The following is a 54,690-nucleotide window of genomic DNA, read 5'->3' on the forward strand; positions in this document are numbered from 1 at the left end:
GGGTCAGGGGTGGCGGAAGGTGCGGCGGTAGGTCGACGGGGGCACGCCGATGCGTTGGTGCAGTTGCTGGCGGAGCGCCGCGGCGGTGCCGAAGCCGGAGCGGCGGGCGACCTGGTCGACGGTGAGGTCCGTCGTCTCCAGCAGCAGCCGGGCGTGGTCGGTGCGCTGCTGGAGCAGCCACTGCGCCGGGCTCATCCCGGTCTCCGCGCGGAAGCGCCGGGTGAAGGTGCGCACGCTCATCCGGGCCTGCCCGGCCAGGTCGCGCAGGCTGACCGGCTCGTGCAGCCGCTGCTGGGCCCACTCCCGCGCACCGGCGGTGCCCGCGTCCGCCGTCTTCGGCACCGGGCGCTCGATGTACTGGGCCTGCCCGCCGTCGCGCCACGGCGGGACGACGCACCGCCGGGCCGCCCGGTTGGCCACCTCGCTGCCGTGGTCGGTGCGGATGACGTGCAGGCAGAGGTCGATCCCGGCGGCCACCCCGGCCGAGGTGAGCACCCGGTCGTCCGCGATGAAGAGCACGTCCGGGTCGAGGTCCACGGCCGGGTGCAGCCGCCGGAACCGGTCGGCGTACCCCCAGTGGGTGGTGGCCCGGCGGCCGTCGAGCAGGCCGGCGGCGGCCAGTACGAACGCCCCGGTGCAGATGGACATGATCCGCGCGCCCCGGTCGTACGCCCCGCGCAGCGCGTCCGCGACCGCCGGGTCGAGGGTTCCGTCGCGCATCGGCGGGCCGCCGTGGATGCCGGGGACGACCACCGTGTCGGCGGCCTCCAGCAGCTCCAGCCCGTGGTCGGGGAGCACCTGGTAGCCGGCGGTGCTGCGCACCGGACGGGCGCCGGCGGTGCAGGCGTCCACCTGGTACAGCGGCACGTGGTCGGCGTCGCGCGCGGTGCCGAAGACCTGGGCGGGGGTGCCGAGGTCGAGGCCGACGACCTCGTCGCTGGCGAGCACCGCGATCCGGTGCGGGCGGGTGGGCATGGCCCGATTATTGCGTATGATGGCTTTCCGGCCACTCGTCGCCGGCGCGGCCCGATCGCAGACTCGACCCGTGACCCGACCTCGTCGCCTGCACCCGGCCTGGACCGTCGCCGTCGTCGCCTTCGTCGCGCTGGTCGGCGCGGCCGGCTTCCGCGCCACCCCCTCGGTGCTGCTGCACCCGCTGCACGCCGAGTTCCGTTGGCCGCTGGCCACCATCTCCGCCGCGGTCTCGGTCAACCTGCTGCTCTACGGGCTCACCGCGCCGTTCGCCGCCGCGCTGATGGACCGGTTCGGCATCCGGCGGGTGGTCTCCGGCGCGCTGCTGCTGGTCGCCGCGGGCAGCGGGCTCACCGTCTTCATGACCGCGAGCTGGCAACTGGTGCTCTGCTGGGGCGTGCTGGTCGGGCTCGGCACCGGCTCGATGGCGCTGGCCTTCGTGGCCACCGTCACCGGGCGCTGGTTCGTCCACCGCCGGGGCCTGGTCACCGGCGTGCTCACCGCCGGGGGCGCGACCGGGCAGCTCGTCTTCCTCCCGCTGGTCGCCATGCTCGTCGCCGCGCACGGCTGGCGGGCGGCGGCGCTCGTGGTCGCCGCGGCGGCGCTGGCGGTCGTACCGCTGGTGGTGTGGCTGCTGCGCGAGCACCCGGCGGATCTCGGCCTGCCCGCCTACGGCGCGACCGAGGTCGTGCCCCCGACGCCGCCGGCCGGCGGGGCGGCGGCGCGGGCGCTGGGCGCGCTGACGCAGGCGGCCCGGACGCGGCCGTTCTGGCTGTTGGCCGGCGGCTTCGCGATCTGCGGCGCGACCACCAACGGGCTGGTGGGCACACACTTCGTGCCGGCCGCGCACGACCACGGGATGCCGCAGACCACGGCCGCCGGGCTGCTGGCGCTCGTCGGGCTCTTCGACATCGCGGGCACGGTCGCCTCCGGCTGGCTGACCGACCGGGTGGACGGCCGGTTGCTGCTGGGCGCCTACTACGCGCTGCGCGGCGGCTCGCTGCTGGTGCTGCCGGGGCTCTTCGCGGCCACGGCCGAGCCGAGCATGCTGGTCTTCATCGTCTTCTACGGGCTGGACTGGGTCGCCACCGTGCCGCCCACGGTGGCGCTGTGCCGGGAGTACTTCGGCGCCTCCGGCGCGGTGGTGTTCGGCTGGGTCTTCGCCGCGCACCAGGTCGGCGCGGCCCTCGCCGCCACCGGGGCCGGGCTGGTCCGGGACCGCCTCGGCGACTACGCGCCGGCCTGGTACGCGGCCGGGGCGCTGTCGATCGGGGCGGCCCTGCTGTCGCTGCTGCTGCGCCGCCGCGAGGCGCGACCGGCGCCGGTCCCGGTGGTCGCCGGGCCCCGGCGGGCGTGGAGCTACCGGGGCTGAGGCCGGCCGGGCGTCCCCCCGCCGCTCCGGGGCCGCCGGTGCGCGGCCGGGTGGCTCCGGGCCGGTTGGGCGGCTCCGGGCCGGTCGGGTGGCTCAGTCGACGACGCGGCTCCGGGCCGGCCGGGTGGCTCAGTCGACGACCCGGACGTCCTTCCAGAACGCGACCCGGTCGCGGACCATCTCCGCCTCCGGCTTCGGGTCCGGGTAGTACCAGACCGCGTCGGGGCTGGTCCGCCCGTCGTGGGCGAGCGTGTAGTAGGAGGCCGTGCCCTTCCACGGGCAGACGGTGTGCGTGTCGGACTCGCGGAGCAGGTCGTCGCGCAGGGCGGCACGCGGGAAGTAGTGGTTACCCTCCACCAGCACGGTGTCGTCGCTCTCGGCCACGACCACGTCGTTCCACACAGCTTTCGGCATGGCTCCCACGCTATGCCGCCGCGACCCGCGCGGCCACCGCCCGCCGTCGGTCCGCGACCGGCGTTCCGGGATGCGAAACGGCCACCGTGGACATCCCACGCCATCGACCTGGTGCGGCGTACAGTGATCTCATGTGCGCGGTGCGTGTGGATCATCACTCGGTCGACCACGACGGCGCGGTGGCGCGGCTGCGCCGGTCGTACGCGGCGGTGCCCGTGGGCGAACCGGTGCGGCTCGCCAAGCGCACCTCCAACCTGTTCCGCCCCAGGAACGCCCCCCGGGCGCCGGGGCTGGACGTCAGCGGCCTCACCGGTGTGCTCGATGTGGACCCGGTCGCCCGCACCGCCGACGTGCAGGGCATGTGCACCTACGAGGATCTGGTCGACGCGACCCTGCCGCACGGGCTGATGCCGCTGGTGGTGCCGCAGCTGCGCACCATCACCCTCGGCGGGGCGGTCACCGGGCTCGGCATCGAGTCGACCTCGTTCCGCAACGGGCTGCCGCACGAGTCGGTGGTGGAGCTGGACGTGCTCACCGGGGCCGGCGAGATCGTCACCGCCCGGCCGGAGGGCGAGCACGCCGACCTCTTCGCGGCCTTTCCCAACTCGCTCGGCAGCCTCGGCTACGCCACCCGGCTGCGCATCGAGCTCCAGCCGGTACGCCGCTTCGTGGCCCTGCGCAACGTCCGCTTCACCCGGCTGGAGGCCCTGACCGACGCGGTCGCCGAGGTCACCGCGACCCGTTCCTGGGCGGGCGAGGCCGTGGACGCGATGGACGGGGTGATGTTCAGCCCCGGCGAGGCGTACCTGACGCTCGGCACCTTCACCGACGACGCCCCGCGGGTCAGTGACTACACCGGTCAGGACATCTACTACCGGTCGTTGCGCCGGCGCACGCACGACGCCCTCACCACGTACGACTATCTCTGGCGCTGGGACACGGACTGGTTCTGGTGCTCGGCGGCGTTCGGCGTGCAGCACCCCGTGGTCCGGCGGATCTGGCCGGCGCGGTGGCGGCGCAGCGACGTCTACCACCGGCTGGTCCGGCTGGAGCACCGGCACGGCGTGGCCGCCCGGATCGACCGCCTGCGCGGCCAACCGGCGCGCGAGCGGGTGGTGCAGGACGTGGAGATCCCGCTGGACCGGACGGCGGAGTTCCTGCGCTGGTTCGCCCGGACCGTGGGGATGACCCCGGTCTGGCTCTGCCCCCTGCGGCTGCGCGAGCCGTCCGGCCCGGGATCGGCCCGGGCCTGGCCGCTGTATCCGCTCCGGCCGGGGCAGGACTATGTGAACATCGGCTTCTGGGGGAGCGTGCCGATCGCCGACGGGGCTGCCGACGGCGACGTCAACCGGATGATCGAGCGCACGGTGTCGGAGTCGGGCGGGCACAAGTCGCTCTACTCGGACGCGTACTACGACCGGGAATCCTTCGACCGGCTCTACGGCGGCGTGACGTGGCGCGCGGTGAAGGACCGCTACGACCCGGACCACCGGCTCACGGGACTGTACGAGAAGGCGGTAGCACGAGAATGAGCCTGACCGATCGCGACCAGGGGGCGGCGAGCGCTCCCGCCACCCCGCCGGCGGGGGGCCGGCGCCCGGGTCCGACCGTGGCGGACGTCGTCCGCGCGTTGACGACCGGGGACCTGCCGGTGCGGGTCACCGGGTACGACGGCAGCGCCGTGGGCCCGGCCGACGCCGGGATCACCCTGTCGATCCGTTCCGAGCGGGGCCTGACCTACCTGCTCACCGCCCCGGGCGACCTGGGCATGGCCCGGGCGTACGTCAGCGGCGACCTGGCGTTGCAGGGCGTGCACCCGGGCGACCCGTACGAGGCGCTGCGGGTGCTCAAGGACGAGCTGCGGCTGCGTACGCCGCCGCTGGCCGAGGCGCTGGCCCTGGTCCGCGCGCTGGGCTGGGAGCGGTTGATGCCACCGCCGCCCCCGCCGCAGGAGGCGCTGCCGCGCTGGAAGCGGCTGGTGAACGGGCTGCGGCACTCCCGGGCCCGGGACAGCACGGCGATCTCGCACCACTACGACGTCTCGAACGCCTTCTACGAGAAGGTGCTCGGCCCCTCGATGACGTACACCTGCGCGGTCTTCCGCTCGCCGGACGACACGCTGGAGCAGGCCCAGGCGGCGAAGTACGACCTGGTGGCGCAGAAGCTGGCGCTCAAGGCCGGGATGCGGCTGCTCGACGTGGGCTGCGGGTGGGGCGGCATGGTCCGGCACGCGGCCCGCGAGTACGGCGTGAAGGCGCTCGGGGTGACCCTGTCCCGGGCGCAGGCCGAGTGGGCCCGGGCGGCGATCGAGCGCGAGGGGCTGACCGGCCTGGCCGAGGTGCGCCACCTCGACTACCGGGACGCGCCGCGCGAGCAGTTCGACGCGATCTCGTCGATCGGGCTGACCGAGCACATCGGGGTGCGCAACTACCCGGCCTACTTCTCGGCGCTGCGGGACCGGCTGCGGCCGGACGGCCGGCTGCTCAACCACTGCATCACGCGGGCCGACAACCACGCGCCGCACCGCTCGGGCGCGTTCATCGACCGCTACGTCTTCCCGGACGGCGAGCTGGCCGGTCCGGGGCGGGTGATCAGCGAGATCCACGACGTCGGGCTGGAGGTGCAGCACGAGGAGAACCTGCGCCTGCACTACGCGCTGACGCTGGCCGGCTGGTGCCGCAACCTCGTGGAGCACTGGGACGCCTGCGTCGCCGAGGTGGGGCCGGGCACCGCGCGGGTGTGGGGCCTCTACATGGCCGGCTCCCGGCTGGCCTTCGAGCGCAACGGCATCCAGCTGCACCAGGTGCTCGCCACCCGCAACGGCCCGGAGGGGGCGTCCGGCTACCCGCTGCGCCCCGACTGGCTGCCCTGACCCGCGTCCGACAGCCGCGCCGCCCCCGGCGCGGCTGTCCTCGGGGCTATTGACAAACAAATTTTTTACGTCAAAACTGATTTTGCCATGAGAGACGTCCTGTACCTGGAGCAGATGGAGCAGGCCGAAGTCCTGCTCAAGCCGCAGCGCATCGAGGTGCTGCGGCAACTGGCCGAGCCGCGCACCTGCACCGAGGTCGCGACCCGGCTGGAGCAGACGCCGCAGCGCGTCTACTACCACGTCAAGCAGCTCGTCGCCGCCGGGCTGGTCGAGCAGGTCAGCGAGCGCAAGGTCCGGGGCATCAGCGAGGGCATCTACCAGGCCGCCGCCCGGTCCTACTGGCTCTCGCCCCGGCTGGTCGGCCGGATCGGCCTGCGCCGGGCCCGCGACGAGCTGAGCCTCGGCTACCTGCTGGACCTGATGGAGGAGGTCCAGGCCGACATCGCCGGGCTGGACCGCGCCGCCCCCGAGCTCCCCTCGATCGGGGTCGCCGGCGAGATCCGGGTGCCGGCGGAGCAACGCCAGCAGTTTTTGCACGACCTGCAGACGACTCTGCAGGACCTGTTCACGCGCTACGGGGGCGCCGAGGGCGACGCCTTCAAGCTCGCCGTGGCCTGCTACCCGAAGGGGAAAGACCGTGAGTGAACCGATGAAGCTGCCCGTCCGTCTCGCCGCGCCGGTCGCGACCGTCCGCCGCGCCCTGACCGACCCGGCCGAGCTGCGCGTCTGGCTGGCCGAGCACGCCGAGGTGGAGCTGCCGCACCGGTACGAGTTCTGGGGCCGGCACACCCCGGAGGGCGACGCGCCGCACCAGCGGCTGCTGCACGTCGACGAGCACACCCTGCGCTTCGCCTGGCTGCTCGACGGGGTCGAGACCACCACCGAGTTCGCCCTGCGCGCCGAGGGGCCCGACACCACGATCCTGACGCTGACCCAGAGCCACTTCGACTTCGCCGAGGCGATGAGTGGCAGCAGCATCCGCGGCGTGCTCCAGACCTACTGGAGCCTGTCGCTCGCCAACCTGGCCGCCCACCTCGAGGGCGACCCGCTGCTGCCGAAGGTCGACTTCACCTCCGCCGAAATGCGCGGCGAGCTGCTGATCGACGCGCCGGTGGCGAAGGTCTTCGAGTCGCTGACCGACTCCGAGCAGGCCAGCGCCTGGTTCGGCTACCCGATCGGCATCGAGCCCTGGGTCGGCGGCCGCTACGCCATGGGTGGCTTCGAGTCCGGCTTCGCCGCCAAGGTCGTCGACCTGGAGCCGGGCCGCAAGCTGTCGGTCGACTGGGGACCGACCGGCGTCAGCACCTGGGAGCTGGCGGAGTCGCAGGGCAAGACCCGGCTGACCTTCGTGCAGTCCGGCTTCGACGAGCAGAACCCCCCGTACGGGGCCTGGGCCGGGGCGGTGTCGGGGCTGTTCGAGCTGCGCCGCTTCCACGAGATGAAGGACTGGCAGCCGATCTGGCTCCCGGCGGAGGTGCCCGGCCTGGAGCCGCAGGCCGCGGAGGCGACGAGCTGACCGCACCGGCGTACGACCCGCCCGGCCGTTCCGACGGCCGGGCGGGTCCGTCTGCGATCGGGGTGGCCGCCCGGCCCGGGCAAGATCCTCTACAGTCGACGGATCTCGTCGACGTGGAGGCGTGGGTAGCGATGAGGATCGGCATCAACACGTGGGCGTGGGTCGCGCCGCTGACCGACGACGCGCTCGCCCGGCTCGCCCCACGGATCAGCGCGTGGGGCTTCGACGCGGTCGAGCTGCCCGTCCAGGCGCCGGGGGACTGGGACCCCGCGTCGGCCGCGGAACTGCTCGCCGGGCTGGGGCTGGCCCCCGCGATCTGCGCCGGCCTGCTGCCCGAGCACGACCTGCTCGCCGACGACGACGAGGTCGTGCGGCGTACGGTCGACTTCGTGCGGCACTGCCTGCGGGCCGCCGGCCGGGTGGGGGCCGCCGTGGTGGCGGGCCCGCTCTATGCCCCGGCCGGTCACACGTGGCTGCTCGACGCGGACGCGCGACGCGCCACCGTCGCCCGCCTCCGCGACCGGCTCCGCCCGCTGGCCGGCGAGGCCGCCGAGCGGGGCGTGACGATCGCCCTGGAACCGCTCAACCGGTTCGAGACCAGCCTGGTCAACACCGTCGAGCAGGCGCTGGAGGTCGTCGACGGGATCGCCGGGCTGGGCATCGCGCTGGACACCTTCCACATGAACATCGAGGAGCGCGACCTGCCGGCCGCCATCCGCGCCGCCGGTGACCGCCTGGCGCACGTGCAGGTCTGCGGCAACGACCGCGGCGCGCCCGGCGGGGACCACCTCGACTGGCCGGCGATGCTGGGCGCCCTGGCCGACATCGGCTACTCCGGCCAGCTGAGCATCGAGTCGTTCACCGCGCCGGCACTGGCCGTGCCGATGTCCGTGTGGCGGCCCCTCGCCACCGGCCCCGACGCGCTCGCCGTCGAGGGGCTGGCCTTCCTGAGGGAGTTGTCGGCCCCGCGCGCCGGGATTTCCCGCACCTGAGGCAGGTGGGGTGGTGATTGAGGGGCCCGCAGTGGGTACTGCCGGGCGATGTTCTTCATCTTCGGGCTCCGCACCAAGGTCACCCGGTCGGGCGTGGTGCAGCAGGTCTGCCGCAACTGCGGCAACCACGCGGCGCAGGTCATCACCCGACGGTCGACGAAGTTCAGCCTGTTCTTCGTCCCGATCATCCCCATCCGCACCAGCTACGTGCAGCAGTGCACCTTCTGCGGCGCCCAGTACGACATCTCCCGGTCCGAGGCCGAGCGCCTCGCGGTCGGCTGAGTCACCGGTGGCCCGTTTCCTCTGCTGGCTGATCGGCCGGCAGCCCGCCGTGCCCGCACCGGCGCCCGTGCACACCGTGTCCCGGCCGCCGTGCACCCCCGGCCGTCGGCGTCGCCGCCGTGCCCGCCGGCCGCTGGCCGGCACCGCCTTGCCCCGCTCGCCCTGGAACCGTTCCGCCGAGCGGTGACCGCCTCCGTCGTCGTCGGCGCCTCGATCGGGGTGCGGGCCCGTGTGAGGATGTGGCGGTGTCGTATCCCCCTCATCCGCCGTACCCGCCGATGCCCGGCGCCGTGACGCCGCTGGTCGCCTACCCCCACCCGATCGCGCCGCCGCCGGGCCACGCGGTGCTCGTCGTCACGGTGAACCGTGGGCCGTACATCGTGCCCGCCCCGGCCACCAGCAGGTTCAAGGTCGACGGTCGGGTGGTGCCGATCCCGGGCGAGGGCACCTGGCACGTGGCCGTCCCGGCGGGGCCGCACGACGTCCGCTACACCGACTTCATGGGCATCCCGCTGATCACCACCGCGCTGGTCGCCCATCCCGGCGCGGCGCACCACCTGTCGTTCCGCTTCGGCGGGTGGCGCAACCGGGTTCACGACGGGCACGGCACCGACGTGACGAAGTTCGGGCTCTGGTCGAACTACAGCATCATGTTGGTCACGTTCGCCGTCGTCGGGCTGATCTGCTGCGGTCTCCTCGTTCCCGTCCTCGGCGCGCTCTGACGTCGGCCCGGTCAGCCGGTGCCCGACCGGCGAGACGGTGGTGGACCAGGCGGCCGGGCCGGGCGTCGCGGAGCGCCTCGCCGGGGCGGCGCCCGGCACCCGTCGTGGGGACCGCCTATCGTGGCGGATCGTGACGAGCACCGAGGAGCGACTGGCCGCGATCCGTGGTGGCGTGCCGCCCAGGCGGCACAACGCCCGCACCATCGCCGCCCTGACCGGCAACCCGGGCTGCACCCGGCGGGCCGTGCTGGACGGCGCCGGGGTGGACAAGCCGAAGCTGGCCGAGCGGATCGGGTTCCCCGCCCGGTTCGGGCAGTCCCGGTTCGCCATCACCCGTGGCAACGCGTTCGAGGCGCAGGTCAAGGCCGACGGCGGGGCGGAGCTGCTGCGGCTGGTCGCCGAGCGGCTGGGCGTACCGGTGCCGGCGGCGGCGACCTGGACGGATCTCGGCGACGGCGTCGAGGACGACACGGCGGCCCGGCACCGGCGCTCCGCCGAGCTGCTGACCGGCGCCGCACCGGGCGGCGGTGCCGACGACGCCGCCGCGCTGTTCGACCACCCGCTGCTCGGCCTGGACGTCGCCGGCCGCCGGGTGCACCTGGAGCCGGACCTGGTCGCCGCCCGGCTCGCCGGCCGGTTCCACGTGGTGGAGGTCAAGTCGTTCCCGGTCATCGACGGCCAGGCCGACCCGGCCAAGGTGTCGGCCGCCGCGACCCAGTCCGCCGTCTACGTGCTGGCCCTGCGCGAGCTGCTCGCCGCCGCCGGCCACGACCCGGAACTCGTGTCGCACGACGTGGTGCTGGTCTGCCCGCGGGACTTCGCCAACCAGCCGCTGGCCAGCCTGGTCGACGTGCGCAAGCAGTTGCTGGTGCTGCGCCGTCAGCTCGACCGGATGGCCCGGGTCGACGCGCTGCTGGCCGCCGTGCCCGAGGACTTCACCGCCGACCTGGCCGCCGAGCCAGCGGCGCTGCTCGCCGCGCTGTCGGAGGTCGAGGCCCGCTACGCGCCCGAGTGCCTGGCGGCCTGCGAGCTGGCGTACTTCTGCCGGCACGAGTCGCGCGGCCACACCGGCGCGCTGGGCCGGCCGGTCCGGGAGGCGCTGGGCGGGATCGCGGACGTCGGCGAGGTGCTGGCGCTGGCCACCGGCGAGCGCACGCCGGAGCCGGGGCAGGAGGAGGCCGCCGCGCTGCTGCGGGCCGCCGCCCGGTTGCGCGCCGACGCCCTCACCGGGACCCCCGCATGAGTACGCTCCGCGCGCTCGCCCGGGCCCAGGCGCTCGCCGCCGGGGTGGCCCAGCCGGTGGCGACCGTCCGGCACCTGCACCTGGCCGAGCGCCCGCTGGTGCTCGTGCCGCTGGCGATGGCCGGCGAGGCGAACGCCCCGCTGGCGGCGCTGGTCGGCGACGCGCCGGACGCGCCGCGGCTGCTGATCGTGCCGCAGCCCCGCAACCGCGACCAGCGATTCGCCTTCGCGGCCGAGCTGGCCGCGACCGTGCTGCCCTACCTGGACGGGTTCCGGGGCGTCTCCGAGGCGGTGCCGGTCGACCGGGGCAAGGACGTGCGGTACCGCTACGTCGACGCCCCGCAGCTGCTGGTGCCGAACCCGGCCGGGGTGAGCTTCCTGCGGCTGCTGGGCCGCTCCACCCGCTTCCGCCGCCCCGACGGCGAGTACCCCGTGCACCCGTCGGTGCCGGTGCTCGGGCGCTGGCTGACCTTCTTCGCCGAGCGGGCCGAGTACCCCGGCTCGTCGGCGCTGGTGGCGATGACCGACGCGTTGACGCTGCACTGGGCCACCGGGCAGAGCGTGCTGGAGGACCAGCACCTGCCGGCGCTGCTGGGCTGGATCGACCCGCCGGGCGGGCTCACCGGCGCCGAGGCGGCGGCCCGGGCCGAGGATCCCGCCGTCTGCCCGCCCGCCGGTCCGGCCACCGACCCGGACTTCGACAACCACCTGCTCGCCCCCGCCATCGCCGCGTACGCCGCCGCCGAGGACGACCCGGTCGCGCGCGCCGGGGCGTACGCGGAGCTGGAACGGCTGCTGCGCGACCAGCTCGCGCCCACCTGGGAGCTGATGTGGCGCGGCGTCGGGTTGCTGCGCGCCCTGCCGCCGGGCGCCCGGGTGGCCGGCCGGTGGGACGGCGACAAGGACGCCTTCACCGGCTACGCCGAGCATGTCGACGCGGGCGGCGCGCCGCAGCCCCGCCGCGACGGGGCGGTGGCCGCCGCCCAGCGGCTGCACCGGCTGGAACGGGCGCTGACCTCGTACGCCGTCCAGCGCGCCTACGACGACCCGCTGGTGATGGCGGAGCACCGGCTGACCGGTGAGGCGTTCGTCGGCGAGGTGACCCTGGCGGATCCGACGCGGGTGGACGACACCGGCAAGCGGCCGGTGCTGCGCCCGCGCGTCCAGGTCGTCACCACCGAGCCGGTGCTGGTGCCGGTCGGCGCCACGCTGTACTCGCCGACGCGGCCGGCGCAGAAGGCCAAGGTGGTCTTCGTGACCCCGGCCGCGGACGGCAAGACCGAGGTGGTGCTGGAGCTTTCCGGCGGGATGGGCCGGGGGCTGACCGCCCCGCCGGGCAGCGTGCCCGAGGTGGGGGAGCGGCTCTGCTACACCACCCTGTCGGACGCGTTCATGCCGGCGGGGGCCTTCCCGGCGGTCGAGGAGACCCCGTGGACCCACGGGGGCCCACCGGTCCCGGCTTCGCCCGGCTCCGGCCCGGCGCCCGCGCCCGCCAGCCTCGGGGTGGGCGCGGGCGACCAGGTGGTCCCGGCCCCTGCGTCCGACGGGGATCCCGCCGAGGAGTGGGCCTGACCGGCTGGCGTCCACGCTCACCGCCGCCACTGCCCCGGCCGCGGCCGCCACTGCCCCGGCCGCGGCCGCCACTGCCCCGGCCGCGGTCGGCACTGCCCCGGCCGCGGTCGGCACTGCCCCGGCCGCGGTCGGCGCCGGGCCGGCGGACGATCCCCGCGCCGCACTGTCGAGCTGATGTCGTAGACGATTCACCGCAGGCCGGCTGGGTGGCGCGCGGCCCGGGCGCCGCCCGATGTCACAGACGACTCAGCTCGACAGCGCCGTCCGGCCCTTTCCCCCGCGTGCCGGGTCGGTGACCACCGCCGCCGCGGCCTCGAGCGCCTCGGCTGCGGGCACCTCGACGTCGGGAACGACGCCGGTGCCCTCCCAGTTGGTGCCGGTGACCGGGTTGACCGGGCTGGCGACCGGCACGGAGAGGTGCAGGTGCGCATGGACCGGGAACCCCGTCCGGGGGTGGGCGCCGCCCCCGGTCCGCTCCCCGACGACCGTGGCCCGGCCGTGCTGCTGGAGCGCGTAGGCCAGCGACTCGCCGCCGGAGAAGGTCGTCGCGCTGGTGAGGACTGCCAGCGGCCGCTCACCCCCGAATCGCGCACCGGTCGGCGGCGCGGGGCTCCAGAACTGGCGGTCCGCCTGGTGGCGTTGGCGCATCGTGTAGAGGTGCGTCGGCCGGTCGAAGAGGTGCCCGCAGACCAGCACCTCCATCTCCGGGTCGCCGCCGATCGTCTCGCGCAGGTCGATGATCAGGGCGTCGGCGTCGGCGACCAGGCGCAGTGCGGCGGTCATCGCCTCCCCGGCGAGCGTCGGCGAGAACAGCGCGGGCTCGATCCGGAGCAGGCCGACGTTGCCGGGCAGTCGCTCCACCCGGTGGATGCCGCCGAGGCTGGCCCGGGCCATCCGGGGCAGGTCGTCGGCGAGTGGATCCCCGCCGTCCTCCGGCAGCGGCCGGTCGTGGAACCGTACGCCCAGGTGGCGGTCGCCGTTGACGGACTGGAGCGTGCGGGTGAGCGTGTCGGCGAGCGCCGCCCAGGACGGCGCCCGCTGGTGCCGGTCGATCTCGGCCCGCAGCAGCCCGCCGAGGCGGGCCGCGACGTCGGGGAAGACGTAGTGCTCGTCGACCAGTTCGGCCGTGCGTGCGACGACCTCGGCGATCTCGACCTGCGATGCCTGCTGTTCTCGGGTGTCGAGGGTTGTCATGTCCGCAGTAGAGCAGCCCCGTTGACAAAGAGTCAAGATACGTAGACGCTTTCGACATGACGCCGACGCCCGCCGACCATCCGCCCGACGACCTGCTGGAGGTCACGACCCCGGCACAGTTCAAGGCGCTCGGGCATCCGCTGCGGCAGCGGCTGCTCTTCGCGCTGGGGCAGCGTCCCGCCACCATCAGCCAGCTCGCGGCGGCGCTCGGCGCGGCCAAGGGCAACGTGGCCCACCACCTCAAGGTGCTGCGCGACGCCGACCTGGTCCGCGTCGCCCACACCCGCCAGGTCCGCGGCGGCACCGAGCAGTACTACCAGCGCAGCGCCCGACGGATGCGCGCCGCGCCCGGGCACGCGGCCGCGACCGCCGCGATGCTCGGCGCGGTCGCCGAGGAGATCTCCGCGGCGCCCGGCGAGCCCCTGCTGCACCTGCGCCACCTGCGTCTCACCGCGGCCCAGGCCGAACGGCTCGCCGCCGCGCTCAGCGAGCTGGTCGACAGCGCCGAGGACGCCGGCGAGGGCGAGCCCCGCCACGGCGTGCTGGTCAGCCTCTACCGGCAGCAGCCGCCGGCCTGACGACGCGACCCGCCGACCTGTTGCCCGCCGGCGGATCCCGAACGGTGCGACCCGCCAACCGGCCGGCGTCGGCGGGTCCAGAATCGGCCTTGACCCTCACGTAACGGCAGGCGGAAGCCTGGTTGGCGGAAGGGAGGGAACCATGGCGTACACGGTGGGACAGGTGGCGAAGGCGGCCGGGGTGACCGTGCGGACGCTGCACCACTACGACGAGATCGGGTTGCTCTCGCCCAGTGGCCGCAGCAGCACGGGCTACCGGCGCTACGACGACGCCGACCTGGAGCGGCTGCAGCACATCCGCTACTACCGGGAGCTGGGGTTCCCGCTGGAGGAGATCGCCGCGATCCTCGACGACCCGGCGAGTGACCCGACGGCGCACCTGCGCCGCCAGCACGAGCTGCTGACCGTACGGATCAAGAGGCTCCAGGAGATGGTCACGGCGATCGAGTTCGCGATGGAGGCGAGCAAGTTGAACATCCCACTGACCCCGCAGGAGCGGTTCGAGGTCTTCGGCGACTTCGACCCGGAGGCGCACGCCGAGGAGGCCGAGCAGCGGTGGGGCGGCAGCGAGGCGTACCGGGAGTCGAACCGGCGCGTGTCCCGCTACACCAGGGACGACTGGCTGCGGAACAAGGCGGAGAACGAGGACTGGGGGCGGCGGCTCGTCGAGGTGATGTCCTCCGGCGCGCCGGCGGACAGCCCGGCGGCGATGGACCTCGCCGAGGAACACCGGCAGATCATCAGCCGCTGGTTCTACGAGTGCTCCTACGAGATCCACACCGGGCTGGCCGACATGTACGTGGCGGACGAGCGGTTCACCGCGTACTTCGAGAAGATCAGGCCGGGGATGGCCGCGTACCTGAGCGAGGCCATCCACGCCAACGCGATCAGCCGCGCCTGAGCGTGCGGCCCGTCCGTCCACCGGAGGTCACAGTGCTCCGCACGCTCCGGATCCGGTAACCGGTTCGGGGCTGAGGCATCCGTCGCCCTAGGCTGCGAGCATGGATCATGGGGTGCCGTCGGCGCGCGGATTCGAGATCGGCCGAATCGCGCGGTGGTACGGCGCCGTCTGGGTGCTTCTCGGGTTGTGCCCGCCGATCATCACCGTCCTGGACGACTCCGGAGCGGGGAGGTGGTGGTCGGCGGCACTGCCGGTCGCGCTCGGACTCGCGTACGCGTGCGTGACCATGTTCCCGGACCGGCGCCTCCTGTCCCCGCCCGCCTATCTGGCGGTGCTGACCGTCGTGCTCGGCGTGATGTCGTACCTACGCGGCGGCGCGGCCCTGTTCGTTGTGTCGATCCCGCAATTCTGGATCTTCACGCGGAGCCCGCGGTGGGCGATCGCACAGAGCGGGGTCGCCGCGGCGGCGACCGTGCTCGGCGGCATCGCCGCGCTGGGCTGGCAGCCCGACATCAACGACGGCAACTTCGTCGTCACCGTGGTCGGGTACGCGGCGTCGGTCGCGCTCGGCCTGTTCGTGCACCGGCTGCTGGAACGCGGCGAGGAACGCGCCCGGCTGCTGAGTGCCGAGTTGGAGGCGGCTCGGCGCAGCCTGGCCGAGGCACACCAGCGGCAGGGGGCGACGGAGGAACGCGAGCGGCTGGCCCGGGAGATCCACGACACGCTCGCCCAGGGATTCGCGTCCATCATCGTGCTCGCCGAGGCGGCTCGCGCCGGCCTCGACACCCATCCCGCCACGAGCGCCCAACAGCTGCTGTCGATCGAGCGCACCGCCCGCGAGAACTTCGCCGAGGCGCGTGTCCTCGTCGGTTCGGCGCCGCAGAGCGGCCTCTCCCAGGGCTCGATCGCACAGACCCTGCGCCGTACCGCGGAGCGCTTCGGCGAGAACACCGGTATTACGGTCAGCACGGAGCTCGACGAGGTGAACGGCGATCAGACCACCCGCATCGCGCTGCTGCGCTGTACGCAGGAATCGCTGGCCAACGTGGGCAAGCACGCGAACGCCTCCACCGTGGGGATCGTGCTCACCCGCTGCGAGGATGTCATCGAGCTCGAGATCACCGACGACGGCCGCGGCTTCGCGGTCGACACGGCGGAGGGCTTCGGGCTCGTCGGCATGCGCAGACGACTGGCCGAACTCGGCGGTGAGCTCACCGTCACCAGCTCTCCCGGTAGCGGGACCCGGGTTCTCGCTGTTCTGCCGGTGAACGGTCAGGGGTGACATGACAGACGACCAGATCCGTATCGTGGTGGCCGACGACCATGCGGTGATGCGCGCCGGCGTGGTGGCGCTGCTCGCCGCCGACCCGGCCATCGAGGTGGTCGGCGAGGCCGGCAACGGGCGCGAGGCCGTCGAGCTCATCGAGCGTCTGACGCCGGACGTGGCCCTGCTCGACCTGCGGATGCCGATCATGGACGGTGTCGAGGCCACCACCGCGATCCTCGGCGGTCCCTCCGGGACCCGCGTGTTGATCCTCACCACCTACGACACCGACAGCGAGATCGAACGCGCCGTCGAGGCCGGCGCTATCGGCTACCTGCTCAAGGACACCAGCCGAGAGCAGCTGGCCGACGCCATTCGCTCCGCCGCCCGAGGCCAGACCGTTCTCGCCCCACGGGTCGCCGAACGCATCGTCGCGCGGATGCGCCAGCCGGCCCCGGTCGTGCTGACCTCGCGGGAGGTGGACGTGCTCAACGGGGTGGCGGACGGGTTGTCGAATGCCGACATCGGTAGGCGTCTGGTGATCGCGGAGGCCACCGTCAAGACGCACCTGCTGCGGATCTTCGCGAAGCTGGACGTCAGCGACCGTACGCATGCGGTGGTCACCGCACTCGAACGTGGCCTGCTGGCGCGGCCCGGGCCGGGCGAGCGGCGTCCCTGGAACCGGCGTTCGTGACCGTCAGCTGACGGCGTTGTCCACCGGTCGGTGGACGACAGGTCCCATCGGTCGAGGCTGTCGCCGGCAACAGCGTCTCGACCAGCATAAACGCCATGAACGACAGGGCGCCTGACGCGCATCGCGGGCATGTTCTCCAGCTGGAATCGGTACGCAAGGCCTATGGCGGGACCAGGAACGCCACCGTCGCTCTCGACCAGGTGACGGTCGGCCTGAACCACGGCAGCTTCACCGCTGTGATGGGACCCTCCGGATCGGGCAAGAGCACGTTCCTGCACTGCGCGGCGGGGCTGGACCGGCCGACGTCGGGAACGGTCCGGCTCGACGGTGTGGACCTCGCCCCGCTCGGCGAGCGTGAGCGGACCCGGCTGCGCCGAGACCGGATCGGCTTCATCTTCCAGTCCTTCAACCTGCTCCCCGCGCTGACCGTGGCGGACAACGTCGCGCTGCCGCTGCGCCTCGCGGGCCGAAAGCCGCAGCGGCACGCGGTCGACGACATACTCGACCGGGTCGGCCTCGCGGGCCGCCGGGACCGTCGCCCCGGTGAGCTGTCCGGCGGTCAGCAACAGCGGGTCGCCATCGCCCGGGCGCTCATCGCCCAGCCGGCGGTGATCTTCGGTGACGAGCCGACGGGCGCCCTCGACACGTTCACCGCGCGGGAGGTGCTGACGTTGCTGCGGGACGCGGTCGAGCACGGTGGGCAGACGATCGTGATGGTGACCCACGACCCGGTCGCGGCCGCGTTCGCCGACCGCGTGCTGTTCCTCGCCGACGGCCGGCTGGTGGGCTCGCTGGAGGGGCCGACGGCGGACCTGGTCGCCGACCGGATGACCCAGCTCGGCGCGTGGGGCCACCGCGTGGCCGCTCAGGGGGTGCGGTGATGACCGGGCTGGCGTTGCGCATGCTGCGCTTCCACAAGGGCGGCTTCGTCGCCTGCTTCATCGCGACGTTCCTCGGCGCCACGATCGTGGTGGGCTGCGGCGCGCTGCTGGAGACAGGGGTCCGCAACGCGGCCCCGCCCGAGCGGCTGGCCGCCGCTCCGATCGTGGTCACCGCCGACCAGCGGTACCTCGGCACGAAACGGGATCTCGTGTTCCCCGAGCGGATCCACCTCGACGACGACCTCGCCGACGCGCTGGCCAAGGTTCCGGGCGTCGCCCGTACGGTGGAGGATCTGTCCTTCGAAGGCACCACGGCCTCTGCCTCGGTCACCGGGCACGGCTGGTCCTCCGCTCCGCTCACCCCCTACCGGCTCGCCGAGGGTGTCGCGCCGGACGGCCCGGGCCAGATCGTCCTGGGCAGCGGGCTCGCCCAGCGGGCCGGGCTGCGGCCCGGGCAACCGGTCGACCTGATGATCAAGGGTAGTGCCCAGCGATTCGACATCGCCGGACTGGCCACCGGCGCCGGCGACGAGAACACCGTCTTCCTCGCCGATGCCGAGGCGGAGCGGGTCGGATCGATCGCCTCCATCGGCGTGTTCACCACCGCCGGCAGCGACACGGATCAGGTCGCCCGGCGCCTGCGGGACGCGGTCCGGGGGAGTGGGCAGCCCGTCTTGGTGATGACCGGCGACGAGCGCGGCCGGGCGGAGAATCCCGCCGTCATCGCGGAGGGTGCTGATCTCATTCCGCTCGCCGCGGCCTTCGGTGGACTCTCGGTGATGGTCACGGTGTTCGTGGTCGCCGGCACTCTGGGCCTGTCGATGCGCCGCCGGCAGCGCGAGATGGCACTGCTGCGGGCCGTCGGCGCCGCGCCCGGGCAGGTGCGCCGGATGATCCTTGGCGAGACCGCGATGCTGGCTATCGTCGCCGCCGCGCCGGCCTGGTTCGTCGGGCCCTGGCTCGGCGCATGGTTGCTGCGCGCCTTCGCCAGCGCGGACGTCGTACCCGACATGATCGCCTTCCGGTCCGGTCCGGTCCCGGCGATCGTCGGCATCGGCACCGCGCTCGTCGCCGCGTTCGTCGCCGCCCTGATCGCCGTGCACCGGGCAGCTCACACCCGGCCGACCGAAGCGCTCGCCGAGGTGTCGCTCCAGCGCCGGTGGTTCAGCGGTGTCCGGACGATCGCCGGACTGCTCTGCCTGGCCGGCGGTGTCGCGCTGGCCGTGGGCACGGCGGCCGCGGACGGCCCGGACGCGGGCAGCGTGGCAACCCCGGCCGCGCTGGTCTGGACGGTGGGATTCGGTCTGCTGGGCCCGGTACTGGCCCGGGCCGTCACCCGGTCGCTGCGGCGGCCGCTGCGGTCTCTGACCGGCCTCGCGGGCCACCTCGCCACCAGCAACGCGCAGGTGGGCATCGCACGGCTGGCGGCCGCGGTGATGCCGGTGATGCTCGCGACCGGACTGGCCACCGGCCTGACCTACATGCAGGTCACCCAGTCCAGTGGCGCTCGCCAAGCCGCCGCCGACACCATGACGGCCGACTTCCTGGTGGTCTCGGACGCCGGAGGCCTCCCGCCCGGCCTGCTGGACACCATCCGCAGGGAGCCCGCAGCCGCGGCGGCAACCGCCCAGATCCCCACCCGGGCATATCTCGAACCCGCGACACCGCCGGTGGCTGCCGGGGCCGACGAGGAGGAGTCCGACTCGGCCCAACCGTCCGAGCTGTCGGTGCGGGGTGTCACACCCGAAGGGCTGACCCTGACCACCGCCTTCCGGGCCGCCACCGGAACCCTCGACGCCCTGCACGGCGACACGGTCGCGCTGCCCGCGAAATACGCCGTCGGCCACGAGCTGGGCGATCTGATTGCGATGCGGTTGGGCGACGGCACCCCGGTACGCCTCAAACTGGTCGCCACTCTGGAGGGACGACCCGGATACGAGACGACCCTGATGCCGGCGTCGCTGCTCCTCGGTCACACCACCGCCGAGTCGGTGCCGCAGATCATGGTCAGCGCCGTCACCGGCAACGACACCGCCGTCCTGGCCGGCAGGCTCGCCGACCTCGCCGGCCGTCATCCCGGCGTGCGCGTCGTCGATCGAGCCGCCTTCACCGCGGCGGTTCACGACCAGGACAACACCCAGGCGTCCATGGCCTACCTTGTGCTCTGCGTGGTCGTCGGCTACTCGGTGCTGGCGCTGGTCAACACCCAGGTCCTGGCGACCGGCGAGCGCCGACGGGAGTTCATGCTCCAACGACTCGTCGGGACCACGCACCGGCAGGTCCTGGCGATGATGACCGTCGAAGCACTGCTGATCGCCGCGGTCGGCCTGATCCTGGGCCTACTGGTCGCCGCCCTGACGTTGATGCCGCTGAGCCTGAGCGTCCTGGGCACCCTGCTACCGGCCGGCTCCATCTGGATCCTGGCCACGGTGTGCGGGACCGCGACCGCACTTACCCTGGCCACGACACTCCTCGCCACCCGCTTCGCGCTTCGTGGCCGCCCGCAACCGTGACCGCCGCTCGGCAGTAGCCACGTCCGACCGCCGTAACCGGTCCGGGTTGACCGGGCTGGCGACCGGCGAGGAGCAGGCGGTGGCGGCCCTCGGCGCCGAGGTGCACAGGTACCGCATCTCGGGCGTCGAGGCGCCCTGACCCGCCGGCCGGACACCTTCGCGCCCGGCCGGCGGGATCGGACCGGCGCCCGGCCGGCGGGACGGGTCAGCGCCAGGACGGCGGGTAGCCGTAGTGGGGCAGCAGTCGCCCGGCGAGCAGTGCCGTGCCGAGCACGACCAGCACGGCCGGCACTACCGTGTGCAGCGGGTGCAGGAGACCGGGGCCGGTCAGGCCGACGAAGGCGGCGCAGACGACGGCCGGCGCGTGCGGCGCCGCCAGCAGCAGCATGGTGACCAGCGAGCCCACCGCCGCGGCGGTCGCCGTCCATACCGACGGCCCGGCGACGGCGGTGACCGCCACCGCGACGAGGGTGCTGGCCGCGTAGCCGGGCAGCACCGCCGCCGGTCGGGCCAGCGGAGCCCGGGGCGCCATGGCGACCACGGCCGCCGAGGCGACGAAGGGCAGGGCGAACACGTCCCGCCCGGTCAGCGCCTCGATGGCGGCCAGCAGGCTCATCGCGCCGAGCAGCACCGTCCCGGCGGCGAGCGCGCCGGCCCGCGCGGCCCGCCGGTCGAGCGCCGGCGGGCCGAGGGTGGTCGAGGCCATGCCTACCGGACCCGGCGCAGGAAGTCGCGGATCAGCCCGGCGATCTCGTCGCCGTGGGTCTCCAGCGCGAAGTGGCCGGTGTCCAGCAGGTGGATCTCGGCGTCGGGGAGGTCCCGGGCGTACGCCTCGGCTCCGGCGGCGCCGAAGATCTCGTCGTGGCGGCCCCAGGTGACCAGGGTCGGCGGCCGGTGCTCGCGGAAGTAGCGCTGGAAGTCGGGGTAGACGTCGAGGTTGAACTGGTAGTCCCAGAAGAGCTGGAGCTGGATCTCCTTGTTGCCGGGCCGGTCGAGGCCCGCCTGGTCGAGGCGCCACGTCTCCGGGGCCACGCGGTCGAGCCGGTCCGCCGGCACGCCGTGGGTGTACTGCCAGCGGGTGGCCTCGACCTCCAGCAGCTTGCGGACCTCGGGCTCGTGGGTGGCCCGGTCCTTGGCGTGCGCGAAGAGCACCTCCCAGAACGGGGTGAACCCTTCGGTGTACGCGTTTCCGCTCTGGGTGACGAGCGCGGTGACCCGCTCCGGGTGCCGGCTGGCGATGCGCAGGCCGATGGGGGCGCCGTAGTCGTGCACGTAGAGGGCGAACCGGTCGATGCCGAGGGTGTCGAGCAGGCCGAGGGTGATCTCGGTGAGTCGCTCGAAGCTGTAGTCGAAGTCGCCGACCGGCGGGGCGGAGGAGTTGCCGAAGCCGACGTGGTCGGGGGCGACGAGGTGGTACTCGTCGGCCAGCGCGGGGATCAGGTTGCGGAACATGTGCGAGCTGGTGGGGAAGCCGTGCAGCAGCACGAGGGTGGGGCGGGACGGGTCGCCGGCCTCGCGGTAGAAGACCTGCTGGCCGGCGACGGTGACTGTGTGGTGACGGGTGGCGAAGGGGGCCACGGGTGCTCCTCGATTTCGGGAGAACGATCGTTCTCCGACTGGTTGGTACTGTAGGAGAACGAAGGTTCTCCGGGCAAGGGGCTTTGACATGGACCACACCACGGCCGAGGCGCGGCTGCTCGACGCGGCCGACACGCTCTTCTACGAGCGCGGCATCCAGGCGGTCGGGATGGACGCGATCCGGTCCGCCTCCGGCGTCTCGCTCAAGCGGACCTACCAGCTCTTCCCCTCGAAGGAGCACCTGGTCGAGGCGGTGCTGCGCCGGCGCGACCTCGCGATCCGGGACGCGCTGGCGGCGTACACCTCGGCGCGGCCGACCCCGACGGAGCGTGTCCTGGCGGTCTTCGACTACCTGCACGACTGGTTCGGCCAGCCCGACTACCGGGGGTGCGCCTTCATCAACTCGTTCGCCGAGCTGGGCGGCTCCTCGCCCGGCGTGGTCGACATCGTGCGTACCCACAAGCGGGCCTTCGCCGACCACCTCGCGGCGCTCGTCGCGGAAGCCGGCCGGCCGCCGTCCCTCGCCGCGCAGCTCGCCCTGCTGGCCAACGGCGCGATGGTCACCGCCGCCATCACCGGCAGCGTCGAGCCGGCCCGCGAGGCGCGCGCCGCCGCGCGCCGCCTGCTCGACGCGGACACCGCTCCGCGCTCCCCGGCCGCGCCGGCGGGCACCCCGGAGCCGCCGGCCTGAGCGTCACGTTCGCACGATGTGGAGGCGGGCGGGACTGCCGGTGCCGCGCCCGGCGGCGTCACCCGGCCGGGCGGCGGCTACGCCGGCGGCGGTTGCGGCGGCAGGCTCGGGGCGAGCCGGCGCAGCGAGGTGAACGTGGGGACCAGCGCGGCGTACAGCTCGGAGAAGAGCGGCAGCAGGGCGGCGTACGTGGCGGCGGCGGCCGGCGCGGGACGGGCGGTCTGCTCGATGTGTACCAGGTCGGCGGCGACGTCGATCGAGGCGACCAGCCCCAGCGCCTCCATGCCGAGCAGCGCCGCCCCGAAGCTGGAGCCCTCGCGGCCGGCGGGGAAGCCCACCGGCATGCCGAGCACGTCGGCGAGCATCTGCCGCCACAGCGGGCTGCGGGCGAACCCGCCGCTGGCCCGGATCTCCCGCACCTCGTTGCCGGCGGCCCGCACCGATGCCAGCACCAGCGCCAACTGCTGGCAGACCCCCTCCAGCCCGGCCCGCACCAGGTGCGCGCGGCGGTGCCCGTGGGTCAGCCCCACGTACGCGCCGCGCGGCAGCGCGCTCCAGTGCGGGGCCCGCTCGCTGAGCAGGTACGGCAGCATGATCAACCCGCCGGAGCCGACCGGGGCCTCGGCGGCCAGGGCCAGCAGCTCCTCCTCGGCGTGCTCGCCCAGTTCCGGGGCGAGCGCGTCGCCGAGCCAGTCCAGCACGATGCCGCCGTTGTTGATCGCGCCGCCCACCGCCCAGCGCTGCTCGGTCAGCGCGTAGCAGAACACCCCGCCGAGCGGGTCGACGCCGGGGCGTTCCACCATCACCCGCATGGCGCCGCTGGTGCCGATCGAGCAGGCCATCACGCCGGGGGCGACCGCGCCGAGCCCGAGATTGGCCAGCGGGCCGTCGCCCGCGCCGACGACCACCTTCGTGTCCGGCGGCAGCCCCGTCGCCGCGGCCGCCTCGGCGGTGAGGCCGTCCAGCACGGTGGTGGTGGGCACCAGCTCGGGCAGTTGCTCCTCGGTGATCCCGGCGATGCCGAGCGCCTCCTCGTCCCAGGAGAGCTGGTGGATGTCCATCAGGCCGGTCGCGGAGGCGACCGAGTGGTCGGTGACCAGCGCGTCGCACAGCCGCAGCATGATCCAGTCCTTGATGCCCACCCAGTACGCGACCCGCCCGAACAGCGTCGGGTCCTGCTCGGCGAACCAGAGCAGCTTGGACAGCGGCGCCATCGGGTGGACCGGGGTGCCGGTGCGGCGGTGCAGCGCCAGCCCGGAGGGGATCGCGCGCAGCCGCTCGGCCTGCCGGCTGGCCCGCGAGTCGGCCCAGGTGAGCGACCGGGTGAGCGGGTTGCCGTCGGCGTCCAGCCCGATCAGGCTGTGCATGGCGGTGCCGAACGCCAGCCCGGCGACCGGCCGACCCAGCTCCGCCACGACCGCGCGGAGCGACTCCAGCACCGCCGCGTGGATGAGGTGCGGATCCTGCTCCGCGTAACCGGGGTGGGGCTCGTCGAGCGGGTAGCCGACCGAGTGGTGCGCGAGCTGCCTGCCGTCGATGTCGTACGCGACGGCCTTGGTGCTGGTGGTGCCGATGTCGACGCCGATCACGACGGCACGGAGCGGGCCGCTCACCGGCTCCACCCCCTCGCTGGCCCTGGGTGCCGTCGACGTTACCCAGCAGGCGGGCGGCCCGTAGGGGGAACAACCCGTTTCCCGGTCGGGTCTTCCCCGCCGCCGCCGGCGGCACGAGAATGCCCATCAGCGTGAATGTCCCGCACGTTCACCACGACGGGGAGGAAGACAGGATGAGGCTGAAGCCGGCCGGTGCGGTGGCCACCGCACTCGTCACGGTCGTCACCACGGTGGTCACCGGCGTCCCGCCGGCCGCCGCCCAGCACCGCGACGGCGGCTACTCGGCGGAGATCCGCCGGGCGTCGTACGGCGTCCCGCACATCACCGCCCGCGACTTCGCCTCCCTCGGCTTCGGCGTCGGCTACGCCCAGGCCGAGGACAACATCTGCGTCATCGCGGAGAAGGTGGTCACGGTCAGCGCCGAGCGGTCCCGCTTCTTCGGGGCGAGCGGCCCGACCGACGCGAACGTGCGCAGCGACCTGTTCTACCGCAAGGCGATCGACGAGCGCACGGCCGAGCGACTGCTCCAGGGGCCCCGCGACGGCGTGCACTCCCCGTCGGACGAGGTCCGCGACCAGATCCGCGGCTTCGTCGCCGGCTACAACAACTACCTGCGCCGCACCGGCGCGGCGAACCTCACCGACCCCGCGTGCCGGGCGAAGCCGTGGGTGCGCCCGCTGACCGAGCTGGACATGTGGCGCGCGAGCTGGGCCAGCATGGTCCGGGCGGGCTCGCGGGCGGTGCTCGACGGGATCGTCGCCGCCGCGCCGCCCACGGCCACCGGCCCGGCCGCCGTCCTGGACGCGCCCGGCGCCGCGGCGGTGGTCGCCGCCCGCGACGGCGCGCCCGCCGGGGTGGGCAGCAACGCGTACGGGCTGGGCGCGCAGGCGACCACCCACGGCGGCGGGATGCTGCTGGCCAACCCGCACTTCCCGTGGGAGGGCGCGGAACGTTTCTACCGGATGCACCTGAAGGTTCCCGGCCGCTACGACGTGGAGGGCGCGGCGCTGATCGGCGACCCGATCATCGAGATCGGGCACAACCGCACCCTCGCCTGGAGCCACACCGTCTCCACCGCCCGCCGCTTCGTGTGGCACCGGCTCGCGCTGGTCCCCGGCGACCCCACCGCGTACTACGTGGACGGTCGACCCGTGCGGATGACCACCCGCACCGTCACCGTGCGGGTGCCCGGCCCGGGCGGCACGACGGTGCCGGTCAGCCGCACCTTCCACGACACCCACTTCGGCCCGGTCGTCGTCGTCCCCGGCACGTTCGACTGGAGCGCCACCGCCGCGTACGCGATTACCGACGTCAACGCCACCAACAACCGCGCGTTCGACGGCTGGCTCCAGATGGGCCGGGCCAGGACGGTCCGCGAGCTGAAGCAGGTCCTCGACCGGCACCAGTTCCTGCCCTGGGTGAACGTGATCGCCTCCGACGCCCGCGGTGAGGCCCTCTACGCCGACCACTCGGTGGTGCCCCGGGTCACCCACGAACTGGCCGCCGCCTGCATCCCCGCGCCGTTCCAGCCGCTCTACGCCGCCAGCGGCCAGGCCGTCCTCGACGGCTCCCGGTCGGCCTGCGCGCTCGGCCGGGACCCCGACGCGGCGGTGCCCGGCATCCTCGGCCCGGCGAACCTGCCGACCCGGTTCCGCGCCGACTACGTGACCAACTCCAACGACAGCCACTGGCTGGCCAACCCGGAGGCGCCGCTGGAGGGCTACCCGCGCATCATCGGCAACGAGCGCACCGAACGCAGCCTGCGCACGCGGCTCGGGCTGGACCAGGTGCGGGGGCGCCTCGCCGGCACCGACGGGCTGCCGGGGCGGGGGTTCACCACGGCCCGGCTCTGGCAGACCGTCTTCGGCAACCGCGCGTACGGCGGGGAACTCGTCCGCGACGACCTCGTGGCCGTCTGCACCGCGCACCCCACCGCGACCGCCTCGGACGGGACGACCGTCGACCTGCGCGCCGCCTGCGCGGCCCTGAAGGGCTGGGACCTGCACGTCGACCTGGACAGCCGGGGCGCGCACCTGTTCACCGAGTTCGCCCTGGCCGGGGGCATCCGCTTCGCCGACGCGTTCGACGCGGGCGACCCGGTGCGCACCCCGAGCCGGCTCAACACCGCCGACCCGCGCGTACGCACCGCGCTCGCCGACGCGGTCCGCAAGCTCGCCGGCATCCCGCTCGACGCGCGGCTGGGCGACATCCAGACCGAGCCGCGCGGCGACCGGCGCATCCCGATCCACGGCGGACGCGCCGAGGCCGGCGTCTTCAACATGATCATCAGCCCGCTGGCGCCCGGCGTCGGCTATCCGAAGGTGGTGCACGGCTCGTCGTTCGTGATGGCGGTCGAGCTGGGCCCGAACGGCCCGTCGGGGCGGCAGATCCTCACCTACTCGCAGTCGAGCAACCCGAACTCCCCCTGGTACGCCGACCAGACCCGGCTCTACTCCGGCAAGGGTTGGGACACGGTCAAGTACACGGAGGCGCAGCTCAAGGCCGACCCGAACCTGCGCACCTACCGGGTGGGGGAGGGCAGCCCCCGCCACTGACGCGCCACCGCGCCACGCGTCGCGCCCGTCGGATCCCCGGACCCGGCGGGCGCGACGCCTCGGGGTCGCCCCCGCGCCGCGACACGCCCGACGGGTGCCGGTCAAGCAGGCGAAACCCACCTCTCGTCCGATTTGCTCCGCCGATCGGCCATTTTGCCCCGTTGCGTCGTGTCCCTGCCGGCCGTTGTCACAGTTGACACTGGTGACACCCCGGTTGGTGGCCTGCGCGGCGAAGGAGTCGGCATGGCAAGGACTGATTCGACGGGTTCCACGTGGCGGTACCGGTGGGCGCACCGGCAGAACGAACGGCGGCGGCGGGTGTTCCGCGGCGCCGAGAAGGCCTGGCGAAGACGCGACGACGAACTGCGCCGCCTGCGTACCCTCGCCGAGGAGTTCCAGGGCTCGGCCGCCGCGGGCGCGGGGCTGCCGCTGGAGCTGGCGCCCGACGAGGTGGTCTTCTGGGTGCTGCCGGCCGCGCAGCTGGTGGAGGTCCGGCACACCACCGTGCTGCCCGCGCCGGACCTGGCGCTCGCCCCGGAGGCCGCCACGCTTCGGCCCCGCAGACCCGACGGCGTCCGCGTCACCGACGCCGGCATGGCGGTGATCACCAACCGCCGGCTGGTGCTGCTCGGCGGGCGCGGCCGGCGCGACTGGGCGTACGGGAAGATGACCGGCCTGGCCCACGACCCGCACGCGCCGGTCACCCTGATGCAGGTGCTGGACCGGCGGCGCACCTCGGGGCTGATGCTCCCCGTCGACATCGCCGCCGACTTCCGGTTCAAGCTCACGCTGGCTTTCGCCGACGCCATCGAGCAGCGCGGCGCGGTGCTCGACCAGCTCGACGAGGCGATCGCCGAGCACGCCCAGCTCAAGCCGTTCCGGCCGGTGATCGCCACCCCGGGCCAGGCCCGCGCCTTCGCCCTCGTGCCCGGCGGCCGGCGCACCGTGGCCGTCGCCGCCGGCATCGCCCTGCTGGTGCCCGCCGCGCTGCTCGACACCGACCCCGCCGACCCGACCGGCGCCGAGGTCGCCGTCGCGGCCACCGCGGCGCCGAGCGCCACCGCCGCCTCGCCGGCCCCACCGCCCGCCGGACCCAAGGTGCCGGCCGCGTCCGCGCCGCGCCGCGCCACCGCCTCGCCCGCGCCGACGCCCGCGCGGGAGCGGCGGTGCGGCGCCCCCGCCAACCCGATGGGGTACGACTTCTGCGGCGGCAACCGCGTCCGCAAGCCGGCCGCCGAGATCTGCGACTGGTTCGACTGCGTGCCCGACTTCTGGGCCGGCCGGGGCTACCTCGTGCAGTGCCGCGACGGCGCGGTCAGCCTCACCGGCGGACGGCGCGACGCCTGCGCCGAGCACGACGGGGTACGCCGCACGGTCTGGAGCTGATCCCTCGGCGGGGTGCGTCGCGGGCGGCCTGCTCGGCGGGGTGCGTCGCGGGCGGCCTGCTCAGCGGAGGCGTTGCAGGGGGAGCAGGCCGACGAGGATCACCGCGGCGGCCAGCGGCAGCAGGTCCAGGTCCACCGCGATCCCCAGGAAGCCGAGCAGCACCGGCACGGGCACCCACGCCGGCAGCAGCCGGGGCCGGGTGGTCCCCGCCAGCACCAGCAGGGTGAGGATGCCGGCCTGGAACAGCAGCGGCCCCAGCGCCATGGCCGGATCGGGCAGCGGCGCGACGTCGGCGAGACTCGGGAAGAGGTCGCCGAGGATCACCCAGACGAAGCCGGCCACCCCGACCAGCCCCAGCACCGTCGCGGCCTCGGTGAGCGCCCGCCTCCGGGGCGACACGGCGAGCAGCAGCCGACGCAGCCCGACGACCAGCGCGCCGAACAGCACGATCCCGACGAGGAAGAAGGTGTGGCCGACGTCCCAGGCCCAGCCGTCGCCCCGGTCGCCGTCGAGGCCGTCGACCAGGCGGAGCAGGCCGTAGAGCAGCAGGAGCGCCGGGCCGCCGACGGCGGCCGCCGGCACGAGTCTCGACGTGGTCCGCGCATCGGTGTCAGTCATTCACCCAGCGTCGCCGTCCGGCCGGCCGCGTTCCATCCGGGACTTCCCGCACCGGCCCCCGACCGACCACCCCGAGTGCCGGCTGAGGGTGGGTGGCGCGGCCGTCGCATCATGTTCCCGTGATCAAGCTGAAGCACGACGGGCACCGCAAGAAGAAGAAGCGCGACTACTGCGACGGGTGCGACTGCGACACGCCCAACTGCGACGTGCCCTGCTGCGACCTGGGGCTCTTCTCCTTCCTGCTCACCCTCGGCGCGCTGCTCGCCCGGCTCGTGGCGCCCTCCCAGGCGACCGCTCCCGCCGGGCGGGCGCCGCTGGTGGACCGCGCCGGGCGGGCCGCCATCCTCGGCTACCGGCGCTGGCTGTCGCACCGCTGGCCGGGACAGTGCCGCTACACCCCGACGTGCAGCGCGTACGGCCTCGAAGCGGTGGAACGCTACGGGCTGGCCGTCGGCGGGAAGCTGGCCGCCGACCGGCTGCGCCGCTGCCGCGCCGACGTGCCGCGGGGCACCCACGACCCGGTGCGCTGATCAGGGTTGCCCCTGACCTGCGGAGTATCCCACCCGCCCACGCTGCCGGTTCGGCCATGATGAGGTCATGGAGATCCGCTCCGACGACGGCGCCCGGGTGAGGATCCGGCCGGTGGGCTACCAGCCCGGGGTCGAGCCGCCCGACGATCCGGAGGAGGCGGCGGACTGGGACGACTGGCTGCTCATCGAGACCGACGCCCGCACCGCCGACGGCCAGGCGTGGTCGCACTTCACGCCCTGCCTGACCGTGTCCGAGGCGTACGCGCTGGCGGGCTGGCTACGGCAGCAGGCCGAGACGACCGGCGATCCGGCGCAGGCCCTGGCGGTGGCGCGCTTCACCGAGCCGAACCTGGCCTTCCGCGCCCGCGTGCTGCGGCGCCGCCGGCTGGCGTTGACCGTCGAGTTCTCGTACGAGTCGCTGCCCCCGTGGATGCGGCGGCAGCCGCTCAGCGCGGTCTACCCGCTGACGCTCACCGTCTCCGCCGACGCCCTCGCGGTGGCGGCGGAGCAGTGGGCGCGGGAGACCGAGGCGTACCCCCGGCGGGCGACCGCCTCCTGAGCGCCGCCGACCCGCCGGGACCGTGCGCCGAGCTGCCGGCGGTGGTGGATGCCGCGCGTCCGCAGCTCCCGGCGGTACGTGTCGAAGTCGTAGCCGCGACGGCGTAGATCCGGCGATCCGCACGTCTGCAAGGACACGCCCAACGCCATCCAGTCCGGAGCTTCAGGGCTGGAAGTACTCCGACATCAGGTGGCTGACCCATTGCGGCTGCTGGACGTTCACCGGCAGGAACTCGGTCATCGTCGGCTTGAGGTCGATGACGGGGGTGCCCGACACCGCGTCGAGGCCGACCACCGTCAGGTCACGGCCGCGCACGGATTCGATCGCGCAGCACGTCACCCCGATGCGGTTCGGGCGGCGGGGGCCGCGGCCGGCGAAGACGCCGACGGGCGGGAGGTCGGCGCGGCCGCGGTTCGGGCGGGGCTCGCGGTAGTCGTCGTGCGCCGGGAACTGGTCGAAGACGAACAGCACGTCGATGTGGGAGAAGCCCTCCAGCCCCTGCAGGCACGCGTCGCCGAAGCGCTCGTCGATGGTGATCGTGCTGCGGACGGCGCCCCAGTGGTCGCTGTGCTGGACATCCGTCCTGTCGTTTCGGACCGTACCGATCGGGTTGATCTCGAAGCTGAGCATGGGGAGAGGCTGTTCCCTTCGGTGGATGCGATCTTCGGCCGAAGCGGCGTGACGGTCACGCGACGAACAGGAGCACGCTGATCGCCACCATCACCGCGGCGGTGGCCGCGTGGACGCCGTAGGCGACCGCCTTGGGCCCGTTGCTGCGCAGCACGATCAGTGCGTCGCCGGCGGGCATGCCGGCGGCGGCCAGCATGGACCAGCCCAGCAGGTGCGGTGTGGCCCCAGCCAGCAGGATGAAGATGAAGATTCCCGAGGCGATGTCGCGCACGGCCTTGACGGCCAGCCAGGCCTGGAAGGTGCGGTCTTCGGTCGGCGTGTCGGGGATGCCGAAGCCGACTGCGGCCTGTGGCGCCCGGAAGGCGTTCACGCCGATGAGGATGATGCCCGCGCCGATCAGTCCGGCGAGCACGTTGGCGATGGTGGTGAGCATGGGCGGCTTCTTTCTTGATGACGCGGGCGTGGCGCGAGCGGCGTACGCGGCGCGGGGCGCGTCAGGCGATCGTGACGGCGGAGGTTCGGCTGGGGGTCAGGGGACGATCACCACGCCGCCGCGGACGCCGCCCCGGGCCAGCCGGTCGTGCGCGGCCGCGGCGTCGGCGAAGGGGTACACGCCGGCGACCCGAAGCGGGATGTCGCCGCTGGTGACGAGTTCGACCAGTTCAGCCAGCCGCGATCCGTCCGGTTGCACCTCCAGCGCGACGGTCCGGATGTTCCGCACCGGTTCCGGGCGAAGCGGGGGCGACGCGGCCACGTAGCCGCCGCCGTCGCGGACGAGGCCCAGCAGCGAGGGGCCGATCACCGCCAGGTCGATGACCGCATCGAACGTCCCCGTCGGGTCGTCGGCGCGCGACAGGAACGCCGCGCCCAACGACTCCACGAACGCACGGTCGTCGGTTCCGGCGAGTCCCGTGGCGCGCAGGCCGGTCGCGCGGGCCAGCGCCAGGACGAACCCGCCGACCTGCCCGGCGGCGCCGGTGACGAGCACGGTCGAACCCGCCGGGAGCGCGAGCAGGTCGAGGGCCTGGGCGGCGGCGAGGCCGTTGGTCGGCAGGGTCGCCGCCTCGGTGGCGGGGACGCCGGCGGGTGCGCGGGTCAGCCAGGCCGCGTCGAGCACCACGTACTCCGCGTGGGCGCCGACCGTGGTCCGCAGCCATGGCGAGAAGCCGATGACCTCGTCGCCGATCGTGAAGTCCCTGACTGCCGGGTCGACCGCGTCGACGGTGCCGGCCACATCCCAGCCGGGCGTGTACGGCAGACCGGTCGGCAGCGGGGCCGGGAACCGACCGGAGCGGATCATCAGGTCGACCGGGTGGACGACGGACGCGGCGACCCGCACCCGTACCTGCCCCGGCCCCGGCACGGGCACCGGCACGTCGGCCACGTGCAGGACCTCCGGCCCGCCGAACTGTGCATAGCTGACTGCGCGCATCGCTGCCTCCCTGGTGGGTTCTTCTCGTGATCACCAAGACCGTAGGAATCAGCGGGCACCGTCAGGAAGTAGGTACCGTGAAGTGCCTAGGGCACCGGTGGAGGGCAGGATGGCGACGACGACCGCGGCACAACGCCGCGACCAGGCCAAACGCGACTACGACGCATTCCTGGAACAGTGTCCGACCCGTGAGCTGCTGAGCAGGCTCACGGACAAGTGGGTCGCACTGGTGATCCCGGCCCTCGCCGACGGCCCGCGGCGGCACAGCGAACTCGCCGACCGCATCGCCGGCGTCAGCCAGAAGATGCTCACGCAGACCCTGCGCACGCTGGAGCGCGACGGCCTGGTCGCCCGCACGGTCACGGCCTCGGTGCCGGTCCGCGTCGACTACGAACTCACTCCGCTCGGCCATGAACTGTTTCCGGTCCTGGTCGCGATCAAGAGCTGGGCGGAGACGCACATGGACCGGGTCTTCGACGCCCGCGCCCAGTTCGACGCACGCCCCTGAACCTCCGCACAGGCGGCGCAGCCTGTCCGCACACCGGCAGGCTCGCGCACTGTCGTGCGGCAGCAGCACCAGCAGTCCGTCCCGCACGTACCGGAACTCGGCAGCCGTCGCGGCTACTCTCCCCCTTCCGCGGCACTGTCCGCGCTGAGGTCCGGGACGGTGAGCGAGCCGTCGTCGGCGAGGGGATGCCAGGGTTCCAGGCGATCTCCCAGACGTGCCCGTCGGGGCCGGCGAAGCAGCCGGCGTAGCCGCCGTCCCGCCGGTCCGGCCGGCGGCGAGGTGGTGTGGCTACCGGCCCAGATCCGGTGCCGCCGGGCCGGTCAGCCGTAGCTGGCGGGCGTTGGCGCGGGCGTGACCGGCGAGGATCTCCCGTGCCTCACCGTGGTCGCGGCGCGCCGCCGCGACCACTCTGGCGACGCGCCCGGCGGCCTCCTCGACCCAGTCGAGGGGCTGCGGGTCACGGCGGTTCTGCTCGGCGGCGCGCTCGGCGTACCCGGCGGCCACCTCGGCGGCCGGCAGGTCGCCCAGCAGCAGGTTGGCGTACGCCAGCTCCTCGTCGAGCAGGACGTCGATCCATTCCTGTCCCGGGTCGAGCTCGGCCAGCCGTTCCCGCAGGTGCGACAGGTAGCCGTCGAGCGTGGCGTACCGGTCGAAGAACGGCGCGGCGCGGGAGACGACCGCGTCGACCACCTGCGCGGCGATCGACGAGTATCCGGCCAGCGTGGCGGGCGCCTCCCAGCGGCCCAGCCGGAAGCCGCAGGTGTAGCTCTCCGGTTCCGGCTCGGCCAGCAGCTGCACCTGCGCGTGCAGGAAGAACGCCGGCCCGTACGCCGACGGCTGCGGCACCACGCGCGCGGCCGTCCAGCCGACCGGTGCGCGTACGAGCGAGTCGCCGGCCAGCTCCCACCCGTCGCCCAGCGCCGGGATCACGTGGCGTCGCAGTGCCTCAATCCACACCCGAGTGTCCATCGGTCAGCACCGTACCTCGAACACCGGTAGCTGACGGTTACGGTACTGCGCCGGCAGGTTGCGGTGGAGCTTGTCGTACCAGTCCTGCTTGAGTCCCTCGTCGCCCGTCTTGAGGTCGAGGAAGAACTCGGGCCGCAGCGGGTCGGCACCCACCACGACGTCGGCGCGCGCACTGCCGGCGGGCCAGACCTTGCGCCCGAAGTAGGGGTTGTAGCGCATTGGCGCGATGCGGCCCCGCAGGTAGGAGACCTCGCTGTGCAGGTTGCCGCCCTCCGCCTCGATCAGCTCGGCGAACCGCTTGTGCACGGCCGTGCCCCAGGTGGCGGCCGTGTGGTGTGGCTGCCGGGCGACCTCCCGGCAGGCCTGCCTCGCGAGCTGCTCCACCCGGGCCTTCGCCTGCTGCTGGGCCGGCGTCAGGCTCGGCGACGTCGCGGTGGGGAAGACCATCGCGCTCCGGGTGGCCTGCGGCTGGGCGGTGGCTGTCGGGGCGTTCGGCGCGGTGCCGGCCGGGGTGGGCGTCGGCGTGGCGCGATGCCGCCGGTTGCGGGCGAGTTCCCTGGCCAGGTCGTCGGCGAGCGCCTTGATGTCGGCCTGGACGAGCGCCCGGGCGACCGTCGACGCCTGGGCGCGGACCGTGTGGACCCTGGGATTGCGTGACGGCGGGATGCGGTAGCGGGCGAAGCAGGACGTGGTGGCGCTGCCGTTGGGCCGCATGCTCTTCGTCGTGGCGCAGGTGGCGATCGGGCGGCCGTCCAGCGTCATCGAGGTCGTGATGGACGCGTTGACCGGCCGGTTGACCGACAGGTACGGCGAACTCGACACCACCCGGTTCGACACCGTCACGTTGGCGCGGCATCCGTTGACGGTGCAGGGGGAGAGCGTGATCGCCCCGCTGAGGGTGAACCTCACCTGGGAGTCGACCGAGTTGCGCAGCTCCTGGACGCGGGCGGCCAGGGTGCGGAAGAACTCCTCGGTCTCCTCCGGGGTGAGCCGTGCGATGTCGAACTCGAACTCGTCGTCGGCCCGCGCGCCCCGGGCGATCAGCCGTACGCCTGCCGACCCGTGGTCGTTGCGGGTGCCGGTGACCGTCGGGCCGGTGCCCGCCCGGGCCGCCACCCGGACGACCTGCCGCGGCTCGGTCGTGGTCACATGGACCATCAGCCCGCCCGCGTCGATGACCTGCACCGGCACGCCGTCGATCGTCGTGGTGGCGCCGGGGACCGGCAGGTCGGTGACGCCCTCGCCCGCCAGCACCTCGGCCAGGGTCGAGGGGGCCAGCGAGTCGCCGAGGTCGAGGCCGAAGTGCTCGTCGGCGACCTGCACCCACTGCCGGCCGTACTCCGCGACGACGTCGGCCCGTACGCCCGTGCTCCGCCAGTAGGCGGCGGGGGCCTTGACGAAGGTGCGTTCCCCGGTGTCCAGCGCCTGGAGGCGGTGGCCGTTCACGCCGAGCTGCGCCAGCGTCGAGCCCTCGGTGGTGACGCGCGCGTCGACGGTGACCCGGTCGCCGTCGCCGTCGGTGAACCAGCCGGTGTAGCGGGCGCCGGGCACGCTCGCCACCGTCACCGCCGCGGCGGCCAGGTCGCCGGCCGCCGCGACCTGCCGTGCGACGTGCGGGTCGAGGGGCGGGGCGTCGGGGTCGTCGCCGACCGTGCGGACCAGGAAGACGCCGAGCAGGGCGCAGACCAGCAGCAGCGCGAAGGCGCCGCCGCCGAGGCCGACGAAGAGCGCCGTGTGGTTGCGGCGCGGGGGCGGATAGCCCGGGTAGGGCGGGGGCGCGGTGGCGCGCAGCGGCGCGCCCGCCCACGGCTGTCCCGGCGCGGGCGCCGGCTGGTACGGCGGCGGCCCGGGCGGCGCGGCGTGGTACGGCGGCGGCCCGGACGCCGCGGCGTGGTGCGGCGGCAGTGGCGGACCCGGCGGCGGGCCGGTGTGCGCAGGTGGCGGGCCCGCCGGTGGGCCGGTCTGGGCAGGTGGCGGGAGCGCCGGTGGGCCGGCCTGGGCAGGTGGCGGGAGCGCCGGTGGGCCGGTCTGCGCGGGTGGCGGGAGCGCCGGTGTGTGCGGACAGTGCGCCGGCTGCTGCTCTGGCTGCGCGTCGTCGGCCGCTGCGCCCTGGACCATGATGTCTCCCCGTGAGGTGACCGGCACCGTCGGTGAGGAGTCTATGGCTTCAATGCAAGGTGGTGTATGTCCCGACGGTCGGTGCGTGCTGCTGGTCTGACCGGGCAGTTCGACGTCGGCGTGCCATCGGCGCAGCGGTGACCCGCGCCGGCCGATCGGGGCCGAGGATCCGACGCCGCAGGGGTGGGCCTCCGGTCAGCCGCCCCGAAGGCCCACCCTCGACGGGGTCGGCGCGCTCAGCGCAGGGTGGCCGCGCCGGCGTCGGCGTACTGCTCGTCGAGGTCGCCGGAGGGCGCGCCGCCGACGCCGATGGCACCAATCACCTGCCCGCCGACGCTCACCGGCACGCCGCCGCCGAGGAACAGCGTTCCCGGGATGTCGCGCAGGGTGGCGCCCGCCCCGGTCACCCGGCCGGCCAGCGCGGAGGTGGGCTGGCCGAAGGAGACGGCGGTGAACGCCTTGCGGTGTGCGGACTCCGCCGTCTGGGGGCCGGCGCCGTCGCCCTTGAGCTGCACCTGCACGGTGCCTGACCGGTCGAGGACGACCACGGTGACCCGGTGGCCGCCCTTCTCGGCGGCCTTCACGGTCGCCTCGGCGGCGCGCAGCGCCGCGTCGAGGTCGAGCGACGGGTTCGCCACGACGTGGCTCTGGGCGGCTGGCGCGGTCTTCGGCTTCGCCAGCGGCTCGGCGGCGGAGGCGGTGACGGCGACGCCGGTGACGGCGGCCACGGCCACGGCGCCGGCGCCCAGGCCGAGCGCCATCCGGCGGCGGAAGTTGTGGATCATCGCGGGCTCCCTGAGGTCTTCGGATCGGGGTGACAGCCATCAGCCTGGCCGCGGCGCGCCGCGCGGTCATGGCACGCCGGATGCAACCGCGATACATCAGATGGTTGATTCGGCGGCGGCGAACCTGCCGTACGCTGGACAATTGTCAAGATCAATTGATCGGAGGTGGGTGGGTGGAGCGGCAGGACCGGCTGCGCCCGGCGATGCGGTGGGGGTTTCTGCTCCTGCTCGCCGCCGCCGCCTCCCGCTACGTCGTACGCCACGGCTGGGGCGCCGACACCGGCGTCGTGCTGGCGCTGGCCGTGCTGCTGCTGGCCGCGTACGCGGCCAACGAGCTGGGGCGGGCCGCGCCCGGCGCGCGCTTCGCGGCGGTGCTCGTCGCGTTCCTCGCGCTGGTGCTCGCCGCGCCGAGCTTCGCCCTGGTGGCGATCCCGCTGTTCTTCGTCGGCCTGCGCCAGCTCCCGCGACGCGCGGTGTGGCCGCTGGCCGGGCTGCTGACCGGCGCGGTCGTCGTCGCGCAGGTGCGGCTGGCCGACCGGCTCGACCCCAGCCTGGTGCTCGGGCCGGCCGGCGTCGCCGCCATCACCACCGTGGTCTTCCTCGAACTGGACCGGCAGAACCGGGCCCGGCAGCGCGCGCTCGACGAACTGCTGGCCGCCCGCGACGAGTTGGACCGCAGCCAGCGTGAGGCCGGGGCGCTGGCGGAACGGGCCCGGCTGTCCCGGGAGATCCACGACACCCTCGCCCAGGGCCTGTCCAGCATGAACCTGCTGCTCCAGGCGGCCGACCAGGAGTGGGACAGCGAACCCGCGCAGGCCCGCGGGCACGTGCGGCAGGCCGCGGCGACCGCCCGGGAGAACCTGGCCGAGGCGCGCCGCTTCGTGCGCGGCCTGGCCTCCCCGGCGCTCGACGGCGCCTCGCTGACCGACGCCCTGGAGCGGCTGTGCGCGGCGACCGAGCGCGACACCGGGATTCCGGTCCGGTTCGCCGTGGTGGGCCCGATCGCGCCGCTCGGCGTCGACAACGAGGTGGCCCTGCTGCGGGTCGCCCAGGGCGCCCTGGCCAACGTGCGCCAGCACGCCCACGCGCGGCGGACGGCCGTGACACTGACCTACGGTGACCAGGAGGTGACGCTCGACGTGTACGACGACGGGACCGGCTTCGACCCCGCCGCCGTCACCGGATACGGCCTGACCGGCATCCGGGAGCGGATCGCCCACCTCGGCGGCACCGTCGTCGTCGAGAGCGCACCCGGCGAGGGCACCGCGCTCGCGGTCAGCCTGCCGCTGCGGGAGGCCCGATGAGCACGCCGCTGCGGCTGATCCTGGTCGACGACCACCCCGTGGTCCGCGCCGGGTTGCGGGCGCTGCTCGGCGGCCGGCCGGACATGACCGTGGTCGCCGAGGCGGCAACGGCCGGCGAGGCGCTCCGGCAGGCCGCCGCGCTGCGCCCCAACGTGGTGCTGATGGACCTGCAACTCGGCGACGGCGTCGACGGCGCGGCGGCCACCGCCAACCTGCTCACCCTGCCGGAGCCGCCGCGCGTGCTGATACTGACCACGTACGACAGCGACGAGGACATCATGCGCGCCGTCGAGGCCGGCGCGACCGGGTACCTGCTCAAGGACTGCCCACCCGACGAACTGTTCCGCGCCGTGCACGCCGCCGCGGCGGGGGAGACCGTGCTGTCCCCGCCGGTCGCCGCCCGGTTGATGGGCCGGATGCGCGGCCCGCAGGCCACGCTCAGCGCCCGCGAGGTGGAGATCCTCACGCTGCTCGCCCGGGGCCTCGCCAACAAGGAGATCAGCCGCCAACTGTTCATCAGCGAGGCCACGGTCAAGACCCACCTGGTCCGCATCTACGCCAAGCTCGGCGTCGACTCGCGGACCGCGGCGGTGCACGCCGCCGTCGAGCGGAAGCTGATCCGGCGGTGAAGCGCCGCGCCCTGCTCGCCCTCACCCTCGCCACGGCCGCCGGCTGCGCCCGGCCCGCCCTCACACCGCCCCGGGAGGAACGCATGCCCCGCCCCGCCGACCAGGACCTGCTCGCCGCCGCGAACAGCGGGGACCCCGATGCGGTACGCGCCGCGCTGGCCGCCGGCGCCGACATCGAGACCCGCGACGCCCGACGGCGTACGCCGCTGCTGCTGGCCGCCGCGAACGACCACGTCGAGGCCGCCCGGATCCTGATCGAGGCGGGAGCCGACCCGGACGCGCTCGACGACCAGCACGACACCCCGTGGCTGGTGACCGGGGTGACCGGCAGCGTGGCGATGCTCGAGGTGCTGCTCCCCGCCGACCCCGACCTGACGATCGTGAACCGCTTCGGCGGGATCTCCGTCATCCCGGCCAGTGAACGCGGTCACGTCGAGTACGTCCGGCGCGTCGTACGCACTGGCATCGACGTGAACCACGTCAACGACCTCGGCTGGACCGCGCTATTGGAATGCGTGATCCTCGGCGACGGCAGCCGGCCGTACCAGCAGATCGCGGAGATCCTGGTGGCCGCCGGGGCGCGGGTTGACGTGCCCGACCGGGACGGCGTCGACGCGCGGGAACACGCCCGCCGGCGCGGGTACGCCGAGATCGTCGCCATCCTGTCGCGCTGAGCGGCGACGGGGCGGGAGCCAGGTGGTGGGCGTGGCCGCCGGGGGTTGGCATCGTCAGCCCGGCGTGCGCAGGGCGCCGGCCCGACCGCTCGCGGAGGCTCGGCGGCCGGGGTGCTTCCGGCCGCCGGGTTAAGCGGTCGCGAGGGTTCGGCGGCCGGCGGTAGCGTGCCGGCGTGTCCCGCACCGTGACCCTCGCCCTGCTCGACGCCGCCGGCGCACCGCTGGGCGCCCTGCCGCCGTTCGACGTGCCGTCGCCCTGGTGGCAGGACGTCGCCCCCGTCGTGGCCGAGGCCCGCCGGCGGTACGGCGTCGACGTCGCCGTCCTGCGCCTGCTCGGCGGCGACGACACCGGCACCATCGGCGGCGCGGTCACGTACCTCGGACAGGTCAGCGACCCGCCCGCCACGCCGCTCGTCCCGGCGGAGCTGGACCTGACGGCGGACCCGCTGCGCGCCCCCTACGCCGAACCCGGCGGGCCGGCGTGCAGCCTCGCCTGGGCCATGGCGGAGCTGCGGCGGCTCGGTCGGCCGGCGGAGACCGCCACCCAGCAGCGCACCTGGAACCTGTCGGCGGTCTGGCGGCTCGACGGACCGGGCGGGACGGCGTGGCTGAAGCAGGTGCCGGCGTTCTTCCGGCACGAGGCCGCCGTGCTGCGCTGGCTCCGGCGTGCGGCGCCGGGGAAAACTTCGACGCTGCTCGCCGACGACGGCGACGGCCGGATGCTGCTCGACCACGTGCCGGGCGAGGACCGCTACGGGGCGCCCATCGAGGAGCGGCTGGCGATGGCCGCCGACTACCACCCGGTGCAGGTGCGGTCCGCTGCGGACGTGGCGGAGCTGGTGGCGGCGGGCGTGCCGGACCTGCGTGCCCCTCATCTCGCCGGCTGGATCCGCGACCGGCTCACCGGTCACGACACGTCTTCGGTGGAGTTCTTGCTGGCCGGGCTGGAGGGGCGGCTCGCCGAGGTGGGCCGGTGTGGGCTGCCGGAGACGCTGGTGCACGGGGACCTGCATCCCGGCAACGTTCGCGCCTGCGCCGGGAAGCATGTCGTCATCGACTGGGGCGACGCGTTCGTCGGGCATCCGGCGTTCGACGTGCTGCGGCTGGCGGAAGGGCTCGACGCGGCCTCTGCGCAGTCGGTGGTTGAGGAGTGGTGCGCGCGGTGGCGGGCCGACGTGCCGGGGTGTGAGCCGGAGCGGGCCGTGGAACTGCTGCGGCCGGTGGCGGCGTTGCGGATGGCGGCGGTGTACGCGATGTTCCTGGACGGGATCGAGGCGAGCGAGCGGGTGTACCACGCGACGGATGTCGACGCCTGCCTGAAGCAGGCGCTCGGTCCGGCGCCTGCGCTGTGATGACTGCGGCTCGCGGTGGTCAGGCCCGGTTGTAGCCGGCGTACATGGCGGACCGGCCGGAACCCTTCGAAGACATGCGGGTCGCAAAGCGGGGAGGGATTACCGCAGTGCCATAGCATCGATGCTATGACCTGGGGTAGCGTGGAGCTGGAACCAGAGGTTCGAGACTGGCTGGAGGGGCTACCGAGCGCCGACTTCGCGCGAGCGGCGTTCTATATCGACCTGCTTGCGAGTAGGGGAGTGCTGCTCGGTGAGCCGCACTCTCGACAGCTCGACGGCAAGCTGCGGGAGCTGCGCTTCTACCTGGAGCGCGATGCAGTCCGGGTGACGTACTGGATAGCCTCCGACCGGCGGATCGTACTGCTGACCGTCTTTCGCAAGACGCGTATGCGGGAGGACCGGGAGGTGGAACGAGCCCGCCGGGCGCTTGAGCGGTGCGTGGCGGAGCGGCACACGGTGAACGAGGGGGCGGAGCGATGAGCGATCGCGTCGACTGGAACGACCTGCGCGACCGTCGGATGGCGGAGCCAGGAGCTGCCGAGGCGTACGAGGCGACGCGCATCGCCTTCGAGCTCGGGCAGGAGGTGCGGCACCTGCGGGAACACAAGGGGTGGAGCCAGAGCCAGTTGGCGAGGTCTGCCGGTATGACCCAGTCTGCCGTGGCCCGGTTCGAGGCGGGCGGCACCGTGCCGACCCTGCCGGTCCTGGAGCGTCTCGCACGTGCTCTCAACATGAGACTGGATGTCAGGTTCGCTCCGAACGCCGACGCCGCCTGAGCATTCGCCCCCGAACCCGACGGGCGGTTCGAGGCCCGTTCCTACGCAGCGAGGTGAGCCGGTCCAACACCTCCTGGCCAGTGCTCACGCGGCGATGGCCCGGGCGGCGGCGTACGTGTCGGCGGGCAGCGCGTGGTGCAGCCGCCAGATGATCCGCATGGGCCGGTCGCCGGTGTGCTCCTGGTAGGTCATCGGGCCGGCGTAGAGGTAGGCCGGCGCGCCCAGGTCGCGGTCGGCGACCCGGGTCTCCCGTACGAACAGGTGCACCGTCGACCCGCGCGAGGCGTGGTGGATGTAGCGCTGGCCGGTTGCCGATGCCGACGACGTGGTGCTCTGCGACTCCCACTGGAAGAAGCTGTCGGTGATGGCCCGGTCGGCGTACATGGTGGTGGGAGAGTAGTGCGCCTCTGACTTGACCAGCGTGACGAAGAACAGGTCGGCCTTGGCGTCAGGCAGCCACTTCACCCCCTCGCGCAGCGAGCCCGGGTTCGGCATGCCGAAGGCCGCGCACGCCTCGTTGCGGCTGTAGCGGGCATGCACCCGCAGCGGCACCTCCGCCGACAGCGGCTCCGGCGTGACCCGATGGATTCGGTCCCGCAGCACCTCGGCGACCTGGCGCAGTTCGGCGCAGCGGGGCGGCTCCGCCCAGAGCCGTGCCAGCCGCTCCTCCCGCGAGGTCAGTGGGGCGTTCGGCCCCCACAGGTCGAAGTGCAGCATGTCCCACAGCCGCCCGGCGTCGGGCCGCTCACCCGCCGCCATCCGACCCAACAGCGCCAGCCGGTCCGGGTCGTCGAGGTGCAGCATCCGCCCGATGGCCCGGCCCAGCTCACGGTCGTCCGGCCCGGGTGGCGAGGTTTCCAACCCCGCGAGCCGGCGCAGCCCGGTCCACCCGCCGACGCTCGCCGACCGGTACACGTCCTCGATCTCCACGCCGGTCTCGCGTAGGAACTCGCTCAGGCTGACGTCTCCGAGCAGCCGCAGCTCCGCCACCAGGCCGCGCTTCGACGTCGGCAACGCCGAGCGCAGGTTGCCGAGCACGATGTCCTTGGCCACCCGGTCCAGCTCGATGTGGCAGCCGCTCGGCAGGCTCGGGAAGTCCTGCTCGACCGCGTCGTAGACGGACTTCCGGCTCACCCCGGTCAGCGCCCGCCAGCGCAGGTCGAATCGGAAGTTGGCGTGCTGCGCGCCGATGAAGTCGAGCACGGTCAGGCAGGGCTTGTCGTCGTCCAGGCGCAGCCCGCGGCCGAGCTGCTGAAGGAAGATCGTCGCGCTCTCGGTGGGGCGCAGCATCAGGATCGTGTCGACCATCGGCAGGTCGACGCCCTCGTTGAACAGGTCCACGGTGAAGAGCACCCGCAGCGTGCCCTTGCGGAACTCCGCGAGCAGCGAGTGCCGGTTCGGGGTGTCGACCTGCGAGGTCACCGCCGCCGACGGCACGCCGTGCTCGGTGAACCAGTCCGCCATGAACCGGGCGTGCCCGATGCTGACGCAGAACCCGAGCGCCCGCATCCGGCCGACGTCGACCTTGTCGCGTACCGCCCGCAGCACCGCCCGCGCCCGCGCGTGGTTGCCGGTGTAGAGGCCGCCCAGCTCCGCCGGGTCGTACCCCTGCCCGCGCTTCCAGCGCAGCTGCGACAGGTCCACGTCGTCGTGTAGCCCGAAATACTGGAACGGCGCCAGCAACTGCCGCTCCAGGGCGTCCCACAGGTGCAGCTCCACGGCCGCGCGGCCGTCGAACCACCGCCGCACGTCGCCGCCGTCGGCCCGGTCGGGGGTCGCCGTCAGCCCCAGCAGTACGCGTGGCCGTAGCCGCTCCAACAGGCGGGCGTACGTCGGTGCCTCCGCGTGGTGGAACTCGTCGACGATCACCATGTCGTACGCCTCGGGGTCGATCTCCCGCCGGCTCAGCGACTGGATGGAGGCGAAGACGTGCCGCCAGTGGGTCGGCTCCTTGCCCCCGACGAGCATTTCGCCGAAGCTGCCGTCGCCCATCACCTGCCGGAACGTCGCCAGGCTCTGCCGCAGGATCTGCTCCTGGTGGGCGACGAAGATCAGCGAATCCGCCTTGCCGGCCCTGTGTAGCCGGCGATAGTCCAGGGCGGCGACCACCGTCTTGCCGGTGCCGGTCGCCATCACGACGAGGTTGCGCCAGCGCCCGTGCACGTGTCGCTCGGCGTCCAGGTCGGCCAGGATCTCCGCCTGATACGGGTACGGCCGCACGTCCAGGTTGGCGATCTGGATTGACGCCTCGCCGGGGCGCTCCCCGCTGAGCGCCTGCCTGAGCCGCTCCGCATCCCTGCTGGCGTCGTAGTCCTCGAAGGCGGGGTCGTTCCAGTAGTCCTCGAACGTGGCCGTGAACGTGTCGATGACGTGCGGCTGCTCGACGTTGGAGATCCGCACGTTCCACTCCACGCCGTCGACCAGCGCGGCCTTCGACAGATTGGACGAGCCGACGTACGCGGTGGTCATGCCGTTGCCCCGGCGGAACAGCCACGCCTTGGCGTGCAGCCGGGTGGTCCTGGTCTCGTAGGACACCTTGATCTCGGCACCCAGCTCGGCGAGCCGGTCGAGGGCACGCTGATCGGTCGCCCCGAGGTACGTCGTGGTGATGACCCGCAGCTTGCCGCCCCGGGCGATCAGCTCGCGGATGGCCGGCTCGACGATGCGCAGGCCGTACCACTTGATGAACGCGCAGAGCAGGTCGACCTGCTCCGCCGACGCCATCTCGTGGTTGACCTCGTGGCCGATGCGCGGCTGGTGTCGGCCGTTGACCAGCAGTGCGCCGGTGGAGAGCGGGGTGGTGGGGCGCTGCGGGAAGGAGGGCTGCGCGGGTGGAGTGGGTGGGGCGGCGATGGCGTGCAGGAGGTGTTTGGCGTCGGTGACCTGGTCCTGTGCCGTGGCCGCTTGAGGGCTTACGGCGGCGATGGCGTCGGCGATGCGGTTGGCCAGGTCTACCTGGCGTTGGAGCTTGTCGTCGCCGCCGGGGAGGGCGTGCAGGGCCCGGTGGGCCAGGGTGGCGATGTGGCGGGCGAGGGCGTCGGGGGCGTCGGCGGGGTCGAGCCTGTGGTGCTGGATGAGGGTGGGATCGACGTGCTGGAGGCCAGCGGCCAGCTCGCGAGTAATCAGGTGCTCGTAGACGCCTCGCTCAAGATCCGTCACCCGGGCACGGTAACCGGCCTTGCACTGGATGGCCCTGCCCCGTAGCGCTCAACTGTTGTCGGTTAGGTGACAGTCTGGCCCTGTCTCAGAGAGGATCAACTCGTACGGTTTGGCTGACCTGCTTCACCATGACGTCATACGTAGGTGCGTGGTCCCAGCCAGGACGGAGCATGGTGATCTTCTGCCAGCCCCAGCTTCGATACGCAGCCTGGGCTGCGGTGTTGTCCGGCTCGGCCAGGAGCGTGGCGCGATCCTCGGTGCGCCCAGCGAGTAGCTCGTCGTGCAGCGACTTGGCGATCCCTCGGCGACGCCAGCCAGGGGCCACCATCAACTCGCTGATGGCGAACGTCCGTTTACCGTCCTCGTCGGTGAATCCGGCCGGGATGGGCTCCTGGATGCCACCCCACCAGCGGGTCTCGGCCGGCAGCGGGAAGCCGTAGATGTATCCGACCAGCTCCCCGCCGACCGTGGCCGTGACCAGGTCCCAGCCGTCACGCTGCATGTGGCCGGCAAGCTGCCGGCGGTACCGGTCCTCGCTGTGGAACTCGCCGCCGTTCGCGTACACGGTCAGGTAGAGCTCAACGAGCCGGTCGATGAGTCCGGCCGCCTCTTCGGCGGTGTGGTGCCGGAGCTCCAAGCCTTCGTTCATCCGCGCACCGCCTGTTCGTATGCCTCGACGAACTTCCGAGTCGCAGCGGTCGACCGCTGTGGCTGTCCCAGGTCGGACCGGATCTGCGCGAGGTGGTGAGTCACCCGCCCCGAGCTCACCTGGCTGAGTTCGGGCAGCAGGTTCATCGCCGTGTACGCAGCCTCGTCGAGGTTGCCCTGCCTGTAGGCGGCGCTGGCGAGCTGGACCGAGTAGTAGATCTGATTGCGCCGAAGAACGGCCGAGGGGTTCTCCGTAACGGCCCGGAAGGCGTCGGCGGCGTGACCGGGCCTGCCCAGTGCAAGGTAGGCGAGGCCCTCGATGCCCTTGATCTCCTGCGCGGTGACGAAGTGAAGGAACGGCATGTCGTCCTCACGGGTACCACGTTCGAACTCGCGTTGAGCCCTGCTCATCGCTCGGTGGAAACCGCCCATGTCGTGCAGGGTGGCATACGTGCTCGCGGCACGTAGGTGCAGCAGCGTGGCCAGTCGTGGGGTGCCCCATCCGGCGGAGGACCGGAGTGCCGCTTCGACGGCGTGCAGCGCCTCACCTGGCCGGGTCTGGCAGGTCAGCAGCGCGAGGTAAGCGAATGCGCGTACCTCCATCCGTGGGTCGTCGCAGAAGCGGGCTCTGGTGATCGCGTCATTGAGGTACGCCCTGGCTTCCGCGCGGCGGTTCGCGTCGACGGTGAGCCAGGCGGTTTCTATGGCCAGATCGGCAAGGGTGGCCTGGAGGGCTTCGCCGACGCCCCGGTTGTAGGTGGCCTTCGCCGCCCATTCCGACAGCTGGGCGTGTACCCGGATGGCGATGTCGCAGAGCTGGTTGGCACCCACTGCCGCGTCGGCGCGACGAAACTCGTCCACCAGGGAGCTGACCGCGCGTACATGTTCCATGCCGATGCTCCGGGCCGCGTCGCCAGGTGCGGCGAGCAGGCTGAGGGAACCGGTCGCGGCGATGCCCGCGAGTGCGGCGAGGGCATGGAACTGTCGGCGGTCCGTAGTGCCACCTCCATGGTTCGATGCCGTAGCGTCAGCATCGGCCAGTGCCGGCATGGTGGTGAGTCCGGCGCGTTCCACCGATACGGCATCGTGCCCCGCAACCTTGATCGATCGGGTGGGAAGGCTGAACCACAGGAAGCACGACGGGATCCGAAGCGATTGTGCCCAATGCGTGAGCCGATCCATGTGCACGATCGGTGGTCCGTTCTCCACCCGGCTCAGCTGTGCCTGCGTGATCCCCAGCCACCCCGCCACCACCGTCTGCGGCAGCGGCTGCCGCCCGTGGTACGGATGGCACCGGTACGCCCGGATGACCCGCCCGAGGTGCCGCTCGGCCAGGGCCCGTCGCACCGGCTCGTGCTCCCAGAAGCTCGCCGGCACCACCGGCGGCGTGCTGAGCCTGTCCCGTTCGGCGGCCTGACAGGGTGCGCAGCGCCCGCTGTCGTTGTCGCGGGCCAGTCGCGCGCCACATCGGGGGCAGTTCGCGTGTGTCACCGGCAACCTCGCCATGCGCAGGTGGCTCCGTCCATCTCGCCTTGTCGAGCCTATCCATTGAAGCCCTTCCGTGGCGGTCCGATATACGCGGCGCGTATATCGGCGATGCTCGCGCCGTCATCCGTCGCCGATCGGCCGGGCCGCAGTCTGGGCGCAGACCCGCTCAACGGAAGGAGCACCAATGCTGCTCACCGTCGACAAGACCCGCACCGGCCGAACCCTCGTACCGGATGAGCTGTTCGACCGGCTGACCGCCCGCATCGCCTACGAGCACCCCGAGCTGGCCCCGGAACTGCCGGCCAGGATCATGGATCAGGCGCTGGCCTTCCTCGGCGCGTGTGCCGTCACCGTCGAACCGCTCGGGCCGACCGATCTGGTGGACATCGGTTGGCACACGTTCATCCTCCACACCCACGACTACGCCGAGTTCTGTGACCGCCTCGCCGGCCGTTTCATCCACCACGAGCCCGAGCCCGTGCCGGACGACAGGCGACCGTCCGCCCCGGAGCCGGTCGGCGCCCCGATTTCCCGGACGGTGGCCGCGATCACCGCCGCCGGCTTCGCACTCGACGCGCCGCTCTGGGCAACGCACGTCGCCGACTGCAATTCGAAGTGCCACCAGTGCCACGCCGGCTGCCACGACAGCCCTCGCGGATAGGCCGGCTGACCAGCGGTCCCGGGCATAGACTGCCCGGGACCGCTCGTCGCCGGAAGGCCACCACATGTCGCGTCGCCGCTGGGAGAAACTTCCCGAGGGGGTACGGCGTGACGTCGAGCGACACACCGGCCCGATCCGCTCGGTCGACCCGATCCCGACCGGTGCTGCCAGCGACATCGCCGTCACCGTCGTCACCGACTCCGGCCTCGTCTTCTGCAAGGGTGGCGAGGTCGCCGGCCCGTTCGGCTGGCTCTACCGCAACGAGGCCCGGGTCAACCCGTGGCTGCCTGCGGCGGCTCCCCGTCTGCTCTGGACCGTCGAGCGCGACGGGTGGCTGCTCCTCGGCTTCGGGCACGCCGCCGGCCGTCATCCGGACCTGGCCCCGGGCTCACCCGACCTCGCCCCGCTGGCGGCCCTCCTCGGTGACTTGGGGCGGCGGCTCACGCCGTGCCCACCCGTCGCCGTGCCGTCCTTCGGCGATCGCTGGCGCACACTCATCGCCCCCGAACTGGTCGACGGCGACACCCTCCTGCACACCGACATGACGCCCCGCAACTTCCTGATCGAGCCCGGATCAGGCGGCGACGCGGGGAAGCACCCGACCGTCCGGCTCGTCGACTGGTCCGGTCCCGCCCGTGGTGCCGCCTGGATCGACACCGCACTGCTGCTGCTGCGCCTGATCCGCGCCGGCCACGATCCGGCCGCCGCCGAGGAGTGGGGCCGGCAGGTGCCGGCGTACGCCAACGCACCCGAGGCCGCATTGACCGCCTTCGCCGACGCCCTGGTCGTGCTGTGGCAACGCAAGCAGGAGAGCAACGCCGCGTCCCACCACGGTCCGCTCATCGACGCCGCCCGCCGCTGGGCGGCTCACCGGGCGTGCCCGTACAGACGGGGCAGCTCGACAGCGTCGGCGGCGTGAGAGGCGAGCGCCGCCCATCGCTTGCTCAGGCGCATGTCCGGCTGGGTGATCAGCCGTATACGCAGCGCGTATCTCCGCCACGATCATCGCCGCATACCGGCACCTCTAACCGGAGGTGAAGGTCGACGCATGGCCCGGGGCGGGTGCTGGCTCCGGAGCTGCGTCGACCCGAACGACACAGCTCCGCTCCCGCCCGCCCCGGCGCCGATCCACCGGCCGCGACCCGAGGGGCAGCAGAACGTGTCCACCCTGATCGACGACTTCCCGGTCCTGACTCCGGTCACCGACGAGGACCTCGCCATCGCCGTACGGGCGGTGCGCACGCATGTGCCGGAGAGCTGGCCGGAGGGCGAGCTGTGCCGAAGCGAACGCGTCCCCTACCCCTGCCGTCTCGCCCGCTGGGGCCGGGCCACCCTGGCAGCCGCCGGCCTGCCCGAACCCGAGGCCGACGCCGCACCCGTGGATCGCCTCACCTATGAGGCGGGCGCGTGAACCTGACGGCCGCCTGGGAGGCGGCCGTCGACAAGGGCGTCGACGAGAGCGCCGACGACTTCTGGTGCACGCTGGAGGACGGCCGCCCCGGGCTGCTCCCCGAACGGGACGCCCCGCTGCTCTTCGCCGCGCTCGGCCGCCTGACCAGCGGCGGCGACGAACCCGCCGGGCGGGCGGCGCTGCTGACGGTGCTCGGCCGCGCGTACCGCCGGCACGGTTTGCTGCCCCACCACGCCGCCGTCGGCGAGGCGCTGCGGGCCGCCGTCGCCCGGCAGGCCCGCGCACTGTGGACGCCGCCGCTCGCGGATGCCTGGGAGCGCGCCGGCCGCCGCGTCGCCGAGGCCGTGCGCCACGCCGCCGACCAGGCCGACGACGGCCCGGCCTGGTCGCCCGCCGAGGTGATCGGCCACGACCGGCCGTGCGACACCGTCGCGATCCTGACCGTACGCCCCTGGCGTCGCCTGCCCCACCGGCCCGGCCAGGCGGTCCCGGTCTGCACGCCGCGCCGGCCCGGCCGCTGGCGCTGGCTCTCCCCGGCCAACGCACCGCGCCCGGATGGCACCGTCGAACTGCACGTCCGCGCCCTCGCCGCCGGCACCGTCTCCCACACCCTCGTCCACGACGTACGCCCCGGCGAACTGCTCTGGCTCGGCCCGCCGCGCGATGCCGGCCTGAGCCTCGACCAGCGTCCGCGCCGGGACCTGCTGCTCGTCGCCGGCGGCACCGGACTGGCGCCACTGCGCGCCCTGGTCGAGCAGGTCGCCGCCGCGCCCGACGGCCGGCGGGTGACCCTGGTCGTCGGGGTACGCAGCTTCGCGGAGCTCTACGACCCGATCGCCCTCGACCGGCTCCAACGTGCCCACGACTGGCTGGCGGTCCTGCCCGCCTTCAGTCACGACCCCTGCGCCGAGCCGGCCGAGCAGGGCGACGCCCTCACCATCGCCCTCAACCACCACCGCCCGGACCACGACCTGTACGTCTGCGGCCCACCGCCGATGCTGGCCGGCGCGCGGCTGCGCCTGCTCGCCGTCGGGGTGCCCGCCGACCGCATCCACCTGCCGTACGCGATGGTGCCCTGATGGCCGTGTACCGCAGCCGGCACGCCCTGCCCGACCCGCTCACCCCGGACCGGGTCCTCGGCGTCACGCTGCCGCGCACGTCGCTCTGCCGGCGCGGCTACCGGGTCGACGAGGTTGACGCCCTGCTGCACCGCCTCGCCCACGAGCTGCGCGACCGTACCCGCCAACTAGACCTCACCCGCGCGGAGAACCACCGCATCAAGGAGGCCCTCCGCGCCTGGCAAACTCAACGAGCCGGTGAGCGGCGCGAGGCCCGGCATGCCGGCCGGTGAGCGGTGAGAGCTCGCGCGTCGATCCCCGACGGTTCGTGCGGGGGGAGACGCCCGGCCGGTACCTTCTGGGGATGCCTGACGCCATCCACGACGACCTGCTGGCCGACTTCACGCCCGCCCAGCCGTACACCACGGAGGTTGCGGCGACCGCGCCCCGGTCGCCGGGCGTGCACGTGGTCATCGAGGGCTCAAAGGTCATCTACGTCGGCTACACGGGCAACCTGCGCAGCCGGCTGCGGCAGCACCTGACCGGCAATCGCGAGTCTTCGGTCCTGCACCAGCAGGTCGGACACCAGCTCGACAAACTGGGTCTGGTGGCCTCGGCCGCCGACATCGCCGCCTGGCTTGCCCGGTGCGAGGTTCGCTGGCGGGAGGACGACAACCCGCAGGGCGCGAAGGAAGCCTTGGTTTTGGCACTGAAGCCACGCTTCAACCGGCAGGTGCCGAAGTCGCGCCGTCCCGGCGACGCAGCAGGCTAGGGCGGGTGTCGGCATCGCGCGATTGTCGCGCGGAGATGCACGGCGGGGAGACGGCGACCTGCCGACCCTGACCGTGCCGCGCGGGCCGGTACGCGCCCACCGATGGCGCTGAGCCGTCAGGCCGATGCCCTGACCAGGTTGGGCAGCAAACCGGCGGATTGCAATCGCTCGCACGCGGTGGTGATGTGCGCTGGCGTGAAGAGCCGGGCCTTACGCCCGCTCCACGCCTGGACGCGCTCGATCAACTCGTCGATGTCGCTGGTCGGGGGTCGCGTCTGCGCGGCGTAGTGCACGGTGGCGAGTAGTTCGAGGCTGTACGGAGCCTCGAATCCGTCAACCAGTTCAGCGAGACGCGCCAGTGCCTCCGGGATTTTCCGATCGGAGGAATCGAACCAGGCGGAGACCGCCTCGCTCGTGCCATCGGTCAGATGGATGGGACGCAACTCCTCGACGCGGGAGGAACGGTCGCCGAAACCCACCAGATAGTGCCCTTCGAGGCGGTCAAGAACATGATTGAGGTTGTCGGCGTAAGGCCCGTAGCGCCCCCGGGTGAAGGAAAGGCGCAAGGGCTCGCCCAACACCTGGAGGAAGTAGGCAATCTTCTGGATCTCCAGGGTCGTGATGCCGTCCCGCGGTTCCAGCTCCCGGGCCCGTTCCAGATACCGTTCGATGGCGCGCAGCAGGGTAGCGCGCCCCGACGTCAGTGTTGGCTTTCGCGTGGCGACGGGCATGTCCGATGGTTCGGGGGCGCCTTCGGGCGGGAACAGCAGCACCCGGACGTCGGGCAGATCGGCGAAAGCCTGCTCGATCACCGGGCGGACCTCGCCCCAGTCGAGTCCGCCGTTACCGCAGCCGAGGGCCGGCATCGCGACCGAACCGATGTGCCGCTCCTGGACGACCCGGACGAGATCGGCAAGGCCGGCACGGATGTCGGACAGCTTCGAGTTGGCACGCCAGTGACCCTTGGTCGGAAAATTGATCACGTAGCGGCGGGATCCGAGCAGACCGGAGTCGAATACGAACATGCGGCCCAGCTCGACCTCTTTCGCCGCGCACGCGGCTCGGTAGGCTGCGTAGTTGGCGGGGTAGGCGCGCTTGAACTGGAGGGCGATGCCCTTACCCATCACGCCCACCGTGTTGACCGTGTTGACCAGGGCCTCCGCGTCGGCCGTGAGCAGGTTGCCGTGGCTGATGACGATCATTCGCGCACCTCCCTCCGAGTGAACCCGTAGTACCAGTCGGCCCTGACAACAACGTACGCGTCGATGATGCCAGCAGACCGCAGAACATGCCTCAGCTGCGTCTCCCGCGATGGAGTCCGAACGACGTAGCCGGCGATCAGGTCCAGCGGAAGTTCCTGGTGCACGAGCAGTTCGGCCATGCGTCGCCGCATCCGGTCCTGGTCTTCCGGCACGTCCTTCCAGACCTTCTCCCGCATCAACGGCCAGTCCACGAGGTGGGCCAAGTCACTCAGCCTCGGGGAGAAGCAGGTAATTGAGGCCGCGCAGTTGCCGTCACTGGCCACCCACGGAAGACCCGCGGCGTGCACGCGGTCGACCGAACTGACGAGGTAGACCAGCGGGTCGTCCCCTCCGGGATAGCAGCCGGGCTTGCCGGCCTCGTGTTCCCGCGCGATGCGGTACATCATCGGCGAGCGGGGCGCGAAGTAGAAGGGGACGTAGTCGGCGACGACACCGCCAGGCGGGCACGTCACCCGTCGGGTGCGGCGGCTCGCCTTGATGGCTGCCGACCCCACGTCGGTCACCAGACGTTCGCCCACGACATTGTCCGCGACGAGTCGCCCAGCCGTCAGGATCGCCGGCAGGTTGTCGATGTGGGTGAAATGCATGATCAATGCCCGCTCGGGCGGGCGCTTCCCGATCATGTCAGTCCGATTCGCCCGGGTCGATCCGAGCCCGCGCCTGCGCATGTTCGGGGGAGCAGGTGGAGCAGGCTTGATCCGTCGATCAGCTTCAACGGCTTGCCGGAGGCGAACTCGTCTGAGGCAGGTCCGTAGCCGCTGGTGGTGACAAGGAGGCCCACGTCAGTCCAATGTGTCGTGAGGGTTGGCAGAGCGGACACGATAGCCAGCGCGCGATGACTCCGACACCCTGTGCAGTCGTAGCCATGCGTCACTTGGTGCTGGTATGGCCGGTTTTGCGCCACCGTCATCGACGCCAATTGTCGGATCCCGGACCAGAGGGCGATCGGGCGCCGCAGTACCTTTCGGCCGCCACGCTCCGCAGCGGGTCCAACTCCGACGCCCGCCGTCGAGGGCTGGCCTTCCTGGGCGACTTAACCAGGGGTAATGTCCCGTAGACCTCCGGGGAGGTGGAATCGATGCGTGCTGGGCTGGAGATGCCGCCGGCGGTCGAGGCGGAGCGGGTCATCACAGCCGTGCTGGCCGACCTGCGTTCGGGCGAGCACCGCGGCGTGGTGGTCGACTCCCCGCCGGGGGCCGGAAAATCGACCCTGGTGGTGCGCGCAGCCGTCGAGTTGGCCGCCGCCGGCGAGCCGCTGATCATCATCGCGCAGACCAACGAGCAGGTCGACGACCTCATCGACCGCCTGGCCCGCAAGGCGCCCGAGCTGCGCATCGGCCGCCTCTCGGCCGCCGACTACAGGCCGTCCGAGCGGGTCAGGGGCCACGAGACGGTCCGGGTCGCCGCGAAGGTCGCCGACCTCGGCGGCCCGGCCGTCATCATCGGTACGGCCGCGAAGTGGGCCACGGTCGCGGACGGCTCGTGGCCGTGGGCGATCGTCGACGAGGCGTACCAGATGCGGTCGGACGCGCTGCTGCGCGTGGCCGGCAGGTTCGAGCGGGCGCTGTTCGTGGGTGATCCCGGCCAGCTCGACCCCTTCTCCACCGTCGACACGGCGCGGTGGACGGGCCTGACCTGGGATCCGATGCAGTCGGCGGTGGCCGTGCTGCTGCGGCACAACCCGCAGCTGCCGGTGCACCGGCTTCCCGTGTCGTGGCGGCTGCCCGCGTCGGCGGCGCCGGTGGTCGCGGCGGCGTTCTATCCGTTCACCGGGTTCCGCGCCGGCACGTCCGCCTCGGACCGGGCGCTGTCCCTCACCGAGCCCGGGCCGGGGGACGCGCTGGACCGGGTGGTGGACCTGGCGGCGGCCACCGGCTGGGCGCTGCACGAGCTGCCGGCCCGGCACACCCTGCGTACCGATGCGGAGGCCGCCTCGGCGTGCGCGGCGCTGGCGCTGCGCGTGTTGCGGCGGGGCGCGGTCGCCGTCTCCGAGCACGCGCCGGCGGGCGCGCCCGTCACCGCCGACCGGATCGCCGTCGGGGCCGCGCACCGCGACCAGGTCGCGGCGATCCGCGCGCACCTGGGCGAGGCCGGGGCGGGCATCACCGTGGACACCGCCAACCGGCTCCAGGGCCGGGAGTACGACGTGACGATCGTGCTGCACCCGCTGTCGGGACGGCGGGACGCCACCGCGTTCCACCTGGAGTCGGGGCGGCTCTGCGTGCTGACGTCCCGGCACCGGCACGCGTGCATCGTGGTGGCGCGGGCCGGGATCGGCGAACTGCTGGACGCCCACCCGTCGACCGAGATCGTGCACCTCGACGTGCCGGTGAAGTTCCCGGACGGCTGGGAGGCGAACCAGACGATCCTCGCGCTGCTCGCCGGCGACCGGTCCCGGTGACGCCGTCCCGGCCCGCCTGTTGCGGCAGGCCGGGACGGGACCGGCGCCCCGGGTGACTAGAAGTCGGCGGCCACGGCCATGTTGAACCTGTCGATGGCCGCCTTCTTCTCCGGCGGGAGCGCCTCGACGTCGATCCGGTCGGTCTCGCTCCTCCCGTCGTGGGTGTCGACACCCTTGATGAGGTGATCGACGATGGAGTTCGCCTCGTCGGTGGTGAAGCCTGCGTCGGTCAGGATGTGCAGCGGAAGGTCACTCATGCCGGCCGCCGGTACCCGTCGTCTCCCGCCCCCACACGCCGTCGGGACCCCTGTCGGACGGATAGGGGTGGACCCCCTGCGAGCGTCACCCGCGCTCGCCGCTCGTACGGGGAAGTGCGCTCCGCAGGTCACCGCAGGTTCTCGTTGGCGCGGGCGCTCCAGACCGCCAGCGCGGCTGCCAGGGCGCAGGCGCCGCCGAGCCACAGCACAGCCTCGAGGGCGAGCGAGTCGACGAGGACGCCGCCGGCCAGCGCGCCGAAGCCGATCGACAGATTGAACACCGCCACCCACAGGGCGGAGGCCGCCTCCACGGCGTGGGGCGCGGTCTTGATCATCCAGGTTTGCAGGCCGACCGACACGCCGCCGAACGCCAGGCCCCAGGCGATCAACAGTGCGGCCCCGCCGACCGGCCCCCGGCCGAGCACCAGGTAGAGCGGCATCGCGGCAGCCAGGGCCACGGTGATGGCCAGCACGGTCCGGTGCGGATTGCGCGCCAGCGCGGCGCCGGCGACGAAGTTGCCGACCATGCCCGCCAGCCCGAATCCGAACAGCAACGGGCCGACGAGTCGTTCGTCGATCCCCGACAGCTGCTGCAGTGCCGGGCTGACGAAGGTGTAGGCCGAGAAGTGGCCGGTCACGATCAGGAACGTCGCGAGGATGCCGACGCGTACGCCGGGGTTGCGGAACTGTTGGGCCAACAGTCGCGGACGGACCGGCTGGGACGCGGCCAACGGCGGCAGCACGGCCAGCAGCGCGAGCAGCGCGACCAACGCCAGGGCGCTCAGCGTCGCGAAGGCGAAGCGCCAGCCGGAGAAGTCGCCGAGCAGCGTGCCGAGCGGGACGCCGAAGACGTTCGCGGCGCCGACACCGCCGAAGATGATCGCG

56 protein-coding genes (1 of these 56 only partly in view) are annotated in these 54,690 nt (G+C 73.2%); 35 read left to right on the forward strand and 21 right to left on the reverse strand.

The window, feature by feature from the left end; genetic code table 11:
* Positions 1 to 3: 3 nt before the first annotated feature.
* Positions 4 to 975: a GlxA family transcriptional regulator gene (locus ACSNOB_RS09455; protein ID WP_436686198.1), complete on the reverse strand. Its 972-nt coding sequence runs from the start codon at positions 973 to 975 to the stop codon at positions 4 to 6.
* Positions 976 to 1,045: 70 nt separating this feature from the next.
* On the opposite strand from ACSNOB_RS09455, the gene ACSNOB_RS09460 reads away from it, so the two are divergent.
* Complete coding sequence (locus tag ACSNOB_RS09460) at positions 1,046 to 2,344, forward strand: MFS transporter (protein WP_436686199.1); 1,299 nt, start codon at positions 1,046 to 1,048, stop codon at positions 2,342 to 2,344.
* 129 nt (positions 2,345 to 2,473) lie between these two features.
* Here ACSNOB_RS09460 and ACSNOB_RS09465 read toward each other — a convergent pair whose 3' ends face one another.
* Entirely contained in the window at positions 2,474 to 2,758 is a 285-nt protein-coding gene (locus ACSNOB_RS09465; RefSeq protein WP_436686201.1) for a DUF427 domain-containing protein, read from the reverse strand.
* 131 nt (positions 2,759 to 2,889) lie between these two features.
* Here ACSNOB_RS09465 and ACSNOB_RS09470 point away from each other — a divergent pair, with 131 nt between their 5' ends.
* The 9 genes from ACSNOB_RS09470 (at position 2,890) to ACSNOB_RS09510 (ending at position 11,956) form a co-directional block, all read left to right on the forward strand.
* The gene (locus tag ACSNOB_RS09470) at positions 2,890 to 4,290 is read left to right on the forward strand and encodes an FAD-binding oxidoreductase (protein ID WP_436686202.1); all 1,401 of its coding nucleotides are present in this window, start codon (positions 2,890 to 2,892) and stop codon (positions 4,288 to 4,290) included.
* Positions 4,287 to 5,630 carry a class I SAM-dependent methyltransferase gene (locus ACSNOB_RS09475; RefSeq protein ID WP_393102784.1) on the forward strand — a complete coding sequence of 448 codons (1,344 nt, stop codon included), beginning with the start codon at positions 4,287 to 4,289 and terminating at the stop codon, positions 5,628 to 5,630. Before ACSNOB_RS09470 ends, ACSNOB_RS09475 begins: the two co-directional genes overlap by 4 nt.
* A gap of 87 nt (positions 5,631 to 5,717) precedes the next feature.
* On the forward strand, positions 5,718 to 6,275 hold the full coding sequence (locus ACSNOB_RS09480; RefSeq protein ID WP_436686203.1) for a helix-turn-helix domain-containing protein: 558 nt from the start codon (positions 5,718 to 5,720) through the stop codon (positions 6,273 to 6,275).
* Positions 6,268 to 7,146, forward strand: coding sequence for an SRPBCC family protein (locus ACSNOB_RS09485; RefSeq protein ID WP_436686204.1), 879 nt, complete (start codon positions 6,268 to 6,270; stop codon positions 7,144 to 7,146). The genes ACSNOB_RS09480 and ACSNOB_RS09485 overlap by 8 nt, the downstream gene beginning before the upstream one ends.
* A 131-nt stretch (positions 7,147 to 7,277) precedes the next feature.
* Positions 7,278 to 8,138: a sugar phosphate isomerase/epimerase family protein gene (locus tag ACSNOB_RS09490; protein ID WP_436686205.1), complete on the forward strand. Its 861-nt coding sequence runs from the start codon at positions 7,278 to 7,280 to the stop codon at positions 8,136 to 8,138.
* A gap of 48 nt (positions 8,139 to 8,186) precedes the next feature.
* Positions 8,187 to 8,420, forward strand: coding sequence for a zinc-ribbon domain-containing protein (locus tag ACSNOB_RS09495; RefSeq protein ID WP_436686206.1), 234 nt, complete (start codon positions 8,187 to 8,189; stop codon positions 8,418 to 8,420).
* 245 nt (positions 8,421 to 8,665) lie between these two features.
* Positions 8,666 to 9,142 (forward strand): hypothetical protein, encoded by a 477-nt coding sequence (locus ACSNOB_RS09500; protein WP_436686207.1) that lies wholly within the window; start codon positions 8,666 to 8,668, stop codon positions 9,140 to 9,142.
* A gap of 130 nt (positions 9,143 to 9,272) precedes the next feature.
* Entirely contained in the window at positions 9,273 to 10,385 is a 1,113-nt protein-coding gene (locus ACSNOB_RS09505; RefSeq protein ID WP_436686208.1) for a hypothetical protein, read from the forward strand.
* Entirely contained in the window at positions 10,382 to 11,956 is a 1,575-nt protein-coding gene (locus tag ACSNOB_RS09510) for a hypothetical protein (protein ID WP_436686209.1), read from the forward strand. The genes ACSNOB_RS09505 and ACSNOB_RS09510 overlap by 4 nt, the downstream gene beginning before the upstream one ends.
* Positions 11,957 to 12,202: 246 nt before the next feature.
* Here ACSNOB_RS09510 and ACSNOB_RS09515 read toward each other — a convergent pair whose 3' ends face one another.
* Positions 12,203 to 13,150, reverse strand: a complete 948-nt coding sequence (locus ACSNOB_RS09515) for a S41 family peptidase (protein WP_436686211.1) — start codon at positions 13,148 to 13,150, stop codon at positions 12,203 to 12,205.
* Between the two features lie 56 nt (positions 13,151 to 13,206).
* On the opposite strand from ACSNOB_RS09515, the gene ACSNOB_RS09520 reads away from it, so the two are divergent.
* The 6 genes from ACSNOB_RS09520 to ACSNOB_RS09545 all read left to right on the forward strand — a co-directional run bounded on the left by ACSNOB_RS09520 (position 13,207) and on the right by ACSNOB_RS09545 (position 19,981).
* Positions 13,207 to 13,728 (forward strand): ArsR/SmtB family transcription factor, encoded by a 522-nt coding sequence (locus tag ACSNOB_RS09520; protein ID WP_436686212.1) that lies wholly within the window; start codon positions 13,207 to 13,209, stop codon positions 13,726 to 13,728.
* Positions 13,729 to 13,870: 142 nt separating this feature from the next.
* A complete protein-coding gene (locus ACSNOB_RS09525; RefSeq protein ID WP_436686214.1) occupies positions 13,871 to 14,629 on the forward strand; it encodes a MerR family transcriptional regulator in 759 nt (252 codons plus the stop codon).
* Positions 14,630 to 14,915: 286 nt separating this feature from the next.
* Positions 14,916 to 15,911, forward strand: a complete 996-nt coding sequence (locus ACSNOB_RS09530; RefSeq protein WP_436686215.1) for a sensor histidine kinase — start codon at positions 14,916 to 14,918, stop codon at positions 15,909 to 15,911.
* 1 nt (position 15,912) lies between these two features.
* Positions 15,913 to 16,587 carry a response regulator gene (locus ACSNOB_RS09535; protein ID WP_436686216.1) on the forward strand — a complete coding sequence of 225 codons (675 nt, stop codon included), beginning with the start codon at positions 15,913 to 15,915 and terminating at the stop codon, positions 16,585 to 16,587.
* A gap of 86 nt (positions 16,588 to 16,673) precedes the next feature.
* Positions 16,674 to 17,468: an ABC transporter ATP-binding protein gene (locus ACSNOB_RS09540; RefSeq protein ID WP_436686286.1), complete on the forward strand. Its 795-nt coding sequence runs from the start codon at positions 16,674 to 16,676 to the stop codon at positions 17,466 to 17,468.
* Entirely contained in the window at positions 17,468 to 19,981 is a 2,514-nt protein-coding gene (locus tag ACSNOB_RS09545) for an FtsX-like permease family protein (protein WP_436686218.1), read from the forward strand. Before ACSNOB_RS09540 ends, ACSNOB_RS09545 begins: the two co-directional genes overlap by 1 nt.
* 205 nt (positions 19,982 to 20,186) lie before the next feature.
* Here ACSNOB_RS09545 and ACSNOB_RS09550 read toward each other — a convergent pair whose 3' ends face one another.
* Positions 20,187 to 20,687: an HPP family protein gene (locus ACSNOB_RS09550; RefSeq protein ID WP_436686219.1), complete on the reverse strand. Its 501-nt coding sequence runs from the start codon at positions 20,685 to 20,687 to the stop codon at positions 20,187 to 20,189.
* A 2-nt stretch (positions 20,688 to 20,689) separates the two neighbouring features.
* A complete protein-coding gene (locus ACSNOB_RS09555) occupies positions 20,690 to 21,559 on the reverse strand; it encodes an alpha/beta fold hydrolase (protein ID WP_436686221.1) in 870 nt (289 codons plus the stop codon).
* An 88-nt stretch (positions 21,560 to 21,647) separates the two neighbouring features.
* Between ACSNOB_RS09555 and ACSNOB_RS09560 the strand changes: the two genes are divergently transcribed.
* Positions 21,648 to 22,250, forward strand: coding sequence for a TetR/AcrR family transcriptional regulator (locus ACSNOB_RS09560; protein ID WP_436686222.1), 603 nt, complete (start codon positions 21,648 to 21,650; stop codon positions 22,248 to 22,250).
* A 77-nt stretch (positions 22,251 to 22,327) separates the two neighbouring features.
* Here ACSNOB_RS09560 and ACSNOB_RS09565 read toward each other — a convergent pair whose 3' ends face one another.
* Positions 22,328 to 23,863, reverse strand: a complete 1,536-nt coding sequence (locus ACSNOB_RS09565) for a gluconokinase (RefSeq protein WP_436686223.1) — start codon at positions 23,861 to 23,863, stop codon at positions 22,328 to 22,330.
* Between the two features lie 173 nt (positions 23,864 to 24,036).
* On the opposite strand from ACSNOB_RS09565, the gene ACSNOB_RS09570 reads away from it, so the two are divergent.
* A complete protein-coding gene (locus tag ACSNOB_RS09570) occupies positions 24,037 to 26,418 on the forward strand; it encodes an acylase (RefSeq protein WP_436686224.1) in 2,382 nt (793 codons plus the stop codon).
* A 243-nt stretch (positions 26,419 to 26,661) separates the two neighbouring features.
* Positions 26,662 to 27,804 carry a hypothetical protein gene (locus tag ACSNOB_RS09575; protein WP_436686225.1) on the forward strand — a complete coding sequence of 381 codons (1,143 nt, stop codon included), beginning with the start codon at positions 26,662 to 26,664 and terminating at the stop codon, positions 27,802 to 27,804.
* A gap of 60 nt (positions 27,805 to 27,864) precedes the next feature.
* Here the strand turns inward: ACSNOB_RS09575 and ACSNOB_RS09580 are convergent, their stop codons facing one another.
* Entirely contained in the window at positions 27,865 to 28,422 is a 558-nt protein-coding gene (locus tag ACSNOB_RS09580; protein WP_436686226.1) for a hypothetical protein, read from the reverse strand.
* Positions 28,423 to 28,541: 119 nt separating this feature from the next.
* Between ACSNOB_RS09580 and yidD the strand changes: the two genes are divergently transcribed.
* A complete protein-coding gene (gene yidD / locus ACSNOB_RS09585) occupies positions 28,542 to 28,952 on the forward strand; it encodes a membrane protein insertion efficiency factor YidD (protein WP_436686227.1) in 411 nt (136 codons plus the stop codon).
* Positions 28,953 to 29,019: 67 nt separating this feature from the next.
* Positions 29,020 to 29,511, forward strand: a complete 492-nt coding sequence (locus ACSNOB_RS09590) for a WapI family immunity protein (protein WP_436686228.1) — start codon at positions 29,020 to 29,022, stop codon at positions 29,509 to 29,511.
* Positions 29,512 to 29,673: 162 nt separating this feature from the next.
* Here the strand turns inward: ACSNOB_RS09590 and ACSNOB_RS09595 are convergent, their stop codons facing one another.
* The 3 genes from ACSNOB_RS09595 to ACSNOB_RS09605 all read right to left on the reverse strand — a co-directional run bounded on the left by ACSNOB_RS09595 (position 29,674) and on the right by ACSNOB_RS09605 (position 31,573).
* The gene (locus tag ACSNOB_RS09595; protein ID WP_436686229.1) at positions 29,674 to 30,141 is read right to left on the reverse strand and encodes an SAM-dependent methyltransferase; all 468 of its coding nucleotides are present in this window, start codon (positions 30,139 to 30,141) and stop codon (positions 29,674 to 29,676) included.
* 55 nt (positions 30,142 to 30,196) lie between these two features.
* On the reverse strand, positions 30,197 to 30,574 hold the full coding sequence (locus ACSNOB_RS09600; protein WP_436686230.1) for a DUF4267 domain-containing protein: 378 nt from the start codon (positions 30,572 to 30,574) through the stop codon (positions 30,197 to 30,199).
* 96 nt (positions 30,575 to 30,670) lie between these two features.
* Positions 30,671 to 31,573: an NADP-dependent oxidoreductase gene (locus tag ACSNOB_RS09605; protein WP_436686231.1), complete on the reverse strand. Its 903-nt coding sequence runs from the start codon at positions 31,571 to 31,573 to the stop codon at positions 30,671 to 30,673.
* 109 nt (positions 31,574 to 31,682) lie between these two features.
* Between ACSNOB_RS09605 and ACSNOB_RS09610 the strand changes: the two genes are divergently transcribed.
* Positions 31,683 to 32,081 carry a winged helix-turn-helix transcriptional regulator gene (locus tag ACSNOB_RS09610; RefSeq protein ID WP_436686232.1) on the forward strand — a complete coding sequence of 133 codons (399 nt, stop codon included), beginning with the start codon at positions 31,683 to 31,685 and terminating at the stop codon, positions 32,079 to 32,081.
* A 288-nt stretch (positions 32,082 to 32,369) separates the two neighbouring features.
* Here the strand turns inward: ACSNOB_RS09610 and ACSNOB_RS09615 are convergent, their stop codons facing one another.
* The 3 genes from ACSNOB_RS09615 to ACSNOB_RS09625 form a co-directional block, all read right to left on the reverse strand.
* Positions 32,370 to 33,050: a hypothetical protein gene (locus tag ACSNOB_RS09615; RefSeq protein WP_436686233.1), complete on the reverse strand. Its 681-nt coding sequence runs from the start codon at positions 33,048 to 33,050 to the stop codon at positions 32,370 to 32,372.
* Positions 33,051 to 33,053: 3 nt separating this feature from the next.
* Entirely contained in the window at positions 33,054 to 35,168 is a 2,115-nt protein-coding gene (locus ACSNOB_RS09620; protein WP_436686234.1) for a hypothetical protein, read from the reverse strand.
* 236 nt (positions 35,169 to 35,404) lie between these two features.
* Complete coding sequence (locus ACSNOB_RS09625) at positions 35,405 to 35,953, reverse strand: GlcG/HbpS family heme-binding protein (RefSeq protein ID WP_436686235.1); 549 nt, start codon at positions 35,951 to 35,953, stop codon at positions 35,405 to 35,407.
* A gap of 173 nt (positions 35,954 to 36,126) precedes the next feature.
* On the opposite strand from ACSNOB_RS09625, the gene ACSNOB_RS09630 reads away from it, so the two are divergent.
* From ACSNOB_RS09630 to ACSNOB_RS09655, 6 genes are all read left to right on the forward strand, one after another.
* A complete protein-coding gene (locus tag ACSNOB_RS09630) occupies positions 36,127 to 37,257 on the forward strand; it encodes a sensor histidine kinase (RefSeq protein ID WP_436686236.1) in 1,131 nt (376 codons plus the stop codon).
* Positions 37,254 to 37,886 carry a response regulator gene (locus ACSNOB_RS09635; protein ID WP_436686238.1) on the forward strand — a complete coding sequence of 211 codons (633 nt, stop codon included), beginning with the start codon at positions 37,254 to 37,256 and terminating at the stop codon, positions 37,884 to 37,886. Before ACSNOB_RS09630 ends, ACSNOB_RS09635 begins: the two co-directional genes overlap by 4 nt.
* The gene (locus ACSNOB_RS09640) at positions 37,883 to 38,560 is read left to right on the forward strand and encodes an ankyrin repeat domain-containing protein (RefSeq protein ID WP_436686240.1); all 678 of its coding nucleotides are present in this window, start codon (positions 37,883 to 37,885) and stop codon (positions 38,558 to 38,560) included. The genes ACSNOB_RS09635 and ACSNOB_RS09640 overlap by 4 nt, the downstream gene beginning before the upstream one ends.
* Positions 38,561 to 38,733: 173 nt before the next feature.
* A complete protein-coding gene (locus tag ACSNOB_RS09645) occupies positions 38,734 to 39,912 on the forward strand; it encodes an aminoglycoside phosphotransferase family protein (RefSeq protein ID WP_436686241.1) in 1,179 nt (392 codons plus the stop codon).
* Positions 39,913 to 40,038: 126 nt separating this feature from the next.
* Positions 40,039 to 40,392 (forward strand): type II toxin-antitoxin system RelE/ParE family toxin, encoded by a 354-nt coding sequence (locus tag ACSNOB_RS09650; RefSeq protein ID WP_436686243.1) that lies wholly within the window; start codon positions 40,039 to 40,041, stop codon positions 40,390 to 40,392.
* Complete coding sequence (locus tag ACSNOB_RS09655; protein WP_436686244.1) at positions 40,389 to 40,688, forward strand: helix-turn-helix domain-containing protein; 300 nt, start codon at positions 40,389 to 40,391, stop codon at positions 40,686 to 40,688. Before ACSNOB_RS09650 ends, ACSNOB_RS09655 begins: the two co-directional genes overlap by 4 nt.
* A gap of 84 nt (positions 40,689 to 40,772) precedes the next feature.
* On the opposite strand, the gene ACSNOB_RS09660 is transcribed toward ACSNOB_RS09655, so the two are convergent.
* The 3 genes from ACSNOB_RS09660 to ACSNOB_RS09670 form a co-directional block, all read right to left on the reverse strand.
* Positions 40,773 to 43,847, reverse strand: a complete 3,075-nt coding sequence (locus ACSNOB_RS09660) for a DUF3427 domain-containing protein (RefSeq protein ID WP_436686245.1) — start codon at positions 43,845 to 43,847, stop codon at positions 40,773 to 40,775.
* 85 nt (positions 43,848 to 43,932) lie between these two features.
* A complete protein-coding gene (locus ACSNOB_RS09665) occupies positions 43,933 to 44,496 on the reverse strand; it encodes an N-acetyltransferase family protein (RefSeq protein WP_436686246.1) in 564 nt (187 codons plus the stop codon).
* Positions 44,493 to 45,986, reverse strand: coding sequence for a hypothetical protein (locus ACSNOB_RS09670; RefSeq protein ID WP_436686247.1), 1,494 nt, complete (start codon positions 45,984 to 45,986; stop codon positions 44,493 to 44,495). Before ACSNOB_RS09670 ends, ACSNOB_RS09665 begins: the two co-directional genes overlap by 4 nt.
* A gap of 181 nt (positions 45,987 to 46,167) precedes the next feature.
* Here ACSNOB_RS09670 and ACSNOB_RS09675 point away from each other — a divergent pair, with 181 nt between their 5' ends.
* The 6 genes from ACSNOB_RS09675 to ACSNOB_RS09700 all read left to right on the forward strand — a co-directional run bounded on the left by ACSNOB_RS09675 (position 46,168) and on the right by ACSNOB_RS09700 (position 49,885).
* Positions 46,168 to 46,644: a glycine-rich domain-containing protein gene (locus ACSNOB_RS09675; RefSeq protein WP_436686248.1), complete on the forward strand. Its 477-nt coding sequence runs from the start codon at positions 46,168 to 46,170 to the stop codon at positions 46,642 to 46,644.
* 64 nt (positions 46,645 to 46,708) lie between these two features.
* The gene (locus ACSNOB_RS09680) at positions 46,709 to 47,563 is read left to right on the forward strand and encodes a hypothetical protein (protein ID WP_436686249.1); all 855 of its coding nucleotides are present in this window, start codon (positions 46,709 to 46,711) and stop codon (positions 47,561 to 47,563) included.
* 240 nt (positions 47,564 to 47,803) lie between these two features.
* Positions 47,804 to 48,055, forward strand: coding sequence for a hypothetical protein (locus ACSNOB_RS09685; RefSeq protein ID WP_436686250.1), 252 nt, complete (start codon positions 47,804 to 47,806; stop codon positions 48,053 to 48,055).
* Positions 48,052 to 49,134, forward strand: coding sequence for an FAD-binding oxidoreductase (locus ACSNOB_RS09690; RefSeq protein ID WP_436686252.1), 1,083 nt, complete (start codon positions 48,052 to 48,054; stop codon positions 49,132 to 49,134). The genes ACSNOB_RS09685 and ACSNOB_RS09690 overlap by 4 nt, the downstream gene beginning before the upstream one ends.
* Positions 49,134 to 49,406: a DivIVA domain-containing protein gene (locus tag ACSNOB_RS09695; protein ID WP_436686253.1), complete on the forward strand. Its 273-nt coding sequence runs from the start codon at positions 49,134 to 49,136 to the stop codon at positions 49,404 to 49,406. Before ACSNOB_RS09690 ends, ACSNOB_RS09695 begins: the two co-directional genes overlap by 1 nt.
* Positions 49,407 to 49,477: 71 nt before the next feature.
* Positions 49,478 to 49,885: a GIY-YIG nuclease family protein gene (locus tag ACSNOB_RS09700; protein ID WP_436686254.1), complete on the forward strand. Its 408-nt coding sequence runs from the start codon at positions 49,478 to 49,480 to the stop codon at positions 49,883 to 49,885.
* A gap of 116 nt (positions 49,886 to 50,001) precedes the next feature.
* Here ACSNOB_RS09700 and darG read toward each other — a convergent pair whose 3' ends face one another.
* The 3 genes from darG to ACSNOB_RS09715 are packed head-to-tail and all read right to left on the reverse strand — an operon-like array spanning position 50,002 to position 52,057.
* The gene (gene darG, locus ACSNOB_RS09705; protein ID WP_436686255.1) at positions 50,002 to 51,087 is read right to left on the reverse strand and encodes a type II toxin-antitoxin system antitoxin DNA ADP-ribosyl glycohydrolase DarG; all 1,086 of its coding nucleotides are present in this window, start codon (positions 51,085 to 51,087) and stop codon (positions 50,002 to 50,004) included.
* Complete coding sequence (gene darT / locus ACSNOB_RS09710) at positions 51,084 to 51,770, reverse strand: type II toxin-antitoxin system toxin DNA ADP-ribosyl transferase DarT (RefSeq protein WP_436686256.1); 687 nt, start codon at positions 51,768 to 51,770, stop codon at positions 51,084 to 51,086. The genes darG and darT overlap by 4 nt, the downstream gene beginning before the upstream one ends.
* Positions 51,767 to 52,057, reverse strand: coding sequence for a restriction endonuclease (locus tag ACSNOB_RS09715; protein ID WP_436686257.1), 291 nt, complete (start codon positions 52,055 to 52,057; stop codon positions 51,767 to 51,769). The genes darT and ACSNOB_RS09715 overlap by 4 nt, the downstream gene beginning before the upstream one ends.
* A gap of 168 nt (positions 52,058 to 52,225) precedes the next feature.
* On the opposite strand from ACSNOB_RS09715, the gene ACSNOB_RS09720 reads away from it, so the two are divergent.
* Positions 52,226 to 53,548 (forward strand): AAA domain-containing protein, encoded by a 1,323-nt coding sequence (locus tag ACSNOB_RS09720; RefSeq protein ID WP_436686258.1) that lies wholly within the window; start codon positions 52,226 to 52,228, stop codon positions 53,546 to 53,548.
* Between the two features lie 56 nt (positions 53,549 to 53,604).
* On the opposite strand, the gene ACSNOB_RS09725 is transcribed toward ACSNOB_RS09720, so the two are convergent.
* Entirely contained in the window at positions 53,605 to 53,805 is a 201-nt protein-coding gene (locus tag ACSNOB_RS09725; protein ID WP_393102691.1) for a hypothetical protein, read from the reverse strand.
* Between the two features lie 128 nt (positions 53,806 to 53,933).
* Positions 53,934 to 54,690: the 3' portion of an MFS transporter gene (locus ACSNOB_RS09730; protein ID WP_436686260.1), read on the reverse strand. 446 nt of this gene lie beyond the right edge of the window; 757 of the gene's 1,203 nt are visible here — the last part of the coding sequence; its start codon lies off the right edge, out of view — the gene reads right to left on this strand; it ends in the stop codon at positions 53,934 to 53,936.

Origin of the sequence: Micromonospora sp. URMC 106, from assembly GCF_051386395.1 — a bacterium.
Taxonomy (GTDB): Bacteria; Actinomycetota; Actinomycetes; order Mycobacteriales; family Micromonosporaceae; genus Micromonospora.

What these genes read in the sequence shown, in the direction of transcription:
- ACSNOB_RS09455 (WP_436686198.1), bottom strand. Translation starts at nt 975, where the DNA reads ATGCCCACCCGCCCGCACCGGATCGCGGTGCTCGCCAGCGACGAGGTC.
- ACSNOB_RS09465 (WP_436686201.1), bottom strand. Translation starts at nt 2,758, where the DNA reads ATGCCGAAAGCTGTGTGGAACGACGTGGTCGTGGCCGAGAGCGACGAC.
- ACSNOB_RS09470 (WP_436686202.1), top strand. Translation starts at nt 2,890, where the DNA reads ATGTGCGCGGTGCGTGTGGATCATCACTCGGTCGACCACGACGGCGCG.
- ACSNOB_RS09475 (WP_393102784.1), top strand. Translation starts at nt 4,287, where the DNA reads ATGAGCCTGACCGATCGCGACCAGGGGGCGGCGAGCGCTCCCGCCACC.
- ACSNOB_RS09480 (WP_436686203.1), top strand. Translation starts at nt 5,718, where the DNA reads ATGAGAGACGTCCTGTACCTGGAGCAGATGGAGCAGGCCGAAGTCCTG.
- ACSNOB_RS09490 (WP_436686205.1), top strand. Translation starts at nt 7,278, where the DNA reads ATGAGGATCGGCATCAACACGTGGGCGTGGGTCGCGCCGCTGACCGAC.
- ACSNOB_RS09495 (WP_436686206.1), top strand. Translation starts at nt 8,187, where the DNA reads ATGTTCTTCATCTTCGGGCTCCGCACCAAGGTCACCCGGTCGGGCGTG.
- ACSNOB_RS09510 (WP_436686209.1), top strand. Translation starts at nt 10,382, where the DNA reads ATGAGTACGCTCCGCGCGCTCGCCCGGGCCCAGGCGCTCGCCGCCGGG.
- ACSNOB_RS09515 (WP_436686211.1), bottom strand. Translation starts at nt 13,150, where the DNA reads ATGACAACCCTCGACACCCGAGAACAGCAGGCATCGCAGGTCGAGATC.
- ACSNOB_RS09520 (WP_436686212.1), top strand. Translation starts at nt 13,207, where the DNA reads ATGACGCCGACGCCCGCCGACCATCCGCCCGACGACCTGCTGGAGGTC.
- ACSNOB_RS09525 (WP_436686214.1), top strand. Translation starts at nt 13,871, where the DNA reads ATGGCGTACACGGTGGGACAGGTGGCGAAGGCGGCCGGGGTGACCGTG.
- ACSNOB_RS09530 (WP_436686215.1), top strand. Translation starts at nt 14,916, where the DNA reads ATGTTCCCGGACCGGCGCCTCCTGTCCCCGCCCGCCTATCTGGCGGTG.
- ACSNOB_RS09535 (WP_436686216.1), top strand. Translation starts at nt 15,913, where the DNA reads ATGACAGACGACCAGATCCGTATCGTGGTGGCCGACGACCATGCGGTG.
- ACSNOB_RS09545 (WP_436686218.1), top strand. Translation starts at nt 17,468, where the DNA reads ATGACCGGGCTGGCGTTGCGCATGCTGCGCTTCCACAAGGGCGGCTTC.
- ACSNOB_RS09550 (WP_436686219.1), bottom strand. Translation starts at nt 20,687, where the DNA reads ATGGCCTCGACCACCCTCGGCCCGCCGGCGCTCGACCGGCGGGCCGCG.
- ACSNOB_RS09560 (WP_436686222.1), top strand. Translation starts at nt 21,648, where the DNA reads ATGGACCACACCACGGCCGAGGCGCGGCTGCTCGACGCGGCCGACACG.
- ACSNOB_RS09570 (WP_436686224.1), top strand. Translation starts at nt 24,037, where the DNA reads ATGAGGCTGAAGCCGGCCGGTGCGGTGGCCACCGCACTCGTCACGGTC.
- ACSNOB_RS09575 (WP_436686225.1), top strand. Translation starts at nt 26,662, where the DNA reads ATGGCAAGGACTGATTCGACGGGTTCCACGTGGCGGTACCGGTGGGCG.
- ACSNOB_RS09580 (WP_436686226.1), bottom strand. Translation starts at nt 28,422, where the DNA reads ATGACTGACACCGATGCGCGGACCACGTCGAGACTCGTGCCGGCGGCC.
- ACSNOB_RS09590 (WP_436686228.1), top strand. Translation starts at nt 29,020, where the DNA reads ATGGAGATCCGCTCCGACGACGGCGCCCGGGTGAGGATCCGGCCGGTG.
- ACSNOB_RS09595 (WP_436686229.1), bottom strand. Translation starts at nt 30,141, where the DNA reads ATGCTCAGCTTCGAGATCAACCCGATCGGTACGGTCCGAAACGACAGG.
- ACSNOB_RS09600 (WP_436686230.1), bottom strand. Translation starts at nt 30,574, where the DNA reads ATGCTCACCACCATCGCCAACGTGCTCGCCGGACTGATCGGCGCGGGC.
- ACSNOB_RS09605 (WP_436686231.1), bottom strand. Translation starts at nt 31,573, where the DNA reads ATGCGCGCAGTCAGCTATGCACAGTTCGGCGGGCCGGAGGTCCTGCAC.
- ACSNOB_RS09610 (WP_436686232.1), top strand. Translation starts at nt 31,683, where the DNA reads ATGGCGACGACGACCGCGGCACAACGCCGCGACCAGGCCAAACGCGAC.
- ACSNOB_RS09615 (WP_436686233.1), bottom strand. Translation starts at nt 33,050, where the DNA reads ATGGACACTCGGGTGTGGATTGAGGCACTGCGACGCCACGTGATCCCG.
- ACSNOB_RS09620 (WP_436686234.1), bottom strand. Translation starts at nt 35,168, where the DNA reads ATGGTCCAGGGCGCAGCGGCCGACGACGCGCAGCCAGAGCAGCAGCCG.
- ACSNOB_RS09625 (WP_436686235.1), bottom strand. Translation starts at nt 35,953, where the DNA reads ATGATCCACAACTTCCGCCGCCGGATGGCGCTCGGCCTGGGCGCCGGC.
- ACSNOB_RS09635 (WP_436686238.1), top strand. Translation starts at nt 37,254, where the DNA reads ATGAGCACGCCGCTGCGGCTGATCCTGGTCGACGACCACCCCGTGGTC.
- ACSNOB_RS09650 (WP_436686243.1), top strand. Translation starts at nt 40,039, where the DNA reads ATGACCTGGGGTAGCGTGGAGCTGGAACCAGAGGTTCGAGACTGGCTG.
- ACSNOB_RS09655 (WP_436686244.1), top strand. Translation starts at nt 40,389, where the DNA reads ATGAGCGATCGCGTCGACTGGAACGACCTGCGCGACCGTCGGATGGCG.
- ACSNOB_RS09665 (WP_436686246.1), bottom strand. Translation starts at nt 44,496, where the DNA reads ATGAACGAAGGCTTGGAGCTCCGGCACCACACCGCCGAAGAGGCGGCC.
- ACSNOB_RS09675 (WP_436686248.1), top strand. Translation starts at nt 46,168, where the DNA reads ATGCTGCTCACCGTCGACAAGACCCGCACCGGCCGAACCCTCGTACCG.
- ACSNOB_RS09680 (WP_436686249.1), top strand. Translation starts at nt 46,709, where the DNA reads ATGTCGCGTCGCCGCTGGGAGAAACTTCCCGAGGGGGTACGGCGTGAC.
- ACSNOB_RS09695 (WP_436686253.1), top strand. Translation starts at nt 49,134, where the DNA reads ATGGCCGTGTACCGCAGCCGGCACGCCCTGCCCGACCCGCTCACCCCG.
- ACSNOB_RS09700 (WP_436686254.1), top strand. Translation starts at nt 49,478, where the DNA reads ATGCCTGACGCCATCCACGACGACCTGCTGGCCGACTTCACGCCCGCC.
- darG (WP_436686255.1), bottom strand. Translation starts at nt 51,087, where the DNA reads ATGATCGTCATCAGCCACGGCAACCTGCTCACGGCCGACGCGGAGGCC.
- darT (WP_436686256.1), bottom strand. Translation starts at nt 51,770, where the DNA reads ATGATCGGGAAGCGCCCGCCCGAGCGGGCATTGATCATGCATTTCACC.
- ACSNOB_RS09715 (WP_436686257.1), bottom strand. Translation starts at nt 52,057, where the DNA reads ATGACGGTGGCGCAAAACCGGCCATACCAGCACCAAGTGACGCATGGC.
- ACSNOB_RS09720 (WP_436686258.1), top strand. Translation starts at nt 52,226, where the DNA reads ATGCGTGCTGGGCTGGAGATGCCGCCGGCGGTCGAGGCGGAGCGGGTC.
- ACSNOB_RS09725 (WP_393102691.1), bottom strand. Translation starts at nt 53,805, where the DNA reads ATGAGTGACCTTCCGCTGCACATCCTGACCGACGCAGGCTTCACCACC.